The organism is Amycolatopsis sp. 2-15, from assembly GCF_030285625.1.
GTDB classification, from domain to species: domain Bacteria; phylum Actinomycetota; class Actinomycetes; order Mycobacteriales; family Pseudonocardiaceae; genus Amycolatopsis; species Amycolatopsis carbonis.
Genome location: NZ_CP127294.1, coordinates 5665343 through 5722713, shown reverse-complemented (window position 1 = coordinate 5722713; position 57371 = coordinate 5665343). Strand labels below are relative to the sequence as shown.

At 71.4% G+C, this 57371-nt stretch carries 47 protein-coding genes and 3 pseudogenes (2 of these 50 running past the window's edge); 21 read left to right on the top strand and 29 right to left on the bottom strand.

The window, feature by feature from the left end; all coding sequences use genetic code 11:
- A protein-coding gene (locus tag QRX50_RS28275) for a class F sortase (RefSeq protein WP_285966184.1) crosses the window boundary here: on the top strand, nt 1–509 show its 3' portion. 88 nt of this gene lie to the left of the window's left edge; the window shows 509 of its 597 coding nt (coding positions 89–597); its start codon lies off the left edge, out of view; its stop codon occupies nt 507–509.
- Between the two features lies 1 nt (nt 510).
- Here QRX50_RS28275 and crcB (QRX50_RS28270) read toward each other — a convergent pair whose 3' ends face one another.
- From crcB (QRX50_RS28270) to QRX50_RS28240, 7 genes and pseudogenes are all read right to left on the bottom strand, one after another.
- Complete coding sequence (crcB, locus tag QRX50_RS28270; RefSeq protein ID WP_285966183.1) at nt 511–876, bottom strand: fluoride efflux transporter CrcB; 366 nt, start codon at nt 874–876, stop codon at nt 511–513.
- Entirely contained in the window at nt 873–1340 is a 468-nt protein-coding gene (crcB, locus tag QRX50_RS28265; protein WP_353074000.1) for a fluoride efflux transporter CrcB, read from the bottom strand. The genes crcB (QRX50_RS28270) and crcB (QRX50_RS28265) overlap by 4 nt, the downstream gene beginning before the upstream one ends.
- Nucleotides 1341–1460: 120 nt before the next feature.
- Nucleotides 1461–2131 (bottom strand): annotated as a pseudogene (locus QRX50_RS28260) (enoyl-CoA hydratase/isomerase family protein).
- Nucleotides 2132–2145: 14 nt separating this feature from the next.
- Nucleotides 2146–2784, bottom strand: coding sequence for a TetR family transcriptional regulator (locus tag QRX50_RS28255; protein ID WP_285966182.1), 639 nt, complete (start codon nt 2782–2784; stop codon nt 2146–2148).
- A gap of 60 nt (nt 2785–2844) precedes the next feature.
- The gene (locus QRX50_RS28250) at nt 2845–3126 is read right to left on the bottom strand and encodes an isoamylase early set domain-containing protein (protein WP_285966181.1); all 282 of its coding nucleotides are present in this window, start codon (nt 3124–3126) and stop codon (nt 2845–2847) included.
- Between the two features lie 95 nt (nt 3127–3221).
- On the bottom strand, nt 3222–4247 hold the full coding sequence (locus QRX50_RS28245; protein WP_285966180.1) for a 4Fe-4S binding protein: 1026 nt from the start codon (nt 4245–4247) through the stop codon (nt 3222–3224).
- A gap of 108 nt (nt 4248–4355) precedes the next feature.
- Nucleotides 4356–5687: an alginate lyase family protein gene (locus QRX50_RS28240; protein ID WP_285966179.1), complete on the bottom strand. Its 1332-nt coding sequence runs from the start codon at nt 5685–5687 to the stop codon at nt 4356–4358.
- A gap of 168 nt (nt 5688–5855) precedes the next feature.
- On the opposite strand from QRX50_RS28240, the gene QRX50_RS28235 reads away from it, so the two are divergent.
- Nucleotides 5856–8390 carry an ATP-binding protein gene (locus QRX50_RS28235; RefSeq protein WP_285966178.1) on the top strand — a complete coding sequence of 845 codons (2535 nt, stop codon included), beginning with the start codon at nt 5856–5858 and terminating at the stop codon, nt 8388–8390.
- Nucleotides 8391–8401: 11 nt separating this feature from the next.
- On the opposite strand, the gene QRX50_RS28230 is transcribed toward QRX50_RS28235, so the two are convergent.
- From QRX50_RS28230 to QRX50_RS28215, 4 genes are all read right to left on the bottom strand, one after another.
- Nucleotides 8402–10072 (bottom strand): IlvD/Edd family dehydratase, encoded by a 1671-nt coding sequence (locus QRX50_RS28230; RefSeq protein ID WP_285974585.1) that lies wholly within the window; start codon nt 10070–10072, stop codon nt 8402–8404.
- Nucleotides 10073–10203: 131 nt separating this feature from the next.
- A complete protein-coding gene (locus QRX50_RS28225; protein ID WP_285966177.1) occupies nt 10204–11028 on the bottom strand; it encodes a carbohydrate ABC transporter permease in 825 nt (274 codons plus the stop codon).
- A 1-nt stretch (nt 11029) separates the two neighbouring features.
- Nucleotides 11030–11995, bottom strand: a complete 966-nt coding sequence (locus QRX50_RS28220; protein ID WP_285966176.1) for a carbohydrate ABC transporter permease — start codon at nt 11993–11995, stop codon at nt 11030–11032.
- Nucleotides 11995–13287: an extracellular solute-binding protein gene (locus tag QRX50_RS28215; protein WP_285966175.1), complete on the bottom strand. Its 1293-nt coding sequence runs from the start codon at nt 13285–13287 to the stop codon at nt 11995–11997. Before QRX50_RS28215 ends, QRX50_RS28220 begins: the two co-directional genes overlap by 1 nt.
- A gap of 133 nt (nt 13288–13420) precedes the next feature.
- On the opposite strand from QRX50_RS28215, the gene QRX50_RS28210 reads away from it, so the two are divergent.
- The 4 genes from QRX50_RS28210 (at nt 13421) to QRX50_RS28195 (ending at nt 18182) form a co-directional block, all read left to right on the top strand.
- Entirely contained in the window at nt 13421–14440 is a 1020-nt protein-coding gene (locus QRX50_RS28210; protein ID WP_285966174.1) for a LacI family DNA-binding transcriptional regulator, read from the top strand.
- The gene (locus tag QRX50_RS28205; protein ID WP_285966173.1) at nt 14437–16731 is read left to right on the top strand and encodes a beta-glucosidase family protein; all 2295 of its coding nucleotides are present in this window, start codon (nt 14437–14439) and stop codon (nt 16729–16731) included. The genes QRX50_RS28210 and QRX50_RS28205 overlap by 4 nt, the downstream gene beginning before the upstream one ends.
- 99 nt (nt 16732–16830) lie before the next feature.
- On the top strand, nt 16831–17106 hold the full coding sequence (locus QRX50_RS28200) for a YggT family protein (RefSeq protein ID WP_285966172.1): 276 nt from the start codon (nt 16831–16833) through the stop codon (nt 17104–17106).
- 137 nt (nt 17107–17243) lie between these two features.
- Entirely contained in the window at nt 17244–18182 is a 939-nt protein-coding gene (locus QRX50_RS28195) for an alpha/beta hydrolase fold domain-containing protein (RefSeq protein WP_285966171.1), read from the top strand.
- A gap of 3 nt (nt 18183–18185) precedes the next feature.
- On the opposite strand, the gene QRX50_RS28190 is transcribed toward QRX50_RS28195, so the two are convergent.
- Together QRX50_RS28190 and QRX50_RS28185 are read right to left on the bottom strand one after the other, a co-directional pair.
- On the bottom strand, nt 18186–18947 hold the full coding sequence (locus QRX50_RS28190; protein WP_285966170.1) for an SDR family NAD(P)-dependent oxidoreductase: 762 nt from the start codon (nt 18945–18947) through the stop codon (nt 18186–18188).
- Between the two features lie 11 nt (nt 18948–18958).
- Nucleotides 18959–19957 carry an acetamidase/formamidase family protein gene (locus tag QRX50_RS28185; RefSeq protein ID WP_285966169.1) on the bottom strand — a complete coding sequence of 333 codons (999 nt, stop codon included), beginning with the start codon at nt 19955–19957 and terminating at the stop codon, nt 18959–18961.
- Nucleotides 19958–20150: 193 nt separating this feature from the next.
- Here QRX50_RS28185 and QRX50_RS50440 point away from each other — a divergent pair.
- The 3 genes and pseudogenes from QRX50_RS50440 to QRX50_RS50430 form a co-directional block, all read left to right on the top strand.
- Nucleotides 20151–20576 (top strand): annotated as a pseudogene (locus QRX50_RS50440) (alcohol dehydrogenase catalytic domain-containing protein); the annotation flags it as partial.
- Nucleotides 20468–20905, top strand: a pseudogene (locus tag QRX50_RS50435) (hypothetical protein); the annotation flags it as partial. The pseudogenes QRX50_RS50440 and QRX50_RS50435, both read left to right, overlap by 109 nt.
- 111 nt (nt 20906–21016) lie before the next feature.
- Complete coding sequence (locus QRX50_RS50430) at nt 21017–21364, top strand: hypothetical protein (protein WP_285966167.1); 348 nt, start codon at nt 21017–21019, stop codon at nt 21362–21364.
- 47 nt (nt 21365–21411) lie between these two features.
- On the opposite strand, the gene QRX50_RS28170 is transcribed toward QRX50_RS50430, so the two are convergent.
- Together QRX50_RS28170 and QRX50_RS28165 are read right to left on the bottom strand one after the other, a co-directional pair.
- Complete coding sequence (locus tag QRX50_RS28170) at nt 21412–21813, bottom strand: MerR family transcriptional regulator (RefSeq protein ID WP_285966166.1); 402 nt, start codon at nt 21811–21813, stop codon at nt 21412–21414.
- A gap of 167 nt (nt 21814–21980) precedes the next feature.
- Nucleotides 21981–22520, bottom strand: coding sequence for a MarR family winged helix-turn-helix transcriptional regulator (locus QRX50_RS28165; RefSeq protein WP_285966165.1), 540 nt, complete (start codon nt 22518–22520; stop codon nt 21981–21983).
- A gap of 69 nt (nt 22521–22589) precedes the next feature.
- Here QRX50_RS28165 and QRX50_RS28160 point away from each other — a divergent pair, with 69 nt between their 5' ends.
- Both QRX50_RS28160 and QRX50_RS28155 read left to right on the top strand, forming a co-directional pair.
- Entirely contained in the window at nt 22590–23414 is an 825-nt protein-coding gene (locus tag QRX50_RS28160; RefSeq protein ID WP_285966164.1) for an oxidoreductase, read from the top strand.
- Between the two features lie 182 nt (nt 23415–23596).
- Nucleotides 23597–25417, top strand: a complete 1821-nt coding sequence (locus QRX50_RS28155; protein WP_285966163.1) for a hypothetical protein — start codon at nt 23597–23599, stop codon at nt 25415–25417.
- A 24-nt stretch (nt 25418–25441) separates the two neighbouring features.
- Here the strand turns inward: QRX50_RS28155 and QRX50_RS28150 are convergent, their stop codons facing one another.
- Nucleotides 25442–26257, bottom strand: coding sequence for a class I SAM-dependent methyltransferase (locus QRX50_RS28150; protein WP_285966162.1), 816 nt, complete (start codon nt 26255–26257; stop codon nt 25442–25444).
- A 135-nt stretch (nt 26258–26392) separates the two neighbouring features.
- On the opposite strand from QRX50_RS28150, the gene QRX50_RS28145 reads away from it, so the two are divergent.
- Nucleotides 26393–27052 (top strand): GbsR/MarR family transcriptional regulator, encoded by a 660-nt coding sequence (locus QRX50_RS28145; protein ID WP_285966161.1) that lies wholly within the window; start codon nt 26393–26395, stop codon nt 27050–27052.
- Nucleotide 27053: 1 nt separating this feature from the next.
- Here QRX50_RS28145 and QRX50_RS28140 read toward each other — a convergent pair whose 3' ends face one another.
- The gene (locus QRX50_RS28140) at nt 27054–27803 is read right to left on the bottom strand and encodes a short-chain dehydrogenase/reductase (RefSeq protein ID WP_285966160.1); all 750 of its coding nucleotides are present in this window, start codon (nt 27801–27803) and stop codon (nt 27054–27056) included.
- A 90-nt stretch (nt 27804–27893) separates the two neighbouring features.
- Entirely contained in the window at nt 27894–29666 is a 1773-nt protein-coding gene (locus tag QRX50_RS28135) for a chitinase (RefSeq protein ID WP_285966159.1), read from the bottom strand.
- A gap of 130 nt (nt 29667–29796) precedes the next feature.
- Between QRX50_RS28135 and QRX50_RS28130 the strand changes: the two genes are divergently transcribed.
- The 5 genes from QRX50_RS28130 (at nt 29797) to QRX50_RS28110 (ending at nt 33701) form a co-directional block, all read left to right on the top strand.
- Complete coding sequence (locus QRX50_RS28130; protein ID WP_285966158.1) at nt 29797–30129, top strand: PadR family transcriptional regulator; 333 nt, start codon at nt 29797–29799, stop codon at nt 30127–30129.
- A complete protein-coding gene (locus tag QRX50_RS28125) occupies nt 30126–30743 on the top strand; it encodes a hypothetical protein (RefSeq protein ID WP_285966157.1) in 618 nt (205 codons plus the stop codon). The genes QRX50_RS28130 and QRX50_RS28125 overlap by 4 nt, the downstream gene beginning before the upstream one ends.
- Nucleotides 30744–30829: 86 nt before the next feature.
- Nucleotides 30830–31144 (top strand): hypothetical protein, encoded by a 315-nt coding sequence (locus tag QRX50_RS28120; RefSeq protein WP_285966156.1) that lies wholly within the window; start codon nt 30830–30832, stop codon nt 31142–31144.
- A 224-nt stretch (nt 31145–31368) separates the two neighbouring features.
- On the top strand, nt 31369–32565 hold the full coding sequence (locus QRX50_RS28115) for a glycoside hydrolase family 18 protein (protein ID WP_434533366.1): 1197 nt from the start codon (nt 31369–31371) through the stop codon (nt 32563–32565).
- Nucleotides 32566–32651: 86 nt separating this feature from the next.
- Nucleotides 32652–33701 carry a methyltransferase domain-containing protein gene (locus tag QRX50_RS28110; RefSeq protein ID WP_285966154.1) on the top strand — a complete coding sequence of 350 codons (1050 nt, stop codon included), beginning with the start codon at nt 32652–32654 and terminating at the stop codon, nt 33699–33701.
- A 4-nt stretch (nt 33702–33705) separates the two neighbouring features.
- Here the strand turns inward: QRX50_RS28110 and QRX50_RS28105 are convergent, their stop codons facing one another.
- Nucleotides 33706–35262 (bottom strand): AMP-binding protein, encoded by a 1557-nt coding sequence (locus QRX50_RS28105; protein ID WP_285974584.1) that lies wholly within the window; start codon nt 35260–35262, stop codon nt 33706–33708.
- A 941-nt stretch (nt 35263–36203) separates the two neighbouring features.
- Nucleotides 36204–37871, bottom strand: coding sequence for a S1C family serine protease (locus QRX50_RS28100; protein ID WP_285966153.1), 1668 nt, complete (start codon nt 37869–37871; stop codon nt 36204–36206).
- 199 nt (nt 37872–38070) lie between these two features.
- Between QRX50_RS28100 and QRX50_RS28095 the strand changes: the two genes are divergently transcribed.
- Nucleotides 38071–38799, top strand: a complete 729-nt coding sequence (locus tag QRX50_RS28095; protein ID WP_285966152.1) for a M24 family metallopeptidase — start codon at nt 38071–38073, stop codon at nt 38797–38799.
- On the opposite strand, the gene QRX50_RS28090 is transcribed toward QRX50_RS28095, so the two are convergent.
- On the bottom strand, nt 38796–39356 hold the full coding sequence (locus tag QRX50_RS28090) for a hypothetical protein (protein ID WP_285966151.1): 561 nt from the start codon (nt 39354–39356) through the stop codon (nt 38796–38798). The two genes, QRX50_RS28095 and QRX50_RS28090, sit on opposite strands and share 4 nt — an antisense overlap.
- 626 nt (nt 39357–39982) lie before the next feature.
- Between QRX50_RS28090 and QRX50_RS28085 the strand changes: the two genes are divergently transcribed.
- Together QRX50_RS28085 and QRX50_RS28080 are read left to right on the top strand one after the other, a co-directional pair.
- Complete coding sequence (locus QRX50_RS28085; protein ID WP_285966150.1) at nt 39983–40864, top strand: SCO4651 family lipoprotein; 882 nt, start codon at nt 39983–39985, stop codon at nt 40862–40864.
- 350 nt (nt 40865–41214) lie between these two features.
- Nucleotides 41215–41514, top strand: a complete 300-nt coding sequence (locus tag QRX50_RS28080) for a hypothetical protein (RefSeq protein ID WP_285966149.1) — start codon at nt 41215–41217, stop codon at nt 41512–41514.
- 89 nt (nt 41515–41603) lie between these two features.
- Here the strand turns inward: QRX50_RS28080 and QRX50_RS28075 are convergent, their stop codons facing one another.
- Together QRX50_RS28075 and QRX50_RS28070 are read right to left on the bottom strand one after the other, a co-directional pair.
- Nucleotides 41604–42458, bottom strand: a complete 855-nt coding sequence (locus QRX50_RS28075; protein ID WP_285966148.1) for an SDR family NAD(P)-dependent oxidoreductase — start codon at nt 42456–42458, stop codon at nt 41604–41606.
- Between the two features lie 446 nt (nt 42459–42904).
- Nucleotides 42905–47044 (bottom strand): S8 family serine peptidase, encoded by a 4140-nt coding sequence (locus tag QRX50_RS28070; RefSeq protein WP_285966147.1) that lies wholly within the window; start codon nt 47042–47044, stop codon nt 42905–42907.
- 123 nt (nt 47045–47167) lie between these two features.
- Here QRX50_RS28070 and QRX50_RS28065 point away from each other — a divergent pair, with 123 nt between their 5' ends.
- Nucleotides 47168–48178, top strand: coding sequence for a helix-turn-helix domain-containing protein (locus QRX50_RS28065; RefSeq protein WP_285966146.1), 1011 nt, complete (start codon nt 47168–47170; stop codon nt 48176–48178).
- 262 nt (nt 48179–48440) lie between these two features.
- Here QRX50_RS28065 and QRX50_RS28060 read toward each other — a convergent pair whose 3' ends face one another.
- The 6 genes from QRX50_RS28060 to pntB form a co-directional block, all read right to left on the bottom strand.
- Entirely contained in the window at nt 48441–49268 is an 828-nt protein-coding gene (locus tag QRX50_RS28060) for a glycoside hydrolase family 16 protein (protein ID WP_434533149.1), read from the bottom strand.
- 128 nt (nt 49269–49396) lie between these two features.
- Nucleotides 49397–51625 (bottom strand): 1,4-alpha-glucan branching protein GlgB, encoded by a 2229-nt coding sequence (gene glgB, locus QRX50_RS28055; RefSeq protein WP_285966145.1) that lies wholly within the window; start codon nt 51623–51625, stop codon nt 49397–49399.
- 4 nt (nt 51626–51629) lie between these two features.
- Nucleotides 51630–53027: a maltokinase N-terminal cap-like domain-containing protein gene (locus QRX50_RS28050; RefSeq protein ID WP_434533148.1), complete on the bottom strand. Its 1398-nt coding sequence runs from the start codon at nt 53025–53027 to the stop codon at nt 51630–51632.
- Nucleotides 53024–54832, bottom strand: a complete 1809-nt coding sequence (treS, locus tag QRX50_RS28045; RefSeq protein ID WP_285966143.1) for a maltose alpha-D-glucosyltransferase — start codon at nt 54830–54832, stop codon at nt 53024–53026. The genes QRX50_RS28050 and treS overlap by 4 nt, the downstream gene beginning before the upstream one ends.
- 94 nt (nt 54833–54926) lie before the next feature.
- Nucleotides 54927–56906, bottom strand: a complete 1980-nt coding sequence (locus tag QRX50_RS28040; protein WP_285966142.1) for an alpha-1,4-glucan--maltose-1-phosphate maltosyltransferase — start codon at nt 56904–56906, stop codon at nt 54927–54929.
- A 413-nt stretch (nt 56907–57319) separates the two neighbouring features.
- A protein-coding gene (gene pntB, locus QRX50_RS28035; protein ID WP_285966141.1) for a Re/Si-specific NAD(P)(+) transhydrogenase subunit beta crosses the window boundary here: on the bottom strand, nt 57320–57371 show its end. The gene runs 1367 nt beyond the window's last position; the window shows 52 of its 1419 coding nt (coding positions 1368–1419); the start codon falls outside the window, past its right edge — the gene reads right to left on this strand; the stop codon is at nt 57320–57322.

Genomic DNA, 57371 nt, shown 5'->3' with positions numbered 1-57371 from the left:
CACCGGCCGCCGAGGCCAAGCCGGTCCCGAGCAGCGTCCCCGTCACGAAACCGTTCAAAGGCCTGCGCCCGACGTCGGTCAGCATTCCGAAGATCGGCGCGCAATCCAGCCTGGTGTCCGTCGCGGTCAACCTCGAAGGCAAGATCTCCGTGCCCTCGGTGAAAACGCCGATGCAGGCGGCGTGGTACCGCCTCTCCCCCGTGCCCGGTGAAGTCGGCCCCGCGATCGTCCTCGGCCACGTGGACGGCGACAAAAAGCCGGGCATCTTCTACAAGCTCAAGGACCTCGCCCCCGGCGACGAGGTGGACATCGACCGCAGCGACGGCAAGAAGCTGAAGTTCACCGTCGACCACCTCACGCAGGTCCCCAAGGACCAGTTCCCCCAGGACGCCGTCTACGGCAACAGCACCAAACCCGAACTGCGGCTGATCACCTGCGGCGGCGTGTTCGACCACGCCGAGCACAGCTACGAGGACAACATAGTCGTCTACGCCAACCTCGCCTCGTAGCTCAGACGAGCGAGCCGACCACCGCATACCCGAGCGCAGCCGCGCCGACACCGGCGGCCACGCTCAGCACCACATTGGCCACCGCGAGACCGTACGCCCGCCGTTCGAGCAGGCGTACGGTCTCGTAGCCGAAAGTGCTGTATGTCGTCAGCGCCCCGCAGAACCCCGTGCCCACCAGAATCGACACGGTGCCTGGCAACGTCGACCCGGCGCCGGCGAGCGAGCCCAGCACCAAGGACCCCACCAGGTTGACCGTGAAGGTGCCCCACGGAAACCCGCCGTGGTGGTGCGCCTGCACGAAACGATCGGTGAGGTAACGCAGCGGCGCCCCGACCACCGCGCCGACGAACACGAGCAGCACCGTCACGACTCGACCGTCCTTTCCGGACGGACGAACGCCCTTCGCGCGAGCGCCATCCCGGCCACCACCGCGACCAGCGCCGCCACGAGTGTGCCCGCGAGATAGCCGAACGCGAGCCCGACCGTGCCCGGCCGCAGCAACCCGTGGATCTCGACGACGTAGGTCGAGAACGTGGTGTAGCCGCCCAGGATCCCGACCCCGAGGAACGGCCGCACCAGCCGGTGCGCGGTCCACGCCTCGGTGACCGCGACCATGAGCACGCCGATGAGGAAGCAGCCGGTGACGTTGATCAGGAACGTCGCCAGCGGGAAGTGCCCGGGCGTGGTGGGGAGCAGCTGGGCGAGGCCGTAGCGCGCGAGCGCGCCGAGGCCGCCGCCGAGGGCGACCACGGCGAGGACCGGCGCGTTGTCCCGCACTGCCGTTCGGCGCCACAGCGGCGTCCGCGGGGAAGACCCAGGTGATTCGGGCACAGACGTCTCCTACTCCACGCGGGCATGCTAGCGCCCTCGGTTCGAGTAGGGACTGTCGGCAGCGAGCGCTGCAGTTGTCCGGAAACCGGAGCGGCGAGTCCCACCGCCGCGCAGGCCAGTCTATCGGACCAGATCCGTCGGCGTGCGCAGGGCCGTCAACGCGGGCGCGAACATCGTGGACTTGATCGCCCCGAGCGTGCCGCGGTCCTTGCCCGCCAGCGGCGCGACGACCTCGGTCGCCGTGCTGACCAACGCCGTCTCGTCGGCCGTCGCGTCGACCAGGCCCAGCTCCCGGGCCTGCGGGCCGCCGAAGCGGCGCGCGGTGGTCATCGACGCGACCGCCGTGGCCGGGGGAGCTTGGCCTGGATCAGGGCGGACATGCCGGGCGTGAACGGGATGTTGATGTCGGCCTCGGGGAAGCAGAAGAACCCGCGGTCGGTGCGCATCACGCGGAAGTCGTGGGCCATCGCCAGCATCGCGCCGGCCCCGAACGCATGCCCGTTCACCGCCGCGACGGTCGGCACCGGCAGCGCGAGCACGCGGGCGAGCAGCTCGTGGACGTCGGTGACGTACTTGCCGGCCTCGTCGCCGTGGGTGGTCAGCCACTCGAGATCGAGGCCGTTGGAGTAGAACTTCCCGCTGCCCGTGGTCACGAGCGCGGCGGGCGCCGAGCCGGCCGTCACGGTGTCGAGATGGGTGTTCACCTCTTCCAGCCACGCGGGTGAGAACCGGTTCTCGTCGGCGCCGAAGTCGAGGACGGAGACAGCTTTCTGGCGGGTCAGTGCGGGCATCGCGAGAGTCCTTTTCAGACGGTGGTGACGGGACGGCACGAACGCCGCTTCGGTGGCGGCAGAGCGAGCACCGCGCGCACGGCGGCGGCGAGGCGGCGGCGGCTGTCTTCGCCGACGCGGCCTTCGGCCAGCTCACGGCGGTAGAGCGCGCTCGGCAGGTCGACGACGCACGTGGTGATCACCTCGACGGCCACACCGTCACCGCGCTGCCACAGCTCGCGCGCGAGGCGCACGAGCAGGCGCACCAGGCGTTTGTCCAGCGCGTGCAGCGCCGCGGCGACCTCGTCGGGCAGCTGCGGGCCGAGCACGCGGTCGGGTGAGACGGTGATCATCAGCCGCGCGGCGTCGGGGCGTCGCACCGCCACGACGGCCGGCGCGTCGGCCGCGGCGACCACGGCCGCGACCGGGCCGGCCTCGGCCAGCGCGGTGTCGACCAGGCCTTCCTGCACGTCGACGAAGTGGGTCGCGGCCCGCAGCCAAGCGCGCCCGACGAGCGCGGGCAGCGAGCCGAAACTGTGGTAGATCGCGCTGTTCGGCGCGCCCGCGGCGAGCGCGAGCCCGCGCGCGGTGACCTCCTCGGGGCCGCGGTCGGCCACGAGTCGCTCGGCGACGTCGAGCAGTCGTTCGGGGTCGTGGATCCGCGGCCTGGGCACGAACCCGAGCGTAAAGGAACACGCGCTCCACAACAACGGTGTTGTGGAGCACACGTTCCCTTACTCGGCGACGAACACGCAGTCGTGTCCGTCGCGGGTCGCCACGTCGGGGTCGTCGAGCCACCGCCCACCCGTCGCGAGGTAGCGGAAGCGCAGCTGCACGCCGGGCCGCACCTCGACGGCGGCCGAACGCGTGCCGTTGGACCGCTTGCGCAGCTCGTGGCGCCCGGGCTGCCAGTCGTTGAAGTCGCCGACCACGCTGACCGGCCCCGGCGGGGTGTCGAGCGGGAGGACGAACGTCACCTTCCGCACCCCGCGGCCGGCTCGGCTGGTCTTGATCACGAGTGCTCCCCTTCGCTTTCCGGCTGGTTCCGCCGAAAAGCGTTCCACGCGGTCGGGCTCACGGGCGTGAGAACCGCCTGCCCGTCCGGGTGAACTCACGGCGTGCGGCCGGGGACCACCTTCACGGTCTTGTTCGGGAACCGGCGTTCCACATGGGACTTCGCGGCCGAGTCCGGGGTCACGTAGATCGTTTCTTCCTTGTCCTGCAACGGTCGCAGCACGGTGCGCATGAACTCGCGACGGTCTTCGAGATACGGCCCGAGCACGTCCTCACCCGCCGGGCACACCGCCATGCAGTAGGCCGCCTTGTAATTCGCCTTGAAGGAGAGGCTTTGCCACATCGACGCGTTCTCGGAATCGGTGACGCGCTCGCGGAACTCCGCGCCGTCGGCGCTGTCGGCGACGGTTTCCACCCAGTCGGTGAACCCGCCCATGAACTCGCGGTAGTTGTGCGTGGAGCAGGCGGCCCAGTCGAACTCGCCCGTCTTCGCGATGGCGCCGACGGGGCACGCGGCCACGCAGAGCTTGCACTCCACGCACGGGTTGTAGTCCAGCGCCTCGCCGTAGTCGGTCACCTCGGCGTCGACGAGCAGCGTGGCCAGCAGGACGAAGTTGCCGAACTTCGGGTGGATCACGTTGCGGTGCAGGCCCATCACGCCGAGGCCGGCCGCGACCGCGACGGTCTTGTGCGCCACCACCCAGATCCGGCCGGGGAAGCGGTCCATCTCCATCGGGAAGGTCGCCGACGGGTTGAGCGCGCGGTAGCCGGCGTCCTGCAGCACGCGGGTGATCGCGCGGGCCGCCTCGTTGATGATCTCGCCGCTGCGGTGGAACTCCTGGTTCGCGACGCTGCGCGCCGGCGTACGCACGTTGTCGCGGTTCATCCGCACCACGAGGGAGACCAGGCTGCGCGTGCCGGGCAGCGCGGAGAGTGCGTGGGGCCGCTCCCCGGCCAGGTCGGGGTGCTCCAGCGAAACGGCCGCGACGTCGTCGGCGCCCGCGGCCAACGCCAGCTCGCGCAGCCAGGCGGCGTCGATCGGCCCGGGCTTCGGCGGGGTGCCGCGCTCCAGCACGGCCCGCACCGACGGGTGGGCGGCGAGTTTGCGCGGCAGCTCGGTCACGAGGAGTCCTCCATCGGTAGGAATTTCCAACCAACATTCCCACGTGCTGAGTCCGATAACAAGACCAAGCCTGCCGCGGCGGGGACGCGCCCCGCCGCGGCGCCGGGCTCAGCCGGTGACCGAGATGTCGTCGAGCTGCTCGGCGGCCGGGCGGACCGGGTAGAGATCACCTCCCGGCGGGGCGGGGATGTGCGCAAGCGCGGCCTTCGCCTGGGCGTCACCCGCGTCGGCGGCGGCGTGGACGCTGTCGAGCGCCGCGTACTGCAGGAAGTTCAGGTCGGGCAGCGGCCACAACGACGCCCCACCGGTCGCGGCGGGCAGCAGGTGGTCGACGGCCTTGAACAGGCTGCCGCCCTCCGGCGTCCGGTAGGCCCACAGGTCCACGCCGACGTGGCGGCCGATCTGCGCGAGCCGGGTCAGCGCGACGAGGTTGAACGTGTGGTAGTGGAAGCTGCGCGTGCGCGTCGACTCCTCGGGCTGGCTGCCGTCGGCCGCGATCTGGTGGTCGAGACGGGTTTTCTCGGCTCCCGTCACGATCTGCTTGGTGAGCGCCTTGTCGCCCGCGTAGAGCGCGATGCCCGCGGAGAGCATGTCGTAGAAGGAGCCGTGGTTGTTGGTCTCGGCGGCTTCGTCCGTGCCGTTCTTGCTCGTGCGCAGCCAGGTCAGGAAGTCGGCCGACCAGCCCTTCATCGCCGTGGCGTCGGTCTTCGACCAGCCGGGCGCGCCCGCGTCGAGGATCCGGGCGGCGTCGAGGACCTGGGTGAAGGTGTAGGCGAACTCGATGATGCCGATGCCGCGGCCGTCGTTCTTGCACGGGATGCCCTGCGCGAAATCGAGGTTCGGGTTCATCTTCGTGGCGGCGTCGAGGAACCAGGTGCGCAGGTCGAGGGCCGCGCGCTGCGCGTACTCGGGCTTGCGCGTGTAGAACCAGGCGAGGGAGAGCTGGTAGATGGAGCTGAACGCGGTGAGCCGCTCGGCCTTGTCCGGGACGGCGGTGGTCTCGGGGTTGAGCACGCCGTCGCGCTGGACGTACGGGCAGCCCTGCGGGTTGTCGGCCGTCGCCGGCTGGCTGGGCCACCAGTAGGGCGCGAGGCTCAGGTAGTCGTGCTTGTCACCGCTCGGCGGCACGCGCTCCTTGTCGACGACCGTCCACGGGCCCTTGGTGAGCGCGGCGTCGGCCTGCTTGAGCAGGTCGGTCAGCGACGTGCGCAGGGTTCTGTCGCCGAGCAGCAGCCCGACGCGGTTCTTCGTCAGCCGCGTCCCGTCGAGCACCACGGTGTCGGGCTGGCACGCGAGCGAAATTATCGGCAACGCACAAACCTGAGGCGGCGGCTGCTGCGCGGGCGCGGCGCCGGCCGCCCCCGCGGTGGTGGCGAGCAACCCGGCGACGGTGGCGACGATCAGCGAGAGCCGGAATCGGGACCGTGAAGGAGGCAGCACTGCAACTCCGTTCAAGTATCTGAATAGCTGGCAGATATGTGAACTCAACGTAGGCAGTGGAACGGGTCGAGCCCAGTCGGCAGCACGGCCTGATGTTACGAAACTCCTGCTCGGATGCGCCCAAATGGGCCTGGCGTGCGTTACGTCCGCGGTTCTAGGGTCCAGACCATGCCGCCGGACCTGCGCTGCCTCACCTGCGGCGCTCCCCTGCCGGCCCCACCCGGCCCCGCAGGCGGCCGCCGTGCCCGCTTCTGCTCCGGCGCCTGCCGCCAGCGCGCCTACCGCCGCCGGGTGCGGTCCCGCCGGGCCGGCGCGGGGTGCCCCGGACGCGCCACGGAGCTCACTGCCCTGCGCCGGCTGCTGGGCCACCACCGGCTGGTGACGATCACCGGACCCGGGGGCATCGGCAAGTCCCGCCTGGCGGCGGAGCTGGGTGGGGCTTGTTGGGTGAATGCGTCCACTGTGGAGGGTGGCTCGGCCGAGCCTGGGGAGCGGGTTGCGCCAGACGGGCACGGCAGCCAGGCCCGCGCGAACACGGCCGGCGGTGCCGTCGAGCCCAGGCAGTCGGTGGTTCCAGACGGCAGCGAGCACCTGCTTGAAGCAGGCACGATCCACGCCCCGGACAACCTGGAGCAACCAGTCGTGCGCAACCAGAGTGACCTCCGGCTCGGGGCGAGCACAGCCGGCGTCGCGCCGGACCCCGAACCCGCGCTCGCTCCCGATGCCAGCAAGCGCCAGTCCCCCGCCGACGCAACCGACACCCCGACCCACCCCGCGCAACCGCTCGCGCCTGACGGAAGCGAGCGGCTCCTCGCCCCGAGCACCATCCGCCTCCCCGCCGACCTCGGCGACCTGCTCGTGCTCGACGGCTGCGAGGAGCGGCCCGATGTCTGCGCCGCACTGGTCGCGCGGCTGCTGCGGGAACACCGAAACCTGCGGATCGTCGCGACCAGCCGCATGGCTTTGGGAGTCGAGGGTGAGCAGGTGCTGCCGTTGCGGGGGCTGGCGCCCGCCGATGGGGCGCGGCTGTTGGTGGACCGGGTTCAGCTGCTCGACCCGTTTCTGGCCGTGAACCAGGGCGAGGTCGCCGAGCTGTGCCGGGTCCTGGAGGGCGTGCCCGCGGCTCTCGAACTGGTCGCGCCGCGGGTGCGGCTGCTGGGGGTGGCGGGAGCGCGCCAAGGACTCCGGACGGCGCTCGACCTGGCGCCCGGCAGGCGTTCGGTACGCGCGGACCTCGAGCGCGACCACCGGCGGCTCGGCGAGGCCGAACGCGAGGCCTGGCAACGGCTGTCGGTGCTGCCCGGGCCGTTCGACGCCGAGCTCGCGGCCGTGCTGGGGGCCGGGCCCGACGTGCTGGAGCGGCTGGTGGCGGCGTCGTTGCTGGTGCCCGAGCCCGCGGCCGACGGCACGACCGGTCTGCGCCTGTGGGCGGCCGGACGAGCCTTCGCCCGCGAGCAGCTCGGCGCGGCGGGCGGCACTGACGCCGCCTTCGAGCGGCTGGCCGACCACCTCGAGAGGGAGATCGAACCGCACCTCACCGCGTTCCTGGTGCCGGACGGGCTCTGCCGGAAGCTCGTCGCCCGCGCCGAACCCGTGCACGCTACGATCGGCTGGCTCACCGAGCGGGGCGACGCCCGGCTGGCGACGTTAACGTGCGGGCTCGCGCGGTCGTGGCTGGCGCTGGGCCGCAACGTCGCCGAGAGCGAGCAGCTGCTGCGCGACGCACTGCCGCACGTCGAGGACCGGCCGGACCTCAAGGCCTCCCTCCTCGCGGCCCTGTGCAAGGCGGCGCACCGCACCGGCCGGTACGCCGAACAGCTGAAGCTGGGCGAGGAAGCCCTCACCATCGAGTCCGCTTTGGACCGAAAGGCGCGCAAAGCATCGATCCTCGACCTGCTCGCCGCCGGGCTGCGGGCGTCGGGCCGGCGCGCGGACGAGCGTTACCGCGAAGCGCTGACGATCGCGCGCGAGCTCGCCGATCCGGCCGTGATCTCGTTGCTGCTCAACGATCTCGCCTGGGCCGCCCTCGAGTCAGGCGACCTCACGACCGCCCGCGACGTCCTCGCCGAAGGCCTCCCCCTCGCCCGCGCCCACGCGACGCCCGGGCGGCTCGCCAGCGTGCTGCACACCGCCGGCGCGCTGGCCCTCGCTGCGCACGACCACGCGACGGCCGAGGCGCGGTTCGTGGAAGCGCTGCTCGTGACCAACCCCACCGACGGGCTGAAGGTCCCGTACTTCACCGAGGGCGTCGCGATCGTCCTCACCACCCGCGGCGAACACGAGCGCGCGCTGGGCCTGTTCGCCTGCGCCGACGCCGTCCGCCGCGGGCTGGGCGCCGTCGCCGAACCCGCGTGGCGCCATCGCGTCCGGCAGGCGACCGCGGCCGCCACCACGGGCCTCGACCCTCGCCGCGCCCACGCGGCCACCCGGGCGGGCGCGCGCGTCTCCCTCGCCGCGGCCGTCGCCCACGCCCTCGACGCGAGCGCGCACTTCCACGCCACCGGCCACGGTCAGCTGACGCCCCAGGAGCACACCGTCGCCGCCCTCGTGACCGACGGCCTCACCAACCAGCAGATCGCCCGCCGCCTCGGCATCGCCCCGCGCACGGTCGCCACCCACCTCGAACGCATCCGCGCGAAGCTCGGCGTCCGCCCGCGCTCCGCCCTGGCGGCCTGGTTCACCCGCACCACCGCCGACGGATGACCGAAACCCCGTCAGTGCGAATCGCGCGGTACACCCGGGCCGCGGGAACCGTGGAGGAAGTCGAAGTCCGCGCCTTGGTTCGCCTGGGTCACGTGGTGCGTGTAGAGCCACGTATAGCCGCTGACATAAGGCGATTCCGGCGCCGACCACGCCGCACGCCGGGCCACCAGCTCCTCGTCGGACACGTGCAGGGTCAGCGAACGCCCCGGGGTGTCCAGCGTGATCCGGTCGCCTGTGCGCACCAGGGCGAGCGGCCCGCCCGCGGCGGACTCGGGGCTGACGTGCAGCACGACCGTGCCGTAGCCGGTGCCGGACATGCGGCCGTCGCAGATGCGCACGAGGTCGGTGACGCCGTTCTTGAGCAGCTTGGCCGGCAGCGGCACGTTGGCGACCTCCGGCATACCCGGGTAGCCCTTCGGGCCGGCGCCGCGGATGACCAGCACGGTGTCGGCGGTGACGTCCAGATCCGGGTCGTCGGCGACGCGGTGGTAGTCCTCGGCGGTGTCGAACACCAGCGCCGGGCCGGTGTGCGTGAGCAGGTCCGGCGAGGCGGCCGACTGTTTGATCACCGCACCGTCGGGAGCGAGGTTCCCGGTCAGCACGGCCGTGCCCGAACCCGTGGGCTGGAACGGCTCGGTCACCGGGGTGATCACCTCGTCGTTCCAGCACTGGGCGTCGGACACGTTGTCCGCCAAGGACTTCCCGGTCACCGTGACCGTGCCGGGGTGTAGCAGGCCGGCTTCGGCCAAGCGCCGGACGACAACGGGCAGACCACCGGCGTAGCAGAAGTCCTCCATCAGGAACTTGCCCGACGGCATCAGGTTCACGAGCGTCGGGACGTCGCGGCCCAGCGCGTCGAAGTCCGACATCTGCAGCGGCACGCCGACGCGGCCCGCGAGCGCCAGCAGGTGGATGATCGCGTTGGTGGAGCCGCCGATGGCCGCGTTCACGCGGATCGCGTTCTCGAACGCCTCGCGGGTCAGGATCGACGACGGCCGCAACTGTTCCTCGACCATCGCCACGATCCGCTGCCCCGCCGCCTGCGCCGTCTCGAAGCGGCGCGCGTCGACGGCCGGCCACGTCGCCGAGCCGGGCAGCTGCATGCCGAGTGCCTCAGCGAGACACGCCATGGTGGACGCGGTGCCCATGGTCATGCAGTGGCCGTTGGAGCGTGCCATGCAGCCCTCGGCGAAGAAGCACTCCTCCTGGCTCATGCGCCCGGCCTTGAGTTCCTCCTCGAACTTCCACACGTGCGTGCCGGACCCGACGTCCGCACCGCGGAACTTGCCGTTGAGCATCGGCCCGCCGGTCACCATCACCGCGGGCAGGTCCACGCTCGCCGCGCCCATCAGCATCGCCGGGGTGGTCTTGTCGCAGCCGGACAGCAGCACCACGCCGTCGAGCGGGTTGGCGCGGATGAGCTCCTCGACCTCCATCGCCATCAGGTTGCGGTAGAGCATGGCGGTGGGGCGCATGAGCGTCTCGCCGGTGGCCATCGTCGGGAACGCCAACGGGAACCCGCCGGCCTGCCACACCCCGCGTTTCACCGCCTCGGCCACACGCGTGAGGTGCACGTTGCACGGCGCCAGCTCCGATGCGCTGGTCGCGATCCCGATCACGGGCCGGCCATCGAACACGTCGGAGCCGAAACCCTGCGACCGCATCCACGACCGGTGGATCATCCCGGCGCGGCCCGACGCGCCGAACCAAGCCGCGCTGCGCCGTTCTCCAGCCTGCTCACCCACGCGAACCTCCTGTAGCCGACGGTGCGTGCCTCCTCACTCCACCGCAGACCATCCGGCGGGGCAAGTGATCAGCCCTTGACCGACCCGGTCAGCCCACCCACGATCCGCCGTTGCGCCACCGCGAAGAACCCCAGCGCCGGCACCATCGACAGCGCGGTGAACGCCAGCACTCGCGCCGTGTCCTGCGAATACTGCGACTGGAACGTCGCGACGCCCAGCGGCAGCGTGAAATGCGCGCTGTCGTTGAACACCAGCAGCGGCAGCAGATACGCGTTCCAGCTCGTGACGAACGCGAGCACCGCCACCGTGGTGAGCGCGGGCGCCGAGAGCGGCAGCATGATCCGCCAGAAGAATCCGAGCCGGCTCGCGCCGTCGAGCACCGCGGCGTCCTCGAGCTCCCCGGGCACGGCGTGCATGAACGGCCGCAGGATCACGATCGTCACCGGCAGCGAGAACGCCGCCTCGGGGATCGCGACGCCCAGCGGGTTCTCCAGCAGCCCCAGCTGGCGCAACCACAGGTACAGCGGCAGCGTGGCGACGCCCAGCGGGAAGAGCAGCCCGAGCGTGAACAGGGCATACACGGCTTCGCGGCCCTTGAAGGCGTAGCGGGACAAAGCGAACGCCGCCATCGAGCCCAGGCCCACGGCCAGCGCGGTCGCGAGCACCGCGATCAGCGCGCTGTTGCCGAGGAACCGCCAGAAGTCCGGCGAGGTGACCACACTGCGGTAGTTGTCCCACACCCACGGTCCCGGCAGGCCAGCCGGGTCGGTGTTGAGCTGCCCGTTCGTGCGGAAGCCGCCGAGCACCACGAACAGCAGCGGCACCACCGTGACCACCACGACGACGACCGCGGCCGCGTAGCCCGCGACCAGGCCCCAGCGCCGGCCCGCCACGTCAGCTCACCGCCCGGGTCAGGGCACCGGCGGTGTCACGGCGAAGCGCGAACCGTTGGTACACCAGCGCGAACACGAAGCAGATCGCGAACAGCACCACGGCGACCGCGCTGCCGAAGCCGAACTCATAGCGCTTGAACCCGTGGTCCACGAGGTAGCTCGCCATCGTGGTCGACGCGTTGGCGGGCCCGCCGAGCGTCATGATCCACACGAGGTCGAACAGCTGCAGCGAACCGATCACGCTCAGGAACACCCAGATCCGGATCGTCGGGCCGAGCAGCGGCAGCACCACGTGGCGCGTGGTCTGCCACCCGGTGGCGCCGTCTAGCGCGGCGGCTTCCCGCAGCTCCGGTGGCACACCCTGCAGGCCCGCGAGCAGCAGGATGATGCCGAAGCCGAGATACTTCCACGTCATGACCACGAACAGCGTGTAGAGCACGAGGCCCGGGTCCGCGAGCCATTGGTGCACGAGCCCGCCCAGGCCCACGCCGCGCAGCAGCTCGTCCACGAACCCGTTCGGCTGCAACATCAGCAGCCAGATCACCGCGGTGATGGCCTCCGACAGCACGTACGGCGCGAACACGACCATCCGGAGGACCGTGCGGCCCTTGAGCTTGCGGTCCAGCAGCAGCGCGAGGCCGATGCTCAGCGGCAGCTGGATGACGATGGAGAGCACGGCGATGACCACGTTGTGCCCGATCGCGCCGCGGAACACCGCGCCGCCGAACGCGTCGGCGTAGTTCTGCAACCCCACGAAGTTCGTGAGCGGGCCGAACCCGTTCCACGAGTACAAGCTGTAGTACACCGCGATGCCGATGGGCACGAGCACGAACCCGGCGAACAGCACCAGCGAGGGGCCGAGCAGCAGCGCCAGCTCCAGCCGGGTGCGGCCCCGGCGCCGCGCGGGGCGCTCGCGTGCACTGTGGACGGTCCGCGCGAGCGGCCGCGGCGGAGCGGGAGCCGCCATCACTTGTTCCCGGTGGCGGCCTGGTTCACGGCCTGCACCACCGCTTCCGGGTTGCCCTGCCCCGCGAACAGGTTCGCGACGGCGTCGTTGAGCGCCTGCCCGACGGCGGTCGGGAACGCGCGGTCGAAGTACATCTGCACGGACGAGGCCTTGCGCGTCTGCTCGGCGACCGCCTTGAGGGACTCGCTCTTCAACGACGCCACCGCGTCCGCGTTCACCGGCAGGCCCGACCCGGCTTCGGCGATCTTCTTCTGCACCGGCGTGCTCGTGAGGTACTGCAGGAACCCGGCGCACGCGGCCGCGGCGCGCGTCGTGCACGAGAACCCGTCACCGCCACCGAGCAGCACGGCGGGGTCACCTGCGGCACCGGGCACCGACGGGAAGGGGAACCAGCCGAGCTTGGCGTCGAGGTCCTTGTCGTCGGTGAGCGAGGACATCGTGCTCGGGTCCCAGTCGCCCTGCAGCTCCATCGCGGCCTTGCCGTTGGCGACCAGCCCGGCCGAGCTGCCCGCGCCCTGCTGGGCCGGCGTGCCGTTGAAACCGGTCTGGAACGGCTGTGTCGCGAGGAAGCCCTGCAGGTCCTGGCCGGCCTTGACCCAGCACGGGTCCTGCAGCTTCACGGCCGCGATCTCGTCTTTGAGCACCTGCGGGGAGCACTCGCGCACGGCGAAGTAGTCGTAGTAGAACGCGTCGGGCCAGCGGTCCTTGCCGCCGAGCGCGATGGGCGCGATGCCCGCGGCCTTCAGCTTGCCGACGGCGGCGGCGAAGTCGGCCATGGTCGTCGGCGGGGCCGTGATCCCGGCCTGGGCGAAGAGGTCCTTGCGGTACCAGAATCCGACGACGTGCTGCACGTACGGCACGCCGTACTGCTTCCCGCCGACCTGCCAGCCCTGCGCCGTCGAGCCCAGTCCGCCGATCCAGCCCTGCACCGACGACGTCAGGTCCGCCACGCGGCCCGACTCGACCTGGGAGGCCTCGTCCCCGCCGCCCCACTGCTGGTAGAGGTCCGGCGGCGTGGCCGACTGCAGCGCCAGCGGCACCTTCGTGGGGAACTCCTCGTTCTGGATCGGCTGCACCGTGAACGAGACGTCGGGGTGCTCCCGGTGGTAGTCGTCGGCGACCTGCTGCCACAGCGAGCGCACGGGTTCCGCGGTGCCGTTGTGCCACCAGGTCAGGGTGACCGGTCCCGACGCGGCGGCCGGGCCCTCGTCGCCACCTCCCCCGCACGCGGAGAGCACGAGCGCGGCTGCCGCGACGAGCGCGGCGAGGGGAAATCTCCGGCTGGGACGCATGGCGGATCCACTCCTGACGACTTCGGCCGAGTTGGACGGGGCGTGACGGCGCCCGGGATGGCGAAGAGTCTGCGCGCCCGAAATTCCCGTGTCAATCGTTGTCGATAACGTTTTACATCGCTAGTCTGTGCCGGTGCAGCCTCGTTCCCGTGTCACGATCCGTGACGTCGCCGCCCGTGCCGGAGTGTCGGTCGCGACGGTCTCGAAGGTGATCAACCAGCGCTACGGCGTCGCCGCCGACACGTTCGCGCGCGTCCGTGCCGTGATCGACGAGCTGGGCTACGAGGCGAGCCTCGTGGCGCAGAGCCTGCGCAACCACAAGACCAACGTGATCGGCATCCTCGTGGCCGATCTCGAGCCGTTCAGCACCGAGCTGCTCAAGGGCGCGGCGGACGCGATCCGCGGCACCGGGTTCGAGCTCGTCGTGTACTCGGCGGGCGGGCGCACCGGCGATCCGGAGGGCTGGGAGCGCCGGTACCTCTCGCGCCTGAGCGGCACGCTCGTCGACGGCGCCGTGCTCGTCACGCCCGCGGCCGAGCTCGAAGGCCTGCCCGGGACTCCGGTCGTCGCCGTGGATCCGCACACCGGGCGCTCACCGATGCCGGCGATCGTCTCCGACAACCTGCGCGGCGCACAGCTGGCGACCGAGCACCTGCTGGAGCTCGGGCACCGGCGGATCGCGCTGCTCGCGGGCCGGCCGGACCTGCAGTCCGCCCAGCTGCGCGAAACCGGCTACCGGCGCGCGCTGGCCGCGGCCGGTGTCGAGGTGGACGAAACCCTTGTCGTGGCGGGTGACTACGACGGCGAGCTGGCGGCCGCGTCGGCGCGGGAGCTGCTGACCCGCCCCGACCGGCCCACGGCCGTGTTCGCCGGCAACGACACCTCCGCCATCGCGACCCTGGCCGCCGCCACGGTGCTGGGCCTGCGCGTGCCGGACGACGTCTCGGTGGTCGGCTTCGACAACATCCCCGAGTCGGCACTGTGCACTCCCCCGCTGACCACGGTGCAGCAGCCCATCCGCGAGATGGGCCACCGGGCCATCACCGTCCTCATCGGACTCATCAACGGCGACCCCGAGGAGCGTGAGCCCGTGGTGCTCGACACGGAACTGGTGGTGCGCTCGTCGAGCGCCGCGCCGCGGGCCGGCGCGTGACGACCGAGACCGCGCCCGAACCCTGGCGCGACCCGCGACTGCCCGTGGCCGAGCGCGTGCGCGACCTCGTGGCGCGCATGACCACGCGGGAAAAAGTGGCGCAGCTGTCCGGGATCTGGGTCGGCATGGACTCCGGTGGTGAGGTCGCGCCGCACCAGCACGACTTCGCCCACGACCCGCCGGATTGGGACGCGCTCGTGCCCCACGGGGTCGGGCAGCTGACCCGCGCGTTCGGCACGCGGCCGGTCGACCCGGAGATCGGCGCGCGGGGCCTCGCGCGGACGCAGGAGGAGATCGTGGCGCGCGGGCGCTTCGGCATCCCCGCCGTGGTGCACGAGGAGTGCCTCACGGGCCTGGCGGCGTGGCAGGCCACGGTGTACCCGGCGCCGCTGTGCTGGGGCGCGAGCTTCGACCCGGATCTCGTGGGGCGCATGGCTTTCCGCATCGGGGAGACCATGCGGGCGCTCGGCGTGCACCAGGGGCTGGCGCCGGTACTGGACGTGGCGCGGGACCTGCGCTGGGGCCGGATCGAGGAGACCATCGGCGAGGACCCGTACCTCGTGGGCACGATCGGCGCGGCCTACGTCGCCGGGCTCGAGTCGGCCGGGATCGTCGCGACGCTCAAACACTTCGCGGGTTACTCCGCGTCGAAGGCCGGGCGCAACCTCGCGCCGGTGTCGGTCGGCCCGCGCGAGCTCGCCGACGTGCTGCTGCCCCCGTTCGAGCACGCGCTGCGCGCCGGGGCGCGGTCGGTGATGAACTCCTACACCGACCTCGACGGGCTGCCGGCGGCGGCCGACCCGGGTCTGCTCACCACGCTGCTGCGTGAACGCTACGGGTTCTCCGGCACGGTGGTGTCCGACTACTTCTCCGTGGCGTTCCTGCACGCCCTGCACAACGTCGCCACCGGACCGGCGGACGCGGCGGGACAGGCGCTGACGGCGGGCATCGACGTCGAACTGCCCACAGTGGACTGTTACGGCTCGCCGCTCGTGGCCGCGCTGGCGGACGGCGGCATCGACGAGTCCCTGGTGGACCGAGCGCTGCACCGCGTGCTGACGCAGAAGTTCGAGCTGGGCCTGCTGGATCCCGGCTGGTCGCCCCACCCGGCCGGGACCGAGCTGGACGACGCCGAGTCGCGGGCACTGGCGCGAGAGCTCGCCGAGCGGTCGGTGGTGCTGCTGTCGAACACCGGAGCGTTGCCGCTGCGTTCCGGTGTCCGGCTGGCGGTCGTGGGCCCGCGCGCGGACGAACCGGGCGCGATGCTCGGCTGTTACTCGTTCCCGATGCACGTCGGCGTCCACCACCCGGACGTGCGGTTCGGGCTCGACGTGCCCACGGTCGCCGAGGCGCTGCGGGAGTCGTTCGACGTCACTTTCGCCGCCGGCTGCGGCGTCACCGGCGGCACGGACACCGACCTCGCCGCGGCCGTCGAGGCGGCCGCGGCGGCGGACGTCTGCGTCGCCGTGCTCGGCGACCGGGCGGGCCTGTTCGGCGGCGGTACGTCCGGCGAAGGCTGCGACGCCGCCGACCTGCGGCTGCCCGGCCGGCAGGAGGAGCTGCTCGAAGCGGTGCTGGCGACGGGCACACCCGTGGTGCTGGTGCTGCTGTCCGGCCGGCCCTACGAGCTCTCGCGCCAGGTCGAGCGCTTGGCGGCCGTCGTGTGCGGGTTCTACCCCGGGGAAGAGGGCGCCGCGGCGCTCGCCGGGGTCCTCACGGGCCGGGTCGAGCCGTCGGGCCGCCTGCCGGTGAGCTTTCCGGCCGCCGGGGCCAGCCAGCCGTCGACCTACCTCGGCGCGGCGCCGGCCGCGCGCAGCGACGTCAGCTCGGTCGACCCGACGCCCCTGTTCCCGTTCGGCCACGGCCTCGCCTACCACCCGGCCACGTGGGTTTCGGTCACCGGCGCGACCGCGTGGCCGGCGGACGGGTCGTGCCGGGTGAGCGTGACACTGCACAACCCGCACGGCACGGCGACGTCTGAAGTCGTGCAGGTCTACCTCCACGACCCGGTCGCCGAGGTGGCACGCCCGCTGCGGCAGCTGATCGCCGCGCCGCGCGTGGCACTCCCGCCCGGACAGACCCGCGTGGTGCACCTGGACCTGCACGCGGACCTCGCCTCCTACACCGGCCGGGCCGGCGACCGGATCGTCGACACCGGGGCGGTGGAGCTGCTCGTGGGCCCGTCGAGCGCGGTCGCGCACACCGTGCTGGCGCTGCCGATCACGGGGGCGCGGCGCGTCGTGGGGTTCGACCGCGTGCTCCAGCCGCGGGTCACGGTGGTCCCGGGCTGACCATTCGCTGATAACTCGCTGAGAACTCCCCCAAACGGGACACTCCGCGGGCGCTCCCGGCGTTGAGCCAGGTGAACGACCCACCCTGAGGAGTGTGTGATGAGCCTGATCGGAACGCTGGTCGGGTACGTGCTGACCCTGTTCATCCTCGCGCTGATCGCGCGCATGATCCTGGATTGGACGCGCCTGGCGACCACCGGGCCGGCGTGGCTCGGGAAGGCGCGCTACTACAGCCACCGCGTGACCGAGCCGGTGATCGCCCCCGTGCGCCGTGTGCTGCGGCCCGTGCGCGCCGGCGGGCTGTCGATCGACCTCGCGTTCACCGTGGTGTTCTTCGCGGCGCTGATCGTGCGGTCGGTCGCGTTCGCCCTGTGACGGATGCCGCCGGCCGCCCGGGCGACGGGCAGCACCTCATGGCTGCGCGAAATCGGTCCGGATGCCGGGAAACACCACCTCGTCCCGCTTCCTGGTACGGCTACCGGCCGGCGGCCGGGGTGGGTGATAGTCGGCTCGTGACCCAGGTGCTCCCCGCTCTCCCGCAGACCGCCCCGCCGGACCCCGAGCCCGCCGCCGGCCGGGTGCTCTACCGCGACGCCGTGGTCGCTCCCCTGCTCGGCTACCGGCCGCTGCTGCTCGACCTCGCCGTGCCGGCCGGTCCGCCGCCGCCCACCGGGTGGCCGGTGGTGGTGTTCGTGCACGGCGGTGCGTTCGCCGTGGGTTCGCCCAAGCACGCGCCGCTCGGCCGGTATCTCGCCCAACGGTTGCCCGCGGCCGGGTTCGCGGTGGCTTTGGTCCACTTCAGACACAGCCGCGAAGCGGTGTACCCGGCACAGCTGCACGACGTGAAGGCCGCGGTGCGCTGGCTGCGCCACCACCACACGACGCTCGCGCTGGACCCGGACCGGTTCGCCGCTTGGGGCCACGCCGCGGGCGGGCACCTGGCGGTGATGCTCGCCGTGACCGGCGGCCGGCCCGAGCTGGAAGGCGACATCGGCCTGCTCGGCCCGGACAGCGTGGTGCAGGCGGCCGTGGCGTGGAGCCCGCCTTCGGACTTCACGCGGCTGCCGCCGCCTCCGCCGAGCTCACCGTTCCACGCCACCGGCGAAGACCCGCACGCGTGGCTGCTCGGTGGCGCGCCCGCGCAGCACCCGGCGCTCGCCGCCGCGGCCAGCCCGCTCACGCACGTGAGCGAGTCCGCCGCGCCGCTGCTGGTCGTGCACGGCACCGCCGATGACGTCGTGCCCGTCACCCAGAGCGAAACCCTCATCGCCACCTACTGGCAGGCGGGCGCCGACGCCGAGTTCGCGTGGCTCGAGGACGCCGGCCACGTCTACGGACTCGGCACTCGCGAAGCCATGACCACCGCGGGCATCGACTTCGTTCGCAAACAGCTCGGCGCTCCGAACCCGAGGGCCCGAAGCGCCGGACAACACAGCGCCGAACAGAACTGAGACCTACAGCTGCACACCCCGCGACAGCGCACCGTCGACGACCAGGTTCGTCCCGGTGATGAACGACGCCTGCGAGCTCGCCAGCATGGTCACCGCGTACGCGATCTCCTCCGGCGTGCCCATGCGGCCCATCGGGTTGAGGCCGAGCGCGGTGTTGAACAGCTCCGGGTTGCCGCTCTCGGTGCTGTGCCAGATGCCGCCCTCGAAATACGTGTTGCCGGGCGACACGGTGTTGGCACGGATGCCCTTCGGCGCCAGCTGCAGGGCCAGGCCCTGGATGTAGTGCACCACCGCGGCCTTCATCGTCCCGTACGCAGGAGCGGCGAAGTCGATCTCGCGGCCGGAAACGCTCGAGATCGCGATGATCGAGGCGGCCTCGCTGCGTTCCAGGTACGGCAGTGCGGTCTCGACGACGCGCACCGTGTGCATGAGGTCGACCTCGAAGCTCGCGCGCCAGTTCTCCTCGGTCGGGCCGATGGACAGGGCGCTGACGTTCGCCACCACGATGTCGAGGCCGCCCAGGTCGGCCGCGGCGCGCTCGACCCACGAGGTCAGCGCTTCGCCGTCGGCGACGTCCACGGCGTCGCCGGACACGGTCGCGCCGGCGTCGCGGAACTCCTTCTCCGTGGCGCGCACCTCGGATTCGGTGCGCGCGCAGAACGCCACCGCGGCGCCCTCGCCCGTGAGCGCGGCGACGACCGCGCGCCCGATCCCCTTGGTACCGCCGGTCACCAGGGCCTTGCGCCCGGCCAGCCGCAGATCCATGCGTTTTCCTCCTAGAGCTTCGCGGCCTGCTCGCGCAGGTACCGGTGCATTCCGCCGTAGGCCTCGCCCGTGGGCAGCAGGCGCTTGGCGATCTTGGTGACGGCGCTGTAGTTCGCGTCGACGACGTTGGCCAGCGGGGCCTGGCTGATCTGCGTGAGCAGCTGGTAGGCGTCGAGCGGGTCGAGCCCGTAGAGCTCGCCGAGCCAGCCGATCATGCCGTGCTGGCTCGACCGCCACGCGTCTTCCAGAGGACGCGAGGAAGCGACGACCACGTAGTTCTCGTCCTGCTCGATGCGCGGCCACACCGGCGCGCCGCCCTTGATCAGCTCCACGATCAGCGTCACGTTCATGGCGCCTTCCACGGCCGTGCCACAGGCCTCGCCCTCACCCTGGCGGTAGTGCCCGTCGCCGACCGAGAACAGCGCACCCGGCACGTTCACGCCCAGGTAGCAGGTGGCACCCGCCTTCATCTCCGGCGTGTCCATGTTGCCGCCGAACATGTCCGGCACCAGCGACGTGCGGACCTCCCGCCCGGCCGGCGCGACACCCACCGTGCCGAGCATCGGCTCAACCGGCAGGTCCACGCGGAAGTCACCGCGCAGCGCCTCGAACACCACGACCTGCTTCTCGCGGTCGAGCTGGTAGATCCAGGTCAGCTCGGGCAGCGGCTCGTGCAGCATCGCCGTGCGGTCGGTCGCGGTGAGCCCGCCGAAGAACGGGATGGTCGCCGACGCGGCCCAGTCACGCGCCGGTTCCAGATCCACGAAGTGCAGCGCCAGTGTGTCACCGGGTTCCGCGCCGTCCACAAAGAACGGTCCCGTCTGCGGGTTGACCTCCCGCATGTCCAGCTTCTCGCTCGGCTTGTCCGACGCGCTCTGCAACCGGCCGCTGAACGCGTCCTCGGTCCAGAGTTTCAACACCGTGCCGGGCTGCACCGTCCGGATCGGGGCGACCCCGCCGAAGGTCCACGCGTACTGCTCGCGTTCGGGGGTGAACTCGACGATCTCCACGCTGGCTCCTCATGCCGAAAGCTGCACACGACCGGCCCCCCGCCGCGGTCGATCTTGCCGACCCGAGCGGCCGCGGGCAAGTCAGCGCGCCGGTGTCCGTGACAGGGTTAGCATGGAATGCCTGACGTGACGGGGAGACCCAACGCCGCGCCAAACCTGTTCACCGACGAACGAGGAAGGCGGCAAGAAATTCATGGCAGGCAACAAAGCGGTCAGTTATGTGGGCCCGGGCAAGGTCGAGGTCGACACGATCGAGTATCCCGGCTTCGTGCTCAAGGACGGCCCGGGGGTGAACCCGGCGAACGTAGGCCGGGAAACCCAGCACGGCGTGATCCTGAAGAACGTCGCGACCAACATCTGCGGTTCCGACCAGCACATGGTCCGCGGCCGCACGACGGCACCGCAGGGACTGGTGCTGGGCCACGAGATCACCGGAGAGGTGATCGAGACCGGTCGTGACGTGGAGTTCATCAAGGTGGGCGACCTGGTTTCGGTGCCCTTCAACATCGCGTGCGGACGGTGCCGCAACTGCAAGGAGGGCAAGACGGGCATCTGTCTGAACGTGAACCCGGACCGGCCGGGTTCGGCCTACGGCTACGTCGACATGGGCGGCTGGGTCGGCGGCCAGGCGGAGTACGTGATGGTGCCCTACGCCGACTGGAACCTGTTGAAATTCCCGGACCGCGACCAGGCGATGGAGAAGATCCTGGACCTGACGATGCTCTCGGACATCTTCCCGACCGGCTTCCACGGCTGCGTCACGGCGGGTGTCACGGTGGGGTCGACGGTCTACGTGGCGGAGCCGGCCCGGTCGGGCTGGCCGCGGCCGCGTCGGCGCAGCTGCTCGGGGCCGCGGTGGTGGTCGTGGGTGACCTCAACGCCGAACGGCTCGCGCAGGCGCGCAGCTTCGGCTGCGAGACCGTGGACGTGTCGCAGGGCGACCCGAAGGACCAGCTCGCCGCCATCCTGGGTGAGCCGGAGGTCGACTGCGGTGTCGACGCCGTCGGGTTCGAGGCGCGCGGGCACGGGCGCGAATCGGCGACCGAGCACCCGGCGACGGTGCTCAACTCGCTGATGGACCTCACGCGCGCGGGCGGGGCGCTGGGCATTCCCGGCCTGTACGTGACCGGCGATCCCGGGGCCGGCGACGAGGCGGCGCGCCAGGGTTCGCTGTCGATCCGGATCGGGCTGGGCTGGGCGAAGTCGCACACGTTCACCACGGGCCAGTGCCCGGTGATGAAGTACCACCGGCAGCTGATGATGGCGATCCTGCACGATCGCGTGCAGATCGCGAAGGCCGTGAACGCGACGCCGATCAGCCTCGGCGACGCACCGCGCGGCTACCACGAGTTCGACCAGGGCGCGGCGCGCAAGTACGTGCTGGACCCGCACGGTCTGCTCAACTGAGCACCCTCCGGTGGGGTGGCGCCGCGGCGCCGCTCCACCGGCTCGGCTCAGACCTTGGCCAGGTCTTCGGTTTGGTCCAGCGGCGTCTGGTCGACTGCGGCGCCGTACAAGGCGATCTTCATCCGGATGTGCTCCTGGTGCCCGCGCAGCCGGTCGATCTGCTCGGCCACGCGCGTCTCGTGGTCCTGCAGCACGGCGAGGCGTTCGGCCTGGGTGTCGTCGCCCTCGCGCAGCAGTTCGACGTAGCGCAGCATCTGGGCGATCGGCATCTCGGTGTCGCGCAGACAGCGCAGCAGGTGAAGGAACCGCAGGTCGTCCTCGGTGAAGCGACGGCGCCCGCCCGCGGTGCGGTGGACGTCGCGCAGCAGGCCGATGCGTTCGTAGTAGCGGAGCGTGTCGATGCTGAAGCCGGTCCGGGCGGTCACTTCGGCGGGTGAGTAGGAATCCACCTGTCCAGACTCCCACCTGGAGCGCGCTCCAGGTCAAGCTCCGGGTCCGGACTTGACCCGGGACCTCCGTCCGGGTTGTCGACTCGGGGCCTGACTGGTTCACCCGGGCGAGTGCACGCGAGCTGACGTTCCCGCACAACCTCCTCACCCGGTCGCGGTGACGACCGTCAGCCGTCGCCGCCGATCCGGTCCACTGTGGACGCCGGACCGAACTCCGATTCGAAGCGCGCCAGGAGATCGGCCAGCAGCGCGTTGAGGGCGGTCAGGCGGTCGGGTTCGAGAGTGCCGGTGAAGAGGCCGAGTTCGTCGTCGGTGCGCTGCTTCGTGGCGGCGGCCCAGCGGGCACGGCCCTTGCGGGTGAGGCGGATGGGGCGGCTGCGGCCGTCAGCGGCCGCGACGCGTTCGACCAGCCCCGCGCGGGCGAGCCGGTCGATGCGGACGCTGACGGTGCCCGACGTGACTCCCAGCAGGTCACCGAGTTCCTTGGGCGTGAGCACGGGCGGCTCGCCGGAGCGGTGCAACGCCGAGAGGGCCTGCCAGTCGCCGGGAGTGAGGTCATGGGCGGCGGCCGCGCGTGCCAGCACCTGCTCGAACTGCCGCGACAGCCGTCCGATCCGCTGGCGCGCGGCCTCGACGTCCGCGTCGACCCCGGCGGGCATCACGCGCAGCCACGCCGCGAGGCCGGCGCCGACCGAGTCCTGGTCCACTGGACACTCCCTTGAGTCTCAAGGTAGTTTGGTTTGAGTATCAAGATACCGCGAATCGAGGAGACGGACATGAGCCGGGTCTGGTTCATCACGGGCACGAGCGCCGGTTTCGGGCGGGTGCTCGCCGAGGCGGTGCTCGCGCGGGGCGAGCGAGTCGTGGCCACCGCGCGCGACGTCGAGTCGGTGAAGGACTTCGCCGACCGGGCGCTCGTCGCGCGCCTCGACGTGACCGACCCGGCGTCGATCCGGGAGGCCGTCGACGCCGCGCTCGCCGAGTACGGGCAGATCGACGTCCTCGTGAACAACGCGGGCCACGGCCTCATCGGCGCGCTCGAGGAGCTCACCGACGAGCAGACGCGCAAGGTCATGGAGACCAACGTGTTCGGCGTGCTCGCCGTGACCCGCGCCGTGTTGCCGCACCTGCGCGCGCGGCGCAGCGGGCACATCGTGCAGCTCTCGTCGGTGGGCGGCGTCGTCGGCAACCCGGGCCACGCGATCTACGCGACGTCGAAGTTCGCGCTGGAAGGCCTGTCCGAGGCGCTCGCCGGCGAGGTGGGGCCGCTCGGGATCCGCGTGAGCATCGTCGAGCCGGGCCCCTTCCGCACCGAGTTCGCCGGCCGCTCCATGACCTTCGCCGACCCGATCGCCGACTACGCCGACACCCCCGCCGGCCGGCTGCGCTCGCAGTTCTCCGGGCAGGACGGGCACCAGCCCAACGACCCGGCCCGCGCGGCCGCGGCCATCCTCACGCTCGTCGACACACCCGACGCGCCGCTGCGGCTGCCGCTGGGGCCGGAAGCGGTGACGCGGATCCGGGCGAAGCTGGAGCAGCAGCTGGCGGACCTCGCGGAGTGGGAGGCCGTCGCGCTGGACACGCGGTATCCGGACGCCTGAGCAATTACTTCGGTCGCATCACGTCCGGGGCGCTATCGTGCCCGGCGTGGCGCTTCTGGGGTTCTGCGAGGATCACGAGTACCTGCCCGACTACGGCACCGTCGTGCTCCGCGACGTGTACCGCGCGGACGGCCTGCCCCCCGCTGGGCAACGAACTGCTCGGCGAGCTCGCGACGAACGCGTTGGCCGGCACGGTCGCGACGGCAGGCGACGGCTGGCTGCACGGCACGACCGGCGATCCTTACCAGGCAGTTCGCGCGGAGGCGCACGACGGACCGCCTGACGTGCGGCTCGGGGACTGGGAAGACGTCGTCGAGACGCCGTTTCACAGCCGCTCGGGGTCCGTGACCCTGGGAATGCTGACGGGTGGGACGTTCGGCGACGAACTGAATCTGGGCGCGACGGGACTCTTTCGCGCCCGGGTGTGCCGCAAGGCCGCGGACGAAGGCGAACAGGGTGACGTCTGGCTGATCCAGTTCTGGCCGGTGCCGGGCACCTCGGAGGCGCCGCGGTGGCTCAAGCGCACGCGTGCAGCGGTGCACGAGGCGGACCCGGGCTGGCGGCAGGTGCTCGGTTACGCCGTCATCGAAGTGTCGTGGTTCTTCACTCTCGCCGGCATGCCGCATCCGGACGGCTGGCTCGACGAACCGCTGCCCGGCGAGCCGCCGTCGGCTGAGGTGCGCGCCCAGCTGGGTGTCGATCCGCCGCGCACGCGCCGGGACGCGATTCCGGTCCTGGTCGCCGCGGGACTGATCGTGGACGACGGTGCCGGAGGGTTCACGGCGGGAACACCCCGGCGGGCCACGGAATTGCTCGACCTGCCGGGTGAGCTGGCGGCCCGGCTGGATGCCGGCGCGGTCCGCGCCTCCTACGTCTGGCTCGCGGCCGATGTCATCAGCGTCGCCGCCTGGTCGAATCCCGCGCGCATCGAGGACCTGGCCACTTTGCTCGCGGTCCCCGGAGAAACGATCGAACCGCTCCTCGAGTACGCGGTCGCGGACAAGCTGATCCACCGGGCAAACAGTGCTGTCACGGCGCTTCCTCGCCCGGCGCCGCGGAGCAGGCCGGTGCGGCTGGTCGCCTCCCGCAGCGATCACCGGGAAGATCCGGTGCCTGTGGCCGGCCCTGCGCCGCGTGCGGGGTTCGTCGCCGGAGACGGCACGGTGGTCGTGTGGCGCGCCGGGGAGCCCGTGGCCCTCGGCCGCGCCGACAGCGACTACCGCTACCGCGCGTTCGAGACCCCGGCCGGCATCTACGTGGCCGCCTCCGCCGGGCAAGGACACCTGATGACCTGGGCCGGGGCCAGGAGCCGGCTTCCGGTGGACCTGGGCTTCCATCCCGCTCGCAGCGTGGACGGACGGCACCTGGCCGGCGTGCAGGGACACACCGGCCGGCAACCGTGGGACCAGGTGCATTTCTTCGACGTCGCGACGGAGGAAGCGTGGAGCCTGCCGAGGTCCGACAACCTCACGCGCCACATCCTGGGCATCCACGACGGCGCGGTCTACTTCTCCACCGATTCGGGCGCCGGTGTGTTCACCACTTCTCGCTGGGTACCGGGCCGAGAACCCGTGCAGCTCGACGCTCCCGTGCATCGACTCGACCCGCTGTCCGGCGCCACCGCGCGCGAAGACGCCGAGGGGATGGCAGTGCTCACCGCATCGGGCGAGCGGCGGCGAATACCGGATCTGCAGCGCGGCCGCTTCGTCCCGGGTGGTGCGAACATGTATTGGTTCCGGCACAACCCTTCCACCTTGGTGCTGCTCGACCTGGCCACCGGGACGACCACCGAACACCCGCTGCCCAAGGGCTGCGAGGTCGGCGAAATCCCCCCGACCGCCCCGATCTGGGAAACCCCCGAAACGCTGGTCTTCTCCCAGCCGCACCACGCGTCGACCCGCCGCGTCATCCGGTGGCACCTGCGGCGGCAGGTGTTCGAGCATTTCGACCTACCCGGGATTGCGGGATATCGGCCGTTCCTGATCGAGCCGATGCTCGCCTGAGCAGCCCGATCCGCACGGGCCGAGTCAGAACCGGTAGCGCAAGACACACGTCCCCCGCCGCGACACCGCCGTGCTGCGGGCCGCCAGCCGGGTGAACCAGCGCAGCGCGAGCGGCTGCAACGCGACTTCGGGCGCGCGAGACGCGAACTGCTCGTCGGCCAGCACCAGCTTCGGCACCCAGCGCTGCGGGTCGCCCGGGTCGTCGAAGCCGGGATTGGCCACGACACCGGCGATGGAACCGGTACCGCGGTAGTGCTTGATGGCCCAGACGTGGAAGCGCGTGTAGCTGTTGAACGCGATCTCACCAGTCGGGAAGCGGCCGGCGATCCCGGCGAGCAGGGCGACGAACGCGTCCTGTGGCAGGAAGGCGACGAGCCCGTCGGCGACCGCGACGGCGGGCCGGCCGGCCGGGATCCGCTCGAGCCACGCCGGGTCGGTGAGGTCGGCGGCCACCGGGTGGACGTGGGGGTGCGCCGGCAGGAGCCGTTCGCGCACCGAGACGACCGCGGGCAGGTCGAGGTCATACCAGTCCACTGTGGAGGGTGGCTGCACGCGTTCGATCCGGCCGTCGAGCCCACAGCCGAGCTCCAGCACCACGGCGTCGGGGTGGCGGCCGACGAAGGAGCGCACCACGTCGTCGAGCAACCGCGAGCGCACGGCGATGTCGAACACCTGGCTCTTCACCAGCGGCCCCGCGGCGGGGTCGTGCCCGAGTGCCGCCACGATGCCCGAGGCCGTCGGGTCGCCGAGCACCGGACGGGGTGCGCAAGCGTCGAGCGCGCGGCCGTCGAGTGTGAGGTACAGGCTGTTCTCCACCGCGGTGAACGCCGTCGTGTCCATGGTGACCCCCTTTTCCCGATCGGGAAACTACGACCGTCCACCGGGGTCCGTCAACTCGGGTTTTCCTTGTGTTGCAATGGCTGCTACGAGTGCAACGACACACCTGCGTTGCAATGACAGCGTACGCTCGGGCGCATGCCGGGAACCCGTCTCACCCACGAGGACCGTCAAGCCGTCGCCCAGGGGCTCGACGCCGGGCTCGCCTACGCCGAGATCGCACGGCTGCTCGGACGGCCGACGTCGACCGTGAGCCGGGAGGTGCAGCGCAACGGCGGCCCGCGCGGCTACCGGGCCGACCACGCCCAGGAGGCCACGCACGAGCGGAGCCGGCGCGTGCCCGCGGGCGCGCCGGCGGTGAGCGGCTTCGAGGAGCGGTTCACGGAGATGATGGTCCACACCGGACTCCCGCGCATGCCGGCCCGCGTGCTCGCCACGCTCCTCACCAGCGACCGGCGCGCGCTCTCCGCCGCGGACCTCGTGGCACGAGTGCGGGTGAGCCCGGCGTCGGTGTCGAAGGCGATCGCGTACCTGGAGCAGCTCGAACTCGTCCGCCGCGTCAGCGAGCCCGGCAGCCGCGAGCGCTACCGGGTCGACGACGCCGCCTGGTATCGCTCGTGCCGGCGCGAAGCCGACATCTGCACCGCGTGGGCCACCTCGGCGCGCGAGGGCGCCGGCCTGCTGGCCGGCTCCCCCGCCGCCGCGCGGCTGGCCGCGATGGGCGACTACTTCGACCACGTCGGGCGCGACCTCGCCGACTCGGCCGAGCGGTGGCGGCACGTGTTCGCCGATGGGTGAGTCAGGACGCGGCGGACAGCCCGCCGTCGATGGTCACGATGGTGCCGCTGATGTAGTCGGCGCGCGCCGAGGCCAGGAAGGCCACCAGGTCGGCGACCTCGTCCGGCTCGGCGACGCGGCGTGAGGGCAGTGCGGCGAAGCTCGCGTCGACGTCGTCGTTGGCCGCGCGCATGGTGGTGATCCGCTCGGTCGCGACCGGACCCGGGTTCACGCCGACCACGCGCACGCCGTCGCCCGGGCCCTCGGCGCCGAGCGCCCGGGTGAAGGCCATCAGCGCCGCGTTGCCCGCGCCGCCGGCGATGTACTCCGGCTTCGGCCGCTCGCCGCCGGCACCGATCACGTTGACGATCACGCCGCGGCCCTGCTCACGAAGGCGCGCGTAGACGAGCCGGGTCAGGTCGACGTAGCCGAAGACCTTCAGGTCCCACGCGTGCCGCCACCGATCGGGGCCGACCTGGTCGAGCGTGCCGGCGGGGATGTCGCCGGCGTTGTTCACCAGGATGTCGGCGTCGGCCGTGGCCTCGGCGAGCCGTTCGAGATCGGCGGTTTCCCGCAGGTCGACGACGTGCACGGTCACCTCGACCCCGTGCGCCTCCCGCAGCTTCCGGGCGAGGGCTTCGAGCGCCTCACCGCTGCGCGCGGCCAGGTGCAGGTGGCTGCCCTCGGCGGCGAGCGCCTCGGCCACGGCCGCGCCGATGCCCTTCGACGCGCCGGTCACCAGGGCACGCCTGCCGCGCAGTTTCAGGTCCATCGCTCGTCCTCACGATCTTCGCCGGTGGTTCCCAGTCTGCCGAAGATCGCCGGCGGCCCGCCATGTCTCGTGGGTCTCAGACGGAGCGTCTCAGGGGAGCGTGTCCAGGAACGGCGCGTGCGCGTTCTGGAACGCCCAGCCCGAGAAGTGGTCCCAGTTGATCGACCACGTCATGAGCCCCCGCAGCCCCGGCACGGTCCCGCCGCGCAGGGTGTAGCCGCCGCAGCCGGTGCCCTTCGTGAGGCAGGTCAGGGCGGTCTGCACGTCGGCGGGGGCGGTGTAGCCGTTGCCCGCGTTGCCGGTCGCCGGCACGCCCAGGGCGATCTGGTCGTCTCGCAGCCCCAGGAAGAACGCGCCGCCGGCGACGGTGAAGCCGGCCTTGAGCATGTCGGTCATCGCGATGTGGAAATCGGCGCCGCCCATGGTGTGGTACTGGTTGTCCAGGCCCATGACCGGGCCGGAGTTGTAGTCCTGGACGTGCAGCACGGTCAGCGAGTCGCGCAGGGCGTTGATCACCGGCAGGTATGCGCCGGTGCGCTGGTCGCCGGCCGACGAGCCGCCGTAGAACTGGTAGCCGACCTGCACGAAGAACGTCTCGGGCGCCATCGTGAGCACGAACCCGCTGCCGTAGCGGGCTTTCAGCGTCTTGAGCGCGGAGATCAGGTTGACCACGACGGGGGTGGTCGGGTTGCGGAAGTCGGTGTCGCCCGCGTTGAGCGACAGCGAGTGGCCCTCGAAGTCGACATCGAGCCCGTCGAGGCCGTACTTGTCGATGATCGCGGAAACGGAGCTGACGAACGCGTCTCGCGCGGCCGTGGTGGTGAGCTGCACCTGGCCCTTCTCGCCGCCGATGGAGATGAGCACCTTCTTGCCCTGCGCCTGCTTCGCGCGGATCGCCGCGATGAAGTCGGCGTCGCTCTCCACGCCGGCGCATTCGGCCGCCGGGCAGCGGTTGAAGCGGATGTCGCCGGACGTCGGCGTGGTCGGCTCGCCGAACGCGAGGTCGATGATGTCCCACGCGTCGGGCACGTCGGCCATGCGGACGTAGCCGGAGCCGTTGGCGAAGCTGGCGTGCAGGTAGCCGATGAGGGCGTGCTTCGGCAGGCCGGCGTTGGTGCAGCCGCCGGTGGATTCGGAGACGGTGGCGCTGCGCGACGACTCCCCCGCCGCGTTGTACGCGGCGACGGTGTAGCTGTGCGTGGTGCACGGCGAAAGGCCGGTCAACGTCGCCGAGGTACCGGTGACCGTGGTGCGCAGCGTGCCGTCCTCGTACACGCGGTAGCCGGTCACGGTGCCCGCCGGCGCGGTCCACGACAGACCGATCGACGTGCTGGTGACCGCGCCGAGCTTCGGCGCCGTCGGCGCGGTCGGTGCGCCGGGCGTCCCGCCGCCCGGGCCGTCGAGACTCACGTCGTCGGCGTAGTAGGTGCCGCCGCCGTACCAGCCGTGCAAGTACAGCTGCGCGGACGTCTGGCTCGCACCCGTGGTGAACGACAGCGCCAGGCGCGTGTAGTCAGCCGAGCCCGCCCAGGTCGACGGCCCTCCGGTGACCCCCAGATACACCGGATTGCCCCGCACCCACGCCTCCACGGCGTACGTCGTGTTCGGCCGCACGGACACCGTCTGGCTGCACTGCCCGGTGTCGGCCGCGGACGCCGTCACGGCCAGCGCTCCCGCCCCCGAACGCACCGGCGAGGCCACGGCGGCCGCCCCGCCCGCACACTCCCACCCGGCCGTCGACCCGGCGTCGAACCCGGGGTTGACCAGCAGGTTCGCCGCCCCGGCACTACCGGGCACGGCCACGAGCCCACCCAGGGCCACGGCGAACGCAGCCAGGAACAGGGACAGTCGGGAACGCCTCATCGCGTACCTCCGGCTTCGGCGGGGAGGTGCTTATTGTCTGGACCAATGCGTGAAATGTCCAGACCACTCTCGCAAGGCCACCCGGACGCCGGGGCTTCCGCCGAGCGCGGGGGCTAGGTAGAGTTCTTGCATGGCCGGTCCGCGGATGACCCTCCCGACCCAGCTGGTGCTGCACGCGCTGCTGCGGGAGCCCACCCAGGAGCTCTACGGGCTCGAGATCTGTGCCGCCGCAGGGCTGCCCAGCGGCACCATCCACCCGATCCTCGCGCGCCTCGAGAAGGCGGGCTGGCTGCGGTCGCGGTGGGAGGAAGCGGATCCGGCGGAGGCGGGCCGGCCGCGCCGCCGCTACTACCGCCTCGACCCCGACGGTCTCGGGGCCGCACGGGAAGCGTTGCAGCGCGCGGAAACCTCGGCTCGCGCGTTGACGCGGCTGCGCCCCGGCCTGACGGGAGACGCCCGGTGAACGCACCGCTCGATCTGCTGTTCGGTCTGGACCGGATGCTCGGCCGGACCCACAATCGCGTCGCGGCGACGCTGCTGCCCCACCTGAGTAGCTCGCACCGCACCATCGACCTGCCGCTCGTCGCCGGGCGGCTCGACGACCTGTGCCGCGAGCTCGACGTGACGGGCAGCCTCGCGAGCGCCGCCGAACTGGGGCCCGCGCTCGGCAACGCCCGCGCCTACGCATGGCGCGCGCTGGCGCTGGTCGGCGAGGGCACCGACCGCGCCGATCACGACCTCGCGCGCCGCTGCGTGATCGAGGTGGTGGACCAGCTCGACGCCGCCCGCGCGGACGTCGTCACCGTGCTCTCCGACCACGGGCTCGGCTCGCGGCGCCCCCGCTGGCACGGGTGGGCCGGACCGGCGGCGAGCCCGGCGCAGGTGATCGCGTTCTCCCGAGTGGCGGCCACGTGCGCGGCGGCCCTGCTGCCGGCCGGAAGCCGCGCCGAGTACGCCGAGCTGTTCATGTCGGAGCTGCACGACCTCGCGGAGTCCCGCAGCAGCCGTTGGGCCCAGGTCCGCTACGCGTGCCGGGTTCTGCTGCGCGCGCCCCGGTTGCGGCGCGCGCTGGGCTGAGTACCGGCGGGTCGACGGTGACACCGGTGAGCGGGCGAAATAGGCTGAGCTCCGTCCGGAAGTTCACGAACGGAGAGTGCCGGCTGATGTCCGACAGCTACACCGCAGCGATCGTCCACTCGCCCGAGGCCGGGGTGCGGCTGCGCCCCGAGGGAGGCGAGCTGCCGACCGAAGCGAACGACGTCAACCTGCTCGGCATGGCCATCGCGCTGGCGCTCGGGCGCGCCGGGTACGAGCACCACCCCGAGCCGCGCGACCCGCAGCTGCAGACGCTCGACGCGCTCATCGCCGGCGACACCGTGATGCCGTGGCGCCAGCCCGGTGACGCGACCGACGAGCAGCAGCTCACGTGCACCCGTGGCGCCGGCGGCGCGTGGCGCTGCGAGGTCACGCCCGCCTGACCCGGGCCGGCGACTCGCCCGCGCCACCCATGGCGGCGCCCGGGGCCTGAACGAGAAGCCCACCCGGGTCCGTGCCCGGCAGGGTCAAAACGGGCTGCGTTGCTGCCCGCTCACCCGGCGAACCCTGTCCCGAATGGTCTGGACCTGTTAGCGTCCGGCGGTCTTCTTCCCCCGTCGAAGGGAAAACGATCGTGCTGAGACGTCTGGTCACGGCCGGGGCCGGGGTGGCCCTGGTGCTCGCCTCCCTCGCGGCGCCCGCCACGGCGACCACACCGGCACCCACCCCAGCCGCGGCGAATCACCGGCAAGACCACAAGGTCATGGCCTACTTCGCCGACTGGGACGTGTACGCCCGCAACTACCACGTCAAGGACATCGAGACCTCCGGCTCCGCCGCGAAGCTCACCCACATCAATTACGCGTTCGGCACTGTCTCCGCCGGCCAGTGCGCGTTCGGCGACGAGTGGGCCGACGCCGACCAGCCCTACGACGCCGCCACGAGCGTCGACGGTCAGGCCGACAGCGTCGAGCCCGGCGCGCTGCACGGCAGCTTCAACCAGCTGCTGCAGCTCAAGAAGCTGCACCCCAACCTGAAGATCCTCTGGTCGTTCGGCGGCTGGACCTTCTCCCCCGGCTTCACCGAGGCCGCGAAAGACCCCGCGAAGTTCGCGGACTCCTGCTACGCCCTCGTGAACGACCCGCGCTGGGCCGGGCTCTTCGACGGCATCGACGTCGACTGGGAGTACCCCAACGCGTGCGGCCTCGAGTGCGACGCCAGCGGCCCCGACGCCTTCACCAAGGTTGTGAAGGCGTTGCGCGCGAAGTTCGGGAAGCAGCTCGTGACCGCGGCGATCACCGCGGACGGCACGCCCGGCGGCAAGATCGACGCCACCGACTACGCGGGCGCGAGCCGCTACCCCGACGGGTACAACGTGATGACCTACGACTACTTCGTCGCCGGCGCCACCCCGACCGGTCCGACCGCGCCCCATTCGCCGCTGCGTTCGTATTACGGCATCCCCACCGCGGGGTTCTACGCGGACGCCGCCATCCAGAAGCTGCGCCGCGACGGCGTGCCGTCAGCGAAACTGTTGCTGGGCCTCGGGTTCTACGGCCGCGGCTGGGACGGCGTCACGCAGAAGCAGCCCGGCGGCACCGCGACCGGTCCGGTGAAGGGCACCACCACGGGCGAGGACGGCGTGGAGAACTACAAGGTCCTCAAGACCACGTGCCCGGCCAACGGCCTGATCGCCGGCACCGCCTACGCCAAGTGCGGCTCGCAGTGGTGGAGCTACGACACTCCGGCGACGGCCTCGGCCAAGGCCGGCTACGCGAAGTCGCAGGGGCTCGGTGGTGTCTTCGCCTGGGAGCTCTCCGGCGACACCACGAACGCCGAACTGCTCTCCGCGATCGCCCGCTGATCGCCGCCGGGGCCCGGGTCACAAGCCCGGGCCCCGGTGAAAAGCCCGTCGTTGTCCGGTTCGGGCCGCTCTGCGAATACTGGGTGATGCCCGAAGACCCCGCCGAAGCCATGGCCGCGCGCGTGTTCGACGCCGCCGTCGCGACTTCCGACATCATCGCCATCGCGCTCGGCGACCGCCTCGGCTACTACCGCTCCCTCGCCGGCGGTGGCCGCACGCCCGCCCAGCTCGCGCAGACGACCGGAACCGACGAGCGGTGCGCCCGCGAATGGCTCGAACAGCAGGCGGTGTCGGGGTTCCTGGAGGTCGCCGGCACCGAAACCGAACGGCACTACCGCTTCGCGCCCGGCGCCGAGACGGTGCTCGCCGACCAGGACGCGCTCGCCTACCTCAGCCCGCTCGCGCGCCAGCTCGTGAGCGCCGCCGGGCACGTGCCCGAGGTCGCGGAGGCGTTCCGCACCGGCCACGGCTTCCCGTGGGCCGGCTATGGCACCGACATGCGCGAATCCCAGGCGGCGCTCAACCGTCCGGGTTTCCTGCACCTGCTGGCGCCCCACTGGCTGCCCGCGATGCCCGACGTGCTCGCGCGCCTGGCCGACGGGCCGTCGCGCGTCGCCGACATCGGCTGCGGTGGCGGCTGGGCCGCGATCGCCCTGGCCCGCGCGTTTCCCCAGACCCACGTCGACGCGTACGACCTCGACCAATTGTCGGTGGAGCTCGCCCGGACCAACGTCGCCGAAGCCGGCCTCGCCGACCGGATCACCGTGCACCGCCAGGACATCGGCACGGTCGAGGCCGAGCCGTACGACCTCGTGATGGCCTTCGAATGCCTCCACGACCTGCCCTACCCCGTCCGCGCGCTCGCGGCGATGCGCGGCCTCGGCGGGCCGGTGCTCGTGGCCGACATGAAGGTCGCCGACGAGTTCACCGCGCCCGGCGACGCCGTCGAGCGGCTGATGTACGGCTTCAGTGTGGCGATCTGCCTGCCCGACAGCATGAGCAGCCCGAGTTCGGCGGCCACCGGCACCGCGATCCGCCGCTCGACCGTCGAGGCTTACGCCCGAGAGGCCGGGTTCGACCGCGTCGAGACCCTGCCGATCGACCACGACATGTGGCGCTTCTACCGGCTGGGCTGAGCAGTCACTGGATGCGCCGCTCCACGCCGGCCCAGGCCTTCTCGCGCAGCACGTACTTCTGGATCTTCCCGGTCGACGTCTTCGGCAGGTCCCCGAACGTCACGGACTTCGGCGCCTTGAACCGCGCGAGCCGCTCGCGCACGAACTCGACGATCTCCGTCTCCGTGGCGCTTTCGCCGTCGCGCAAGGTCACGTACGCGGCGGGCACCTCACCCCAGCGGTCGTCCGGCACGGCGACCACCGCCACCTCCAGCACGGCCGGGTGCTCGGCGATCGCCTGCTCCACCTCCACCGACGCGATGTTCTCGCCGCCGGAGATGATCACGTCCTTGCTGCGGTCGCGCAGTTCGACGTAGCCGTCCGGGTGCACCACGCCGAGGTCGCCGGTGCGGAACCAGCCGTCGGGCACGGCGGCGTGCGTCGCTTCGGGATCGTCGAGGTAGCCGAGCATGACGTTGTTGCCGCGCAAGGCGATCTGGCCGACGGTGGCGCCGTCGGCGGGCACGTCGGTGCCGTCGTCGGCGATCACACGGGCGGTGCAGGAGATCATGTTGCCCACGCCCTGGCGGGCCTTGAGCCGCGCCTGTTCCTGCTCGTCGAGCGCGTTCCACTCGGGACGCCAGTCGCAGATCATCGCCGGGCCGTAGGTCTCGGTCAGGCCGTAGAGGTGCGTCACGTCGAAACCGAGCTCGCTCATGCGGCGCAGGATCGCCGGCGACGGCGGCGCTCCCCCGGTGGCGACGCGCACCGTCGTCTCGACCGGCGCCGCTTCCGGGGCGTAGGCGAGCATCGACAGCACCGTCGGGGCACCGTTGAGGTGCGTCACGCCCTGCTCGCGGATCAGCTGCCACACCCGGGCGGGCTCGACCTTCGGCAGGCACACGTGCGTGGCCGCGGCCGCGGTGACCGCCCACGGGAAGCACCAGCCGTTGCAGTGGAACATCGGCAGCGTCCACAGGTGCACGGCCGAGGGCGAGAGGCCGGTGTGCCCGACCATCGCGAGCGCCTGCAGGTACGCGCCGCGATGGCTGTACAGCACACCTTTTGGCCGGCCGGTGGTGCCGGAGGTGTAGTTGATCGACAGCACGGACCGCTCGTCTTCAGGAGTGATCGCCAGCGGCTCGGCGGCCGCGAGCAGCCGCTCGTACTCCTCGCCCGCGCGGATCCGGCGCGGCGCGGCTTCGGACAGCAACGCGACGGCGTCTTCCACCAGCTCGTCGAACACCGGGTCGTGCACCAGCACCGCCGCTTTCGCGTGCTCCAGGATGTAGGCCACCTCGCGCGCCGCGAGGCGCGTGTTCACCGCGACGAGCGGCACGCCCGCCCACGGCACGCCGAAGTTGGCCTCCAGCAGCACGTGGGTGTTGGGCGCCAGCACCGCCACCGGCCGCCCGTCCGCGAGCGGCGCCAGTGCCCCGGCGAGCCGTCGGCACCGCTCGTGCAGCTCGGCGTAGGTCCAGCGTTCCTCACCGTCGACCACGGCGATCCGGTCACCGTGCGCGGCCGCCGCACGGTCGAGGTAGGCGGTCGGGGTGAGCGGCTCGTACGACAGGGTGCTGATGGAGTCCACGGATTCCTCTCCTGGCTTCGGCGACGGTGCCGCAGCAGAGAATAGGCCCCGCTCAGCCTCCGAAACCGGGAATGTGAGGCACCAGTGACTCCGGCGGCGGCCCGGGCGGCCCCGAGACAAGCTGCACGACGGCCCCGACCGCCGACGCCCCCCGTCAGCCGCACCGCGAGCACCCCCGTCTGCGCCTCCGGCCGCGGCACGTCACCCGTGTAGCACGCGGACCCGCCCCCACCCTCGTGGAACGTCGAAACGCAGCCGGTGGTCAGGTTCCCGTCGCCGCTGCCGTGCGCGCTCTTGACCTCGTAGTCCACCCCGCCCGGCCCGACGCGGGTGATCGACAACGTGTCGACGTCGCCGCGCCCGCCGGCGGGGAGATCGACCAGCTCCGTGACGAGTACTTCGCAGTTGCCGTCGGCGCAGGCCGCGTAGTCGCGCCCGTCGGCCGCGGCCGGCAGTTCCCCACCGGTGGGGTGTGCGTGGCCGGTTGTGGTGGTGCTGCAGCCGGTGACCGCCAGCAGCACCAGCGGGGTGAGCCATCTGCGGTCCATGGGCTGGTCCTCCCTCGCTCGCGTCGCGTCAGGTCGCGTCGGGAGGAAGGTAGCGCCGCAACGGCGGGAGGGGTCCCGGTCGAGCCCGTCCGGCGGCACCGACATGCCGTGCCACACCCGGCAACCGCAACGGGGTGGATCATCTGCGTTCCAAGGGCGCCCCTGTTCCTCGCTCCGGAAGGGGCCGGTGCCACAGCGGCGGGACGGCACCGATCCACGATGGAGCGGAACCTCTGCCAGTGCGCTCGCGCCCAGCCGAAGGGGCCGGCCAGCGTCTCCGACACGCCGTGCCGCCCCGCCGCCAGTAACAACGAAACTGCCGCCGCAACGGCGGGAGGGGTCCCGGTCCGCTGGGACCGGAACCCCTCCTGGGTGCGTCTGCGCTCAGCCGACGGGGCCGTTGACCGGGGTCACGGTGACGTCGTGCTGCTGGCCGGTCTGGTCCACCACGGTGACGGTGAGCTTGTCGCCCGGGTGGTGGGTGTCCATGAGGGTCGTGAGGGCGGTCGCCGAGTCGACGGGCTTGCCGTCGACCGCGGTGATGACGTCGCCGCCGCTGAGGCCGGCCGAGGCGGCGGGGCCGCCCGCGACGACGTCCTGGATCTGTGCGCCGGTGGAGCTGCCCTGGGACTGGCCCTGGCCGCCCGGGGACTGGCCTTGGCCTTGGCCGAGTCCGCCCGGGGACTGCTGCGCCTGGCCGGCGTCGCTCACCGAGACGCCGAGGAATGCGCTTTGTCCGATGTGGACGGAGTCGGACGACTTGCCGCCGATGATCTGGTGGGCGAGGTCGATGGCCTGGTTGATCGGGACCGCGAAGCCCTGGTGGCCGCCCGAGGCGCCCTGCTGGCCGTCGCCTTGGCCGAGGCCGCCGTCGCCTTGGCCGAGGCCGCCGTCGCCCTGGCCCAGACCGCCGTCGCCCTGGCCGAGGCCGCCGAGACCACCCAGACCGCCTTGGCCCTGACCGAGCCCGCCTTGCCCGAGGCCGCCCTGGCCCTGCCCGAGCCCGCCGCGTCCGCGGCCGAGACCGCCCTGGCCCTGGCCGCCGTTGAACTGGAAGCCCTGCGACGCTGCGGTGTCGACGCCGATCACCTGGCCGTCGGCGTTGACCAGCGGGCCGCCGGAGTCGCCGGACTGGATGTCGGCGTCGACCTGGATCAGGCCGGTGAGCTGCTCCGACGAGCTGGCGGACTCGTCCGACGCGGTGATCGACTGGTTGAGCGCCGTCACCTTGCCGGCCGCCACGGCCGGGGTGCCGCCGGCGCCGCCCGCGTTGCCGATCCCGACCACGGCGTCGCCGACCGCGACCGCGGACGAGTTGCCGAGCGTCGCGGTTTTCAGGCCGGAGGCGCCGTTGAGCTTGATCACCGCGATGTCGTGGCTGCGGTCGTAGCCGAGCACGGAGGCGGTGTAGGTCTTGCCGTCGCCGATGTCGGTCACCTTGATGCTGGTGGCGCCTTCGACGACGTGGTTGTTGGTGAGGATCTCGCCGTCGGAGGTCAGCACGATGCCGGTGCCCGCCGCGGCGGCGCTCTGGTAACCCAGCTCGGTGTTCACGTCGACCAGCCCCGGGTCGACCTTCGTCGCGATCCCGTTGGGATCGATCGACGTGCTCGACGTGCCCCCGGGAGGCGCCACGGACCCGAAGTTCTGGTTGCCCCCGGCGGAATCCGAGCCGGGCGTCCACACGAAGTGCCCGATGCCCAGGCCGAGCACCACCGAAAGCCCGATCGCGCCGACGGCGATCGCCGCGCTGCGCATCGGCCGCGGCGGCCGGTGGTACGGCGTCTGCGGGAACTGCTGGGTACCCGGGTGCTGGCCCCACGCGCCCTGCGGCGCCCAGCCCTGGTTGTAGCCGGCATAGGGGCCGTAGTGCCCCTGCTGTCCCGGCGTGCCCTGCTGCCCCGGCGTCCCCTGCTGACCCGGCGTCCCCTGCTGACCCGCCGCGCCCGGCTGGCTGTACTGCCCGTACGCGCCCGGCTGGGTCTGGTCACCGTGTCCGTACGACCAGCCGCCGGTCTGCCCACCGGTCGACCCCGGCTCCTGTTCGCTCATGTTCCCGCTCCAGCCTCGTCCCGCTCCTGGCTACCGCCTCGACCAGAACACACCCCGTACCTGAGATTTTCCTTGCCGGGCTCCGTGGGAAACCTGTGGAGTTCTCCCAGGTTCGGCCACGGATCGGGTGATTCCTCGCGTGGGCGCCCAAATCGGACTCACCTGGTGGCCGCGTGCGGCGGTGGTTACCGTCGGGGTCATGGGTGAGCTGATCGAGGACGAGGCACAGCGCGCGGCGCGGTTGCTGGACGCGCAGGCCAAGGCCGTCGAGCTGTTCGAAGCGGTCGAGCGGCGCGGGCTGCTCGCGCCCGGCGTGCGCGAGACCCAGGCGAGTGACGCGGTGCGCGACCTCGCGGCGGAGCTGTTCGGGGTGGATCGCTACTGGCACAAGCGGATCGTGCGCGCGGGCGAGAACACGCTGCGGCCGTACCGGGAGAACCCGCCGGACCGCGTCATCGCCGAGGACGACATCGTGTTCGTCGACTTCGGGCCGATCTTCGAGGAGTTCGAGGCCGACTTCGGGCGGACGTTCGTGCTCGGCGACGACCCTGTGAAGCTGCGGCTGCGCGACAGCCTGCCCGTGGTGTGGCAGGCCGGGCGCGAGTACTTCGAGGCGCACCCGGACGTGACCGGCGCCGAGCTGTACGAGCACGTCACCAAGCTCGCCGCCGAGGCCGGCTGGGAGTTCGGCGGCGCGCACTCCGGGCACCTCGTGGGCCAGTTCCCGCACGAGACGATCGACGGCGAGCGGATCGAGTCCTACATCGCGCCGGGCAGCGACCGGCCGATGCGCCGGCCGGACCGCAACGGGCAGACTTCGCACTGGATCCTCGAGGTCCACCTCGTCGACCGCGAACGGCGGATCGGGGGGTTCTTCGAGGAGCTGCTCGACCTCGGCCACGAGCGGTCCGGCGGCGGCTCGGACTAGACGGTGGCCGGTTTGGCGGCCAGCCAGGAGAGGTTGCCGAGCTTCGGCTGCAGCACCGCGTCCACGCTCCACACGGATCCGGCGGCCGCGTAGTACAGGCCGAGCGAGGCGAAGATGTAGCCGACGGACGGGCCGAGGTCCGTCATCCCCGGCGCGTTCCACGGCAGGTGGAAGCCTTCGGCCGCCGACCAGATGCCGAACGAGAACACCGCGCTCCCGATGAACACGAGGTTCGAGAACGCCCCGAAGATCAGCCCGAGCGCGATCAGCGTCTCGATCACCGCGGTGCCCACGGCGAACGCCGCCGGGCTCCAGTTCGCCACGGTGTGCCACAGCTCCAGCCACTGGTGCACCACGGGGATGGTGATCTTGTCGGCCTTGCCCAGCTCCTTGCCGAGCGTCTGGCCGTGCACGAAGCCCGGCAGCCACTTGAACGTGGCGTCGATCGCCCACACCACACCGAACACGATCCGGGCGACGGCAGCGGCGCGCAGCCGCCGGAAGGTGGGGGACACGGAACCCGCGACAGGCACGGCTCGAGTGACAGGGGTACTCACGGCGAAGGTCCTTTCCGGACTCAAGAGGACTGCCCGGCAGGTCGGGCACCATGAGCTTAGGCAAACCTAAGCAGTTGTCGAGAGTGGTGTTCGCCTCGGCCCGTGCGGTGAACTTGCGGAGATGTATCGCCGTATGTCGGGGATTTTTCGGTCATATCGGTAAAACTGAGGGGCATATCGCCCGGGTTTTCGGCCGTGGGTCGGCGCCCGTTGGAGGTCGGCTCTCGGATCGGCGGGTAACAAAACGGTCGCCGCCACCGGAAAGGTTCCCGCGGCGGTGGATTCGGTAACGCGAAGTCAGGCTTCGCCGTCCGTGGCCGCGGCAGCCACTTCCCGTCGACAACGGCAGGAAATCAGGATCCGTATTGCGCGATTGCTGCCCATATGGAGGCTATGCCTGCTGCCGCCATGCAGAGTCACGAAAGAAGGCCGGCCGTGATGGCTGGACCCAAATCATCCGGAAAACGTCAACGTGCACCCAATGGCCCGTCCCGGACCAAACCACCACAGCAGCACAGGAACGCAGCTTCGGCCGAACGGCGTCCCCGAATCGTGACCGAAACGGCGTAACCGCCGGGCCACCACGGCGATATGCGGGTGAACCAATGACCTCCCAGGGAGATTGCATGCGCAGAACCACTTTCGTCGTCGCCGCGGGCGCCGCGCTGGCGCTCGTGCTGACGGGCTGTGGTGCCAAGGGCCAGAACGGGACGACATCGGGCGCCGGTGACAAACCGGAGCTCGGGCTCGCCGCGCCGTTCCAGAATGTGCTGGAATTGTCGGCCGCCTCGAAGCAGGGCACGCAGAAGTCGAAGTCGGCGAAAGTCTCGCTGGTGGCGAACGCGGCCGGCAAGACGGTCACGGCCCAAGGCGACTACTTGTTCCAGCCGGGCAACATCGAGCTTTCGCTGACCGAGACTGTCGAAGGCCAGCAGGCCGAGCTGCGGATCGTCGACAAGACCCTGTACGTGAAGATTCCGCCAGGCGAGGCGAGCCAGATGGGCACCGACAAGCCATGGCTCAAGATCACGCCGGGTGCCGACGACCCGCTGTCGCAGGCGATGTCGGGCAGCATGGGTTCGACCTCCGAGGCGAGCGACCCGACCGAGCTGCTCGACCGGATCGCTGAAGCCGGCCGGATCGTCAGCTCCGACCAGACCACCCTGGACGGCGAGAAAGTGAACCACTACAAGGTGGAGCTCGATCTCGACAAGATGCTGGACAAGTTCACCTCGTTCATGCCGGCAGCGGCCAAGGACAAGCTCGAACAGCAGGTCAAGGGCAAGCACATCACGCTCCCGACCGAACTCTGGGTGGACAAGAACCAGCTCCCGCGGCAGATCACGATGGACGAGACCGCGCTGACACAGGCCGAGGGCGCCGGCGGCGCCGGCCTGGGCAAGACCACGCTCAAATACAGCGACTGGGGCGCCCCCGTCACCATCACCGCTCCCCCGGCCGACCAGATCGCGGACATGAGCGAGATCGTGAAGAAGATGGGCGGCTGATCGCTTCCATCGCGGCGAAGGGCGCCTCGGCAACCGCCGGGGCGCCCTTCCTTGGTCGCGGTGTCCGAGCACGCCCTGATGTCCGAGCGGACGATGGACGGCCTGGCCGCCAATTCAAACGCGTCGCCGTTGACGGCACGCGCCCGCCAGTTCTCGCCTGACCCGGATGCGGCGGCGCTCCGGCTTCGCCTACCCGGTCGCCTGCTGCAATCCCGACGCTTGGCCCAACCCGGCCGGCTGGCGCAACAGAATACTGGTCCACCGCTCCATCAGACCCGCGCATCAGGCAATATCCGCCCTGTCGATGACGGGACGCCGGCGCTTGTCGTGGGCTGCGGGTCGTCCGGCTCGTGATCGACGCCAGAGTCCTGAGCGAGGGTCGCCGCTGGGAAGAACTCCGCGGGGAACCGGTATCCCTGGACCTGCTCGGCGTGCGACGGTTCCGCATCGACGAGAACATCGGGGGATCGTGGGTGCTCTACGATCCCCCGCAGTTCACCCGCTTCGACGGCCTGCTGCAGGTCGACTTGTGCGCCGAACGCTTCGGGAACCTGCACCCGGAGAGCGCCGAGGAAGTCTTCGACGGCTCGGCGCTGGTCTTCGCAGCGGCCGGAGGCACCTGGAGCGCCCTGCATCCCTGGGATCAGTGAGACTGTCCTTAATTGCCTGTCGTGGAGCGCACGGCATCGCTTGGCTCCAGACCGCGCGAAACCGCACCACAGCAACCGGATCCCGCGGTTCAGGACGCGGCGACCTCGCCCGGCAGCGTGCCGTCGAGGTCGGTGAAGGCGTAGTGCGTGGCGAGGTCCGTGGTGGTGTGGACGCGGCCCGAGCGGGTGAGCACGGCGGGGTCCGCCGCGAGGGCCGCGACGCCGCGGCCGACGAAGCGCGGGGACTCCGCCGCGGCGAGGTCGAACTCGCCGGCGCCCGGGATGTCCAGGACGGTGCGGCCGTCGGGTGTGGGGCGGCCGGCGAAGGCGAGCAGCTCGGTGCGCACGAGGCCCGGCCAGATCGAGACGGCCGCGACGCCGCGGTCGCGCAGTTCCAGCGCCATGTCGGCGGTCATCTTGTCGACCGCGGCCTTGCCGACGCCGTAGACGGTGTTCTGCTGGTAGGCCGCCGCGCCGGACGACGAGATGTTCGCGATCAGGCCACCGCCCGCGGCGAAGAGGAGCGGGGCGGCGAAGACGCTCGCCACGTAGTGCGAGCGCGCGCCGATGCCGAGGACCTCGTCCCACGCGGTCAGCGGCAGGTCCCAGAACGGCCGGTTCAGCCAGGCCGCCAGGTCGGGCGCGGAGAACACGTTGTTGACCAGCACGTCGAGCCGGCCCGCTTCCTCGGCGACGCGCGCGAAGACCGCCTCCACCTGGGCGTCGTCGTGGTGGTCGCACCGCACGGCGATGCCCGTGCCGCCGAGCGCGGTCACCTCGGCGGCCGTCTCGGCGAGCGTGCCGGGCAACGGCCCGGGCTCGGCGGTGCGGCCCGTGACGTACACCGTCGCCCCCGCCGTCCCCAGCTCGAGGGCGATGCCCTTGCCCACGCCCCGCGTCGCACCCGTGACGACCGCGATCTTGCCCGCCAAAGCTCCGTTCATGATCCCGATCTAACCCGCGCCGCCGGACCACGGCGAACGGCCGGCCTGCGAAGGCACGTTTCCTGCCCACTCACACCGGCCACATCGGACCCCGGCAAGCCGCCGAACGGTGACACCACCCGCCCCACGCGGGCCGACCCGCGGCGAACGGCCGGCCCCGACGTCGCGCTTGTTGCCTACCCGCACCGGCGATGGCGAGCCGCGGAGCGCGAAACCGCCTTTCCGCCTGCTCCGCCCCACAGCCAACCGCCGATCCCGAAGCCGCGTGTCAGGACCGGCCGCTCCGGACCACAGCGAACCGCCGTCGCGGGAGGGCGCGCTTCCTGCCCGCCCGCACCGAACCCCGGCGAGCCGCCGAACCGCCGCCCCAAGGCTGCCCGTCCTGCCCACCCACACCACAGCGGGGCCGGTCCACCTCGGACCGGCCCCGCCGCAAACACCGAATCTCAGTACCGGAACTGCTGCAACTGCCTCCCGTCATACGAAGGCACCCAGCCCGTGCGCGTCGCGGGGTCGAGTTGCACCGAGCGCTCTGTCAGCGAGTTGTACTCGCCGCCGAAGGGACTCGACACGAAGTTCAGCCCGGAGACCACCGACAGCTGCTTGCCGGTCGCCAGGTCGATCACCGCGAGCTGGCTCGTGGCGTTGTTGTCGGTGATCACACCGCCCACCTTGCCGAACTGCGAGATCACCGGTGGCGTGCGGAAGGCGACCAGGCCGAGGTGGTGCACCCCGTCCACCGCCAGGAAGGCCGCCTGCTGCTGGCGCACGGTGTACGACTCCCCCGCGGTCAGCGTGTCGCCGGCGATCGAGCCCAGCGAGGTGGTGCCGACGATGTTGAGGCTCACCGAGCGGTACACGAGCTGGTACAGCCGGTTCGCGCCCTCGTCGTAGGCCATCGCGTTCGCGCAGATGCTGCCCGCGCCCGACAAGGTCGTCGCGCCGGAGTCGAGGTTGACGCTGGCCATGGAGGCCGCGCCGCCGCCGAAGCAGATCGGGCCGCCGCCGGTGCGTGCGAGGTAGACGAGCCCGGTGGTCTGGTCGAGCTCGATCATCTTGAACGCGCCCGCCACCGCACCCGGCGGGTCAGCGAGCAGCGGCGTGCCGAGGGCGCCGTCGGCCAGTGTCAGCGGCAGGACGAAGTCGATGTTGTCCGCGGTCCGCTTGGCCAGGATCGCCGCGCGGTGCCGGGTCGCGTCCACGCGGCCGCCCTGCACGGAGTAGCCGTCCGCGGTCACGGAGGCCACCCGCTGCAACGACGTCGTGTCGTAGGTTTCCAGCGTCCACCCGGCGTTCGTGAAGTGCAGCAACGCCAGCCGGTGCGCCGAAGCGTCCGCGCCGAGCACCTGGTAGCCGCCGTCGCCGGACGCGTCGGACGTGAGTACCCGCCCGTACGCGCCCTTCACGGCGTCGTACTCCTGCACCGACTCACCACCGCCGGGCGTGCGCAGCGCCGTGTACGACATACCCTGAGCTGCCGCGAAACTCGTCACCACCGCGGTGCCGGGCGCGTAGCCGTCGTCGACCGCGAGGAACGACGTCGGCGACGCCTGGCCGAGCACCTTGCCGTGCCGGTCGGTGGCGAGCACGCGCACGTCGTAGGCCACCGAACCACCCAGCCCGAGCTTCACCGCGTCGAGCTTCGCGACCCCGTTGCGCGCCGGAAGCTGTTGGTACGCCACGGACCCCGCGCTCGGGCCACCCTGGTCGCGCCGGTCGCCGTTGGCGTTGGTCACGGTGTTGAGCGAGTTGTACAACGTCGGCGCCGGAGCCGACACCTCCACCGCGGCGCCCGTCGCGCCCGGTACGCCGCGCACGTCGTAGCCGAGCGAGAACGCCGGCGCGGCCCGCGTGATCTCCGCGAAGTGCCCGGAAGTCCCACCCGCCGTGAGGATCGGCGCGTCGGGCCGCTGCGCCGCGCCGCCGACGCGGATCGCGGTGAACTCGCCGTACGTCGGGTCGCCGGCGGTGCCGGTGACCGAACGCTGCACGAACCCGATGCCGTAGACGCCCGCACCGCCGGCGAAGGCCGAAGCCGGCACGACCACGTCACCGGTGCTCGCGGTGATCGGCGCGACGAACCCCGTGCCGAACAGCGGCGCGCTGACCGGGTTCCAGTGCCCCAGCGTGGACACGACCACCTGCGGGTTCGACAGGTTCCGCACGCCGGTGAGGTCGTAGTGCACCCGGACTTCCTTGCCCACGGCCACGGTCGCCGGCGCCACCGGGGCGAGCGCCTCGGCGTAGGTGCCGTCGGTCGGGCCGACGGTGAGCGTCTGAGGTGCCGACGCGACCACGCGGTGGCCCGAGCGGACCTCGAAGGTGACGGGCACCGAACGATCCTCTGTGGACACCACCGGAAGTCCCGCCGCCGCCAGGATTTCCTTCGGGCTCAGCCGCACGGCAGGCACGTTCGAGGTGAACTCGTGCCCGTGGATCTTCACCGCGTAGGTCGCGTTCGCCGGAGCGCCCACCACGTCGGCGCCGACGGTGACCGGGCCGACAAGGCCCTCCCCCGTGCCACCGGTGTCGAGGTCGATGCGGCCGCCGTCGGCGTTCTCGGTGAAGGAACCGCCGAGCCCGCCCACGGTCACCCGGTGCGCCACGGAAACCCCCGCGATCGCCGGGTCACCCCGACGGCCGCCGAGCACCGACTGCACGGCCGCGGTCACGTCGATCTGCGGACCGACCGTCACCGGCTGGTCCATCTGCGGCGGCGACGCGACCGGTCGTGCCGTGTGCTGCAGCACCGAGCGGACGTCGGCCGGGCTCAGCGAGCGGCCGGCCAGCTTCGCCGCCTGCAGCACCACCGCCGCCGCGGCCGCGGTCATCGGCGCGGACGCCGACGTGCCACCGTTGAGCACCGGTGTCACGTCCTGCGCGCCGCCGCGCTGCGTGTGTTCCACGACGAGGATGCCATCGCTGGGCGCGGAAACGTCCACGCGCGTGCCGAAGCCCGAGGAGAAGTTCCCGCCCCCGTCGGTGCGGGTCGTGGCGAAGGTCGGGTTGTGCGCGGCCGCGCCGCCGGCCTGCTGGGGCACGGCCAATGTGTCGTCGAGCGTGGTGCCGCCGACGGCGATCGCGCCGCTGTCGAGCACCTTCGTCGGCGTGGTGGAGAACTGGTCGTCGGCGATGTCCGTGGTGGCACGGGCGTCGCGCGTCACGTCGGTGGGCGTGCTGCCGCCGTCCGGGCCGACCGCGGCCGGGGTGTAGCGGCGCGTGCCGTCGTTGGAGGAGATGGTGACGACGATGTGGTACTGCTTCACGATCGTCGAGATCACGGCCTGCGCCACCGGGTCGTCTTCGAGGTAGCGGCCCGGGAAGCCCGCGCTGTCGGTGCCGACGCCGAGGCTCGCGGTGATCACGTCCGGGCGCGGCGTCTGGCGCGCGGCGGCCAGCAGCGCCACGGAGATCTGGTCGAGCGTCGGCTCCCGCGGCACCACGAGCCGGTACTGCGCGCCGGGCGCGATGCCGAGCAGGTCCGTGAAGCCGTCGCCCCGGGCGCCGGCGCGCTGCGCGTCGTGCGGCAACGGGGCCATCACGCCGAAGTCGAGCAGCACCTCGCCGAGCGCGGGGTCCTGGTTCTCCACGGAGCCGAGCGGGTCGAGCCGACCCGAGGAGTCGGCGGTGTAGGTGGGGATCAGCGGCATCGACGGCACGTCGAGGTAGCGCTGGCCGCCCTGCACGACGGTGGTCGGGCCGTAGTTGCGGACGTAGGTGTCGCCCGCGTCGGCCATGCTCTGGTCGGTGAGGTCGCCGAGCGAGACGTTGGTGATGATCTCGCCGCTGCCCGGGAGCTTCCCGTGCAGCAGGCTGTACGCGCCGAGTGCGTTGGTGCCGCCCGCGTTGAGGTAGCTCTGCGCCGACGACGTCACGCCGTAGTTCGAGGGCAGGCCGGCCGCCGGCTTTTGGTGCGCCTGCGGCAGTTTCGCCGCTTTCACCGCCGGCTGCGGCACGGGCACGGGACCGGTGGACATCGCCGAAACGCGGCGGTCGGGCTGCGCGCTCACCACACCGGGCGTCGCGGCGAGCTTCTGCACGGCGGCGTCGGTGTGCAAGCTGTCGGCCAGGTGCACCAGCACGGTCTTGGCCAGCGCGGGCACGTCGGTGGCGTCGGGGAACACCGGTTCGACGGAGGTCGCGCCGACCGCGGACAGAGCGGCGTTGACGCCGTTGTCCGATGTCTTGGCCGCGCGGCGACCGGCCGCGAGCGGCGCGCCGGTCACGGCGGTGGAGGCAGCGAGCTGCACGAGGACGTCACTCGGCTGCTCGGGCGTGGCGCTCCGGGTGAAGGCGGCGCGCACGGCGTCGTCGGTCGGTGCCAGCGAGCCGAGAGGAGAAGTCCCCTGTGGCAGCGCGAGCACGGTCTTGCCGAGCGGCTTGCCGTGGGCGTCGGTGCGGGTCGCGGTGCCGTCGGGGTCGACGGTGATGGCGCCGCCGTCGGGCATCGCGACGTGTCTCGACGGTGGTGGCTGATCGGGCTCGGGTGCGGCGGTGGCCGGTCCGACGGCGAGACCGGCGAGGGTCACGGCTGCGGTGACAGCGGTCAGGACACGGCGAAACGGGATCGTTCGGGCGCGGGGCACCTGGCTCCCTTTCGGGTCGGGGGACGGGGAGTTCACAGGGGTAGAGGGTGGAGAACACTGTGCGGTCGGCCAGTGATCGGATCAATTTCCCAGCCGTGGCCGAGGTGGCGCAAGATAGCCACCATGACCAATAGTCGCCAGGTGGCGGGTTCCCGCCAGCAGCTGCGGGACCTCGACGCACTCGGCGTCCCGGCCACCGACGCGCGCGTCTACACGGCGCTGCTCGGCCATCCGCGCACGCGAGCTGTGGACCTGGTGGAACAATGCGGACTTTCCGCCCAGCAGGTGGCGCGGGCGCTTTCCCGGCTCACCGCGAGCGGCATGGCGAGCCGGGTGCCCGGGCGGCCCGCGCGCTACCTCGCCGCGGCCCCCGACATCGCACTGGGTGCGCTCGCGGCCGAACGCGCGGCCGAGCTGCGCAGCGCCCGCGCGGCGATCGAGGACCTGATGGCGGTGCACCGCGAAGCCAGCCGATTCACCCACCCCGCCGAGCTCGTCGAGGTCGTGACCGGCTCGGAGAACATCGACGTCCGCGTGCGGCGGCTGCAGGACGAGGCCCGCACGCAGATCCGCGGGTTCGACCGGCCGCCGTACGTCAGCGTGCCTGGGGAGAACCTCGACCCGGAACGCCGGCGGCTCAAGGCCGGCATCACCTACCGCGTGATCTACGACCGGGAGGCGATCGCCGTCGCCGGCCGGCTGCGCAACGACATCCTCGTGAGCGGCACCCACGGCGAACGCTCGCGCGTGCGCCCGCAGCTGCCGATCAAGATGGTGATGGCCGACGAGGAGGTCGCGGTGATCCCGATCAGTTCCTCACCGCACGTCGTGGACGCGGCCTACATCATCCACGCCTCGGCCCTGCTCGACGCGCTCGTCACGCTGTTCGAAGCGGAGTGGGACCGCGCCGTGCCCATCGCCGAGGCCCTCACCGACCCGGCGCCGGACCGCGATCCCGAGACGACGACGCTGCTCACCCTCCTCGCCGCCGGTCAGACCGACGCCGGCATCGGCCGCGCCCTCGGCTGGAGTCCCCGCACCACGCAGCGGCGCGTGCAGCGGCTGATGACCGAGCTCAACGCCACGACCCGCTTCCAGGCCGGCATGAACGCGAAAGCCCGGGGCTGGCTGTAGGTCCACTGCAGACGGCCACCGCAGGCCTGGTTCCGGCCCGGGCCGGGGTTTCCTGCCGCCGCAACGGAAAACCCCGGCCCGGGCCAGGTCTGATCACCGGCGGACGCGCCGGGTTCCGGAGCTTCGCCCGGCTCGCCGCAAGTCGAGCCGGGCGAAGCCGCGGAGATCCGCGCCCGCCCGATCTCCGCCCGCCGCCACGGCCCGAATTCGCGGAGGCGTCCGGTGGCGTGCCCCGTCCGGGTGAGACGTCCGAAGTGGACGCTCAGCTCACGTGCACGTAGTCGACCACGAGCTGCTGCGGGAACTGCGTGCCACCGTCCGGGTCACCCGGCCAGTCGCCGCCCACGGCGAGGTTGAGGATGAGGAAAAACGGGTGGTCGTAGACCCACTTGTTGCCGTTGAGGTCAGCCGGCGTGCGTGTCTCGTAGGCGTTGCCGTCCACCGACCACACGATCTTGTTCATGGACCAGTCCACCGCGTAGGTGTGGAAGTCGTCGGAGAAGTTCGGACCGTTGTAGGCCGCGCCGATGCCGTTGGCGCCGGAGTAGCCCGGGCCGTGGATCGTGCCGTGCACGGTGTTCGACTCCTTGCCGATGTTCTCCATGACGTCGATCTCGCCGTCGGTCGGCCAGTTGCCGCCGCCGAGCATCCAGAACGCGGGCCACATGCCCTGCCCGCGCGGGAGCTTCATGCGGACCTCGACGTGGCCGGAGCTCGTGGAGAACTTGCCGGAGGTGTTGAGCCGCGCCGAGGTGTACTGGCACGGGCCGTACCAGCAGTTGTTGCCCGAGCTCTCCTTCTTCGCCGTGATCACCAGGTGACCCTGGCCGTCGAGCGCCGCGTTGGCGGCGCCGGAGGTGTACCACTCGCGCTCGTGGTTGTTCACGTTGTCGCCGGTCTCGTAGTTCCACTTCGAGCCGTCGGCCGGGCTGCCCGCGGGCCCGTCGAAGTCGTCGGTGAACGTGGCGGCCGGGCTCGCCGGAGCCGCGATGCCGGCCGGTGTCGCCGTGAGCGTCACCGCCCCCGCCACCGCCAACGCGGCCGGGATCGCCAGCAGCCGCCACCGGGCAGGCGTCTTCAGAGACTTCATCGTCGTCATCCCTCGTCACTCGAGGGGCGGCCTGGCGGCGCCACCCCGGGTTTGTTGTGGATGGCAACAAAGCTAACCCGACCGGTTGTTCACCGGCAAGGACTAACGTGAGAAATTTTCCGACAGCCTCACTCGGCGGTAACCGTAGCCTCCTCCAGCAACCACAGGACGCCGCTCGGCGGCAGCTGCAGCACGGCCGAGGCCGGCAGGCCATGCCACGGCTTGTCGATCGCCTCGACCGCGCCGAGGTTGCCGACCCCGGACCCGCCGTAGACCTCGGCGTCGGTGTTCAGCAGCTCGGTCCAGCGCCCGGTGGCGGGCAGGCCCACGCGGTAGTCGTGGTGCGGGACGCCCGCGAAGTTCGCGATGCACGCCAGCCGCGAGCCGTCGGAGCCGATGCGCAGGAAGCTCAGCACGTTGCCGGCCGAGTCGTTGGCGTCGATCCACTGGAAACCCTCCGACCGCACGTCGCCGCTGAAGAGCGCGGCCGTGGACCGGTAGATGCTGTTGAGCCGGCGCAGCAGGTCCTGCACGCCGCGGTGCAGCGGCTGCTCCAGCAGGTGCCAGTCGAGCGAGCGCGACTCCGACCACTCCTGCGGCTGCCCGAACTCGCCGCCCATGAACAGCAGCTGCTTGCCCGGGTGGGCCCACATGAACGCCAGCAGCGACCGCAGTCCCGCCGCCTTGTTCCAGTCGTCGCCCGGCATGCGCTGCCACAGGGAACCCTTGCCGTGCACCACTTCGTCGTGTGAGAGCGGCAGCACGAAGTTCTCGCTCCACGCGTAGACGAGCGAGAACGTCATCTCGTTGTGGTGGTACGCGCGGTGCACGGACTCGTGGCCGAGGTAGCGCAGCGTGTCGTGCATCCAGCCCATGTTCCACTTGAAGCCGAAGCCGAGCCCGCCGAGGTGCGTCGGCCGCGTGACGCCGGGCCACGCGGTGGACTCCTCGGCCACCATCACCACACCCGGGTGTCGCCTGTAGACGGTCGCGTTCAGCTCCTGCAGGAACCGCACGGCGTCGAGGTTTTCGCGGCCGCCGTACTCGTTGGGCAGCCACTCGCCGTCCTTGCGCGAGTAGTCGAGGTAGAGCATCGACGCGACGGCGTCCACGCGCAGGCCGTCGAGGTGGAACTCCTCGAGCCAGTACAACGCGTTGGCCACGAGGAAGTTGCGCACCTCGTTGCGGCCGAAGTTGAACACGAGCGTGCCCCAGTCGGGCTGCTCGCCGCGGCGCGGGTCCTCGTGCTCGTAGAGCGGGCTGCCGTCGAAGCGCGCGAGCGCCCAGATGTCGCGCGGGAAGTGCGCGGGCACCCAGTCCACGAGCACGCCGATCCCCCGCTGGTGCAGGTGGTCCACGAGGTAGCGGAAGTCGTCGGGCGAGCCGAACCGCGAGGTCGGCGCGTAGTACGAGGTGACCTGGTAGCCCCACGAACCGCCGAACGGGTGCTCGGCCACGGGCAGGAACTCGACGTGGGTGAAGCCGGTGTCGGTCACGTAGTCGGCGAGCTGGTCGGCCAGCTCGCGATAGTCCAGCCCGGGCCGCCACGAGGCGAGATGCACCTCGTACACGCTCATCGGCGCGTCGGCCCAGTTCGTGGCCTCCCGCGTCGCGATCCACTCGTCGTCGGCCCAGGTGTAGGCCGACTTCGTGACCTTCGACGCGGTCGCGGGCGGCACCTCGGTGGCGAACGCCATCGGGTCGGCCTTCTCGTGCCAGTTCCCGTCGGCGCCGAGGATCCGGAACTTGTAGCAGGAGCCGACCGGCACGTCGGGCACGAACAGCTCCCACACGCCCGACGAGCCGAGCGAGCGCATCGCGTGGCCGCGGCCCTCCCAGCCGTTGAAGTCACCGATCACCCGCACGCCGCGCGCGGTCGGCGCCCACACCGCGAACGACACGCCTTCGACCGCGCCGTGGGGCGTGTCGTAGTCGCGCACGTGCGCGCCCAGGACGTCCCACAGCCGTTCGTGGCGGCCCTCGCCGATGAGGTGCAGGTCGAGCTCGCCGACGGTCGGCAGCCAACGGTACGGGTCGTCGACCACGACGGTGTGCCCGTCGTAGTCGACCTCGAGCCGGTAGTCGCCCGGGTGCTCGGGCAGCGGAGCCGCGAACAACGCGTCGGCCACGCGCTCCAGCGGGAACCGCCGGTCCCCCGCCAGCACGGAGACGGACTTCGCCCCCGGCAGCAAGGCGCGCGCCACGATGGTGCCGGGGCTCGTGCTGCCGATGCCCACCGTCCCCTGGGCGTGCACGCCCAGCACCGAGTGCGGGTCGTGGTGCGAGCCGGCCAGCAGCCGGTCGATGTCCTGCGGGGACGGAGCCGCCGCGGGCAGATCCCGGGAAACCGCGTTCACGTCTTCACTCACCTCCATGGGCGATGCGGGCGATCGCCGCCACGGGCACGGCCAGCCAGTCGGGCCGGTTCGCGTGCTCGTAAGCCACTTCGTACACCGCTTTGTCGAGTTCGAACGCACGAAGCAGCTCTCCGTGCTCGCGCGGGTCGCCGATCGGGCCGGCGGCCCCGGCGTACCCGTCGCAGAAAGCCGTGCGGTTGCGGCGCGCCCATTCGAGCGCGCGTTCGGTCATCGCCGGGTCGTCCGGCTGGCCCACGAGCAGCTGCCGGGCCGCGTAGTCGAACGAGCGCAGCATGCCCGCGACGTCGCGCAGCGGCGACCGCAGCGCGTGCCGCTCCTGCAGCGGCGCGGCCGGCTCGCCCTCGAAGTCGAGCAGCAGCCAGCCGCCGACCGTGCGCAGCACCTGGCCGAGGTGCAGGTCGCCGTGGATGTACTGCATCGAGATCCCCGGCCGGCCCGGCGGCAGCTCACGCAGCGCGTCGAACACCTTGTGCAGCGCGGGCACATACTCGGCCAGCTGCGGGACGGCGCGCGCGACCCGGTCGAGCCGCTCGGTCATGCCCGCCACCGTGCGGTCGAGCTCCGGCTCGTCCACCGGGTACGCGCCCAGCGCCGCCGCGAGGTCGGTGTGCACGTGGGCCACCGCCGCGCCCAGGCGTTCGGCTTCGCCGGCGAAGTCGCCGCCGACCTCGTCGGGATGCAGCTCCGGCTCGGCCATCAGGTCGCGCACGCTCGTGGTGGCCATGGCCCAGCCGTCGACGGCGTCGGGCAGGTATACCTGCAGCATCGCGATCGTCGCCGGCTCACCGGCGAGCTCGCCGGTGATCGAGCCGACGACCTCGGCGATGTGCTCGCAGCCCGCCTTCTGCAGCGCGCGGTGCAGCAGCAGGTCCTTGTTCGTCCCCGGGCTGAGCTTGCGGAACAGCTTGAGGATGTACTGCCCGCCGTACACCAGCGACGTGTTGCTCTGCTCGGAGGTGATGGGCCGCGCGCGCAGCCCGCCGGTGAGCTGTGCGCCGGGCTCGTGCTCGAACACGAGTGGGCCGACGCGGTCGCCGGCCACCACGTGGTCGAGCAGCACCGCGGTCAGGTCCGCGTCGCCGCTCGCCTCGTAGAAGTTGAGGCCGCCGTCGGCGCCGATCCACGCCGACGACGAGATCTCCGGCGGGTGCGAACGGCGCCCGATCAGCAGCTGGTAGGGCTCGGACCGCTCGCCCTGCACCACCTCGACGACCACGTGCAGCAGCTGCGGGTCGCCTTCGACCAGCACCGTGGACGCGAGCGCGCGGACGGCCGTGATCGGCCGGTCCTTGCCCGCGAACCACCGCTGTGCCGGAAGCCAGGCCGGCAGCTCCGCGACGAGCTGCTCGACCAGGTGCCCGTGGTCGTTCAAGGCACTCACCTCATTTCGCCTTCGGCTTCCCGCTCGAGGAGCTGGAACCAGTAGAACCCGTGTCCGGGCAGCGTGAGCAGGTACGGAAGTTCACCGACCTCCGGGAACCGCACCCCGCCGGTGAGCTCCACCGGCACCGAGCCGCGGTGGCCGGCCAGGTCGAGTTCCACCGGCTGCGGGAAGCGCGACAGGTTGTTCACGCACAGCACCACGTCCTCGCGCCCGTCCGGGCGGCGCCACTGGCGCTTGTAGGCCAGCACGCTCGGGTTGGACCCGCCGAGGTCCACGAAGTTGCCCTCGGCGAACGCGTGGTGCTGCTTGCGCACCTCGATCATCCGCCGCGTCCAGTTCAGCAGCGACGACACGTTGTTCGACTGGGCCTCGACGTTGAGGGCCTCGTACCCGTAGACCGGGTCCATGATCACCGGCAGGTAGATGCGGCCGGGGTCGCAGGAGGAGAAGCCGGCGTTGCGGTCCGGCGTCCACTGCATGGGGGTGCGGACCGCGTCGCGGTCGCCGAGCCAGATGTTGTCTCCCATGCCGATCTCGTCACCGTAGTACAGAACGGGCGAGCCCGGCAGCGAGAGCAGCATCGCGGTGAAGAGCTCCTGCTGGTTGCGGTCGTTGTCCAGCAGCGGCGCCAGGCGCCTGCGGATGCCGATGTTGGCCTTCATCCGCGGGTCCTTGGCGTATTCGGAGTACATGTAGTCCCGCTCTTCGTCCGTGACCATCTCGAGCGTGAGCTCGTCGTGGTTGCGCAGGAAGATGCCCCACTGCGTGCCGCTCGGGATCTGCGGGGTCTGCAGCAGGATCTCCGAGATCGGGAACCGCGACTCGCGCCGCACCGCCATGAAGATGCGCGGCATCAGCGGGAAGTGGAACGCCATGTGGCACTCGTCGCCGCCGACGTCCGGGTCGCCGAAGTACTCCACCACGTCGGAGGGCCACTGGTTCGCCTCGGCCAGCAGGATCCGGCCGGGGAACTCGTCGTCGACGACCTTGCGGCAGCGCTTGAGGAACTCGTGCGTGCGCGGCAGGTTCTCGCAGTTGGTGCCCTCCTGCTCGAACAGGTACGGCACGGCGTCGAGCCGGAACCCGTCGATGCCGAGGTCGAGCCAGAACCGCAGCACGTCGATCATCGCTTCCTGCACGGCCGGGTTCTCGTAGTTGAGGTCCGGCTGGTGGCTGAAGAAGCGGTGCCAGTAGAACTGGCCGCGCACCGGGTCGTAGGTCCAGTTCGACGTCTCGGTGTCCACGAAGATGATGCGCGCGTCGGCGTAGCGCGAGTCGTCCTCGCTCCACACGTAGTAGTCGCCGTACGGGCCGTCCGGGTCCGAACGCGACTGCTGGAACCACGGGTGCGCGTCGGAGGTGTGGTTGAGCACCAGGTCGGTGATCACGCGGATGCCGCGGCGGTGCGCCTCTCCGAGCAGGTACACGAAGTCCTCGACGGTGCCGAACTCCGGCAGCACCGAACGGAAGTCGCTGATGTCGTAGCCGCCGTCGCGCAGCGGCGACGCGTAGAACGGCGGCAGCCACAGGCAGTCGACGCCGAGCCACTCCAGATAGTCCAGGCGGCTCGCGAGGCCGCGCAGGTCGCCCGTGCCGTCGCCGTTCGAGTCGGTGAAGGCGCGCACGAGCACCTCGTAGAACACGGCGCCCTTGAACCAGTGCGGGTCGCGCGGCGCTTCCTCGGCGTGCGCGAACTCGTTCGCCTGCGGTTCCACGAGCAGGCCCTCGGCGGTCATCGCCTCACCCGTGTGCGGAACACCGTCCAGGCCCAGAGCTGCGTCGGGCCGGCTCTCGTCGTCCATCAAACTCCACCTCGTCCCGCAGTCGGCGGTACGTTCGATCGTCCCTGCCGCGTGCCGTGCGTGCAGGGTGGCTGGAAAATCGTTCAGGGCCCGGCTACGCCGCGAGCCGGCGGCGGACCGCGACGACGTGCGCGACCGCACGCCACGGTTCGAGCCGGACGAAGTTGGCCTGGCCCCAGTCCCAGGTCTCCCCGGTGACCTCGTCATGGGCGATGAGCCGCTCGTGCCAGTCGAAGCCGAGCGACTCCAGGTCGAGCCACAGGGTGCCTTCCTGCGCACCGTGCGAATCGAGGTTCACCACCGTGACGACGGTGTCGCCGGTCGCCGGGTCCTGTTTGGAGTAGGCGAGCAGCGCGCCGTTGTCGACGTGGTGGAACCGCAGGGTCCGCATGCCCTGCAACGCCGGGTGGGTCTTGCGGATCGTGTTGAGCTTCGTGATCCACGGCTCCAGCGAGCGGCCTTCGGCCAGCGCCCGCTCGAAGTCGCGCGGACGCAATTGGTACTTCTCGGAGTCGAGGTACTCCTCGCTGCCCTCGCGCACCGGCTGGTGCTCGTAGAGCTCGTACCCGGAGTAGACGCCCCACGTCGGCGACAGCGTCGCCGCCATCGCCGCCCGCAGCGCGAACATGCCCGGGCCGCCGTGCTGCAGCGACTCGTGGAGGATGTCCGGGGTGTTCACGAACAGGTTGGGGCGGCCCTCGTTCCAGTGCTCGACCAGGTCGGTGCCGAACTCGGTCAGCTCCTCCTTGCTCGTGCGCCAGGTGAAGTACGTGTAGCTCTGCGTGAAGCCGAGCTTCGCCAGGCCCCACAGCCGCGCCGGGCGCGTGAACGCCTCGGCCAGGAACAGCACGTCGGGGTGCGCGTCCTTGACCGACTGGATCAGCCACGCCCAGAAGTCCGGCGGCTTGGTGTGCGGGTTGTCGACCCGGAAGATGCGCACCCCGTGCGACACCCAGTGGAGCACGACGCGGAGCACCTCGTCGTAGACGCCGCGCGGGTCGTTGTCGAAGTTGACCGGGTAGATGTCCTGGTACTTCTTCGGCGGGTTCTCGGCGTAGGCGATCGTGCCGTCCGGGCGCGTGGTGAAGAACTCCGGGTGCTTGAGCACCCACGGATGGTCTGGCGCGGCCTGCAGCGCGAGGTCGAGCGCCACCTCCATGCCGAGCTCCTCCGCGCGGGCGACGAAGGCGTCGAAGTCCTCGAACGTGCCGAGGTCCGGGTGGATCGCGTCGTGCCCGCCCTCGTCGGCGCCGATCGCCCACGGCGAGCCGACGTCCTCGGGCGTGGCGACGAGGGTGTTGTTGGGTCCCTTGCGGTTCACTCGCCCGATCGGGTGGATCGGCGGCAAGTACACCACGTCGAAGCCCATGCCCGCGACCCGGTCGAGTGAACGCGCCGCGGTGGCGAACGTGCCGTGGACCGCGTTGCCGTGCTCGTCGACGCCGCCCGTGGACCTTGGGAAGAACTCGTACCAGGAACCGAAGGCGGCGCGCTTGCGGTCGACCCACAGTTTGAGCGGTTTACCCTTGGTGATCAGTTCGCGCACAGGGAATTCGTGCATCAAGTGCCGCACTTCGGGCGAAAGCGCGGCGCCCACGCGCTCGCCGAGATCGCGATCGATGTCGCGGAGGTCCTTCGCCGCACCCGCGAGCAGCGCGCGCTCGCCGCGGCGCTCGGGCCGGCGGGACACGCGCTCGAGCAGCCGCGCGCCGTTCTCCAGGTCGTTCGCGAGGTCCTCGGGTCCTTGTCCCGCAGCGATCTTGACCTCGACGGCATGTTCCCACGTCGCCCACGGGTCGCTCCACGCGTCCACCCGGTAGGTCCACAGGCCCTCGGTGTCGGGCACGATCACGGCAGCGAAGAGATCCAGGCCCTTGCCGCGCTCGACCATCCGCGTCTGGCGCGACACGCGGTCGCCGGGGCCGCGCCACGCGACGGTGGCCGCCACGGCGTCGTGACCTTCGCGCCACACCGTGGCGGAGACCGGAAAGTGTTCTCCCACAACGGCTTTCGCCGGGTACCGACCGCAGCTGACGGTCGGGTTGACGTCGTCGATACCGAGCCGGCCGGTCATGGCAACGCCCCTCTTGGCTGTGCTGATTTCCGTGCGAACGCGAGCACGGTCAGTGTGCCTGATTCCCTCAAAGCCCTTGACAGCGGGGCCTTTTACGGTTGTACCCGCCACCCGGTCGGGCGAAACGGATCCGTCCGGGCGGAGTTTCCCCGTTCCCACACGTTCGAATAAGGCGCAACTCGAACGGCGGAACAATCACCCGAGCCTGCTTTTCGCAGTACCCCCGTAACACAGAAGTCGAACAACGTTCACAGTTCGTCGCCCGAGTCGGCGAACCCGGGCGGGACCCGCGCCCGACTGTCCACAGTGGGCACCGGACACAGCACCGCGCCGCCGGTCCGGGGTCTGTCTGCCCCGGTCCGGCGGCGCGGTGTGGTCGCGCGGTGTGGTCGTCGCGGTGTGGTGGTACCGGCTCAGCCGACGCGGGCCGGCAGCGCCGCGAGGATGTCCTGCACCCGCTCCTTG

Excerpts from the sequence above, each read along its gene's own strand:
- QRX50_RS28140 (WP_285966160.1), bottom strand. The coding sequence starts at position 27,803 with ATGGACCTGAAACTGCGCGGCAGGCGTGCCCTGGTGACCGGCGCGTCG.
- QRX50_RS28085 (WP_285966150.1), top strand. The coding sequence starts at position 39,983 with ATGCGCAGAACCACTTTCGTCGTCGCCGCGGGCGCCGCGCTGGCGCTC.
- treS (WP_285966143.1), bottom strand. The coding sequence starts at position 54,832 with ATGGACGACGAGAGCCGGCCCGACGCAGCTCTGGGCCTGGACGGTGTT.
- QRX50_RS28095 (WP_285966152.1), top strand. The coding sequence starts at position 38,071 with ATGGGTGAGCTGATCGAGGACGAGGCACAGCGCGCGGCGCGGTTGCTG.
- QRX50_RS28040 (WP_285966142.1), bottom strand. The coding sequence starts at position 56,906 with ATGACCGGCCGGCTCGGTATCGACGACGTCAACCCGACCGTCAGCTGC.
- QRX50_RS28215 (WP_285966175.1), bottom strand. The coding sequence starts at position 13,287 with ATGCGTCCCAGCCGGAGATTTCCCCTCGCCGCGCTCGTCGCGGCAGCC.
- QRX50_RS28190 (WP_285966170.1), bottom strand. The coding sequence starts at position 18,947 with ATGGATCTGCGGCTGGCCGGGCGCAAGGCCCTGGTGACCGGCGGTACC.
- QRX50_RS28100 (WP_285966153.1), bottom strand. The coding sequence starts at position 37,871 with ATGAGCGAACAGGAGCCGGGGTCGACCGGTGGGCAGACCGGCGGCTGG.
- QRX50_RS28060 (WP_434533149.1), bottom strand. The coding sequence starts at position 49,268 with ATGAAGTCTCTGAAGACGCCTGCCCGGTGGCGGCTGCTGGCGATCCCG.
- QRX50_RS28065 (WP_285966146.1), top strand. The coding sequence starts at position 47,168 with ATGACCAATAGTCGCCAGGTGGCGGGTTCCCGCCAGCAGCTGCGGGAC.
- QRX50_RS28130 (WP_285966158.1), top strand. The coding sequence starts at position 29,797 with ATGGCCGGTCCGCGGATGACCCTCCCGACCCAGCTGGTGCTGCACGCG.
- QRX50_RS28145 (WP_285966161.1), top strand. The coding sequence starts at position 26,393 with ATGCCGGGAACCCGTCTCACCCACGAGGACCGTCAAGCCGTCGCCCAG.
- QRX50_RS28150 (WP_285966162.1), bottom strand. The coding sequence starts at position 26,257 with ATGGACACGACGGCGTTCACCGCGGTGGAGAACAGCCTGTACCTCACA.
- QRX50_RS28200 (WP_285966172.1), top strand. The coding sequence starts at position 16,831 with ATGAGCCTGATCGGAACGCTGGTCGGGTACGTGCTGACCCTGTTCATC.
- QRX50_RS28235 (WP_285966178.1), top strand. The coding sequence starts at position 5,856 with ATGCCGCCGGACCTGCGCTGCCTCACCTGCGGCGCTCCCCTGCCGGCC.
- QRX50_RS28075 (WP_285966148.1), bottom strand. The coding sequence starts at position 42,458 with ATGAACGGAGCTTTGGCGGGCAAGATCGCGGTCGTCACGGGTGCGACG.
- QRX50_RS28220 (WP_285966176.1), bottom strand. The coding sequence starts at position 11,995 with ATGGCGGCTCCCGCTCCGCCGCGGCCGCTCGCGCGGACCGTCCACAGT.
- QRX50_RS28135 (WP_285966159.1), bottom strand. The coding sequence starts at position 29,666 with ATGAGGCGTTCCCGACTGTCCCTGTTCCTGGCTGCGTTCGCCGTGGCC.
- QRX50_RS28230 (WP_285974585.1), bottom strand. The coding sequence starts at position 10,072 with ATGATCCACCGGTCGTGGATGCGGTCGCAGGGTTTCGGCTCCGACGTG.
- QRX50_RS28160 (WP_285966164.1), top strand. The coding sequence starts at position 22,590 with ATGAGCCGGGTCTGGTTCATCACGGGCACGAGCGCCGGTTTCGGGCGG.
- QRX50_RS28110 (WP_285966154.1), top strand. The coding sequence starts at position 32,652 with ATGCCCGAAGACCCCGCCGAAGCCATGGCCGCGCGCGTGTTCGACGCC.
- QRX50_RS28120 (WP_285966156.1), top strand. The coding sequence starts at position 30,830 with ATGTCCGACAGCTACACCGCAGCGATCGTCCACTCGCCCGAGGCCGGG.